43 protein-coding genes and 1 pseudogene are annotated in these 49,296 nt (G+C 40.3%); 29 read left to right on the top strand and 15 right to left on the bottom strand.

The window, feature by feature from the left end; translation table 11 throughout:
* Positions 1-276: 276 nt before the first annotated feature.
* On the bottom strand, positions 277-1,701 hold the full coding sequence (gene cysN / locus Q0779_RS19265; RefSeq protein ID WP_298775156.1) for a sulfate adenylyltransferase subunit CysN: 1,425 nt from the start codon (positions 1,699-1,701) through the stop codon (positions 277-279).
* Positions 1,702-1,880: 179 nt separating this feature from the next.
* Positions 1,881-2,789 carry a sulfate adenylyltransferase subunit CysD gene (cysD, locus tag Q0779_RS19270; protein ID WP_298775158.1) on the bottom strand — a complete coding sequence of 303 codons (909 nt, stop codon included), beginning with the start codon at positions 2,787-2,789 and terminating at the stop codon, positions 1,881-1,883.
* A gap of 696 nt (positions 2,790-3,485) precedes the next feature.
* On the opposite strand from cysD, the gene Q0779_RS19275 reads away from it, so the two are divergent.
* From Q0779_RS19275 to Q0779_RS19285, 3 genes are all read left to right on the top strand, one after another.
* Positions 3,486-4,466, top strand: a complete 981-nt coding sequence (locus Q0779_RS19275) for an alpha/beta fold hydrolase (RefSeq protein ID WP_298775160.1) — start codon at positions 3,486-3,488, stop codon at positions 4,464-4,466.
* 551 nt (positions 4,467-5,017) lie between these two features.
* A complete protein-coding gene (locus tag Q0779_RS19280) occupies positions 5,018-5,611 on the top strand; it encodes a YhgN family NAAT transporter (RefSeq protein WP_298775162.1) in 594 nt (197 codons plus the stop codon).
* 94 nt (positions 5,612-5,705) lie between these two features.
* Positions 5,706-6,845, top strand: coding sequence for an immune inhibitor A domain-containing protein (locus tag Q0779_RS19285; protein ID WP_298775164.1), 1,140 nt, complete (start codon positions 5,706-5,708; stop codon positions 6,843-6,845).
* Between the two features lie 68 nt (positions 6,846-6,913).
* On the opposite strand, the gene Q0779_RS19290 is transcribed toward Q0779_RS19285, so the two are convergent.
* Positions 6,914-7,504, bottom strand: a complete 591-nt coding sequence (locus Q0779_RS19290; protein ID WP_298775165.1) for a chorismate lyase — start codon at positions 7,502-7,504, stop codon at positions 6,914-6,916.
* A gap of 275 nt (positions 7,505-7,779) precedes the next feature.
* On the opposite strand from Q0779_RS19290, the gene Q0779_RS19295 reads away from it, so the two are divergent.
* The 3 genes and pseudogenes from Q0779_RS19295 (at position 7,780) to Q0779_RS19305 (ending at position 10,487) form a co-directional block, all read left to right on the top strand.
* Complete coding sequence (locus Q0779_RS19295) at positions 7,780-8,196, top strand: flagellar basal body-associated protein FliL (protein WP_298775166.1); 417 nt, start codon at positions 7,780-7,782, stop codon at positions 8,194-8,196.
* 121 nt (positions 8,197-8,317) lie between these two features.
* Positions 8,318-9,292 (top strand): annotated as a pseudogene (gene rlmF, locus Q0779_RS19300) (23S rRNA (adenine(1618)-N(6))-methyltransferase RlmF); the annotation flags it as partial.
* A gap of 163 nt (positions 9,293-9,455) precedes the next feature.
* Positions 9,456-10,487, top strand: coding sequence for a LacI family DNA-binding transcriptional regulator (locus Q0779_RS19305; RefSeq protein WP_298775169.1), 1,032 nt, complete (start codon positions 9,456-9,458; stop codon positions 10,485-10,487).
* Between the two features lie 62 nt (positions 10,488-10,549).
* Here Q0779_RS19305 and gtfA read toward each other — a convergent pair whose 3' ends face one another.
* Positions 10,550-12,031, bottom strand: coding sequence for a sucrose phosphorylase (gene gtfA / locus Q0779_RS19310; protein WP_298775171.1), 1,482 nt, complete (start codon positions 12,029-12,031; stop codon positions 10,550-10,552).
* Between the two features lie 352 nt (positions 12,032-12,383).
* Between gtfA and Q0779_RS19315 the strand changes: the two genes are divergently transcribed.
* The 5 genes from Q0779_RS19315 to Q0779_RS19335 all read left to right on the top strand — a co-directional run bounded on the left by Q0779_RS19315 (position 12,384) and on the right by Q0779_RS19335 (position 19,633).
* On the top strand, positions 12,384-13,598 hold the full coding sequence (locus Q0779_RS19315) for a sugar MFS transporter (protein ID WP_298775172.1): 1,215 nt from the start codon (positions 12,384-12,386) through the stop codon (positions 13,596-13,598).
* Positions 13,599-14,078: 480 nt separating this feature from the next.
* The gene (locus Q0779_RS19320) at positions 14,079-16,496 is read left to right on the top strand and encodes a TonB-dependent receptor (protein ID WP_298775173.1); all 2,418 of its coding nucleotides are present in this window, start codon (positions 14,079-14,081) and stop codon (positions 16,494-16,496) included.
* 186 nt (positions 16,497-16,682) lie between these two features.
* Positions 16,683-17,216, top strand: a complete 534-nt coding sequence (gene mog, locus Q0779_RS19325; protein ID WP_298775174.1) for a molybdopterin adenylyltransferase — start codon at positions 16,683-16,685, stop codon at positions 17,214-17,216.
* 215 nt (positions 17,217-17,431) lie between these two features.
* On the top strand, positions 17,432-19,225 hold the full coding sequence (locus Q0779_RS19330; RefSeq protein ID WP_298775176.1) for a long-chain fatty acid--CoA ligase: 1,794 nt from the start codon (positions 17,432-17,434) through the stop codon (positions 19,223-19,225).
* A 9-nt stretch (positions 19,226-19,234) separates the two neighbouring features.
* A complete protein-coding gene (locus tag Q0779_RS19335) occupies positions 19,235-19,633 on the top strand; it encodes a thioesterase family protein (RefSeq protein WP_298775178.1) in 399 nt (132 codons plus the stop codon).
* Between the two features lie 51 nt (positions 19,634-19,684).
* On the opposite strand, the gene Q0779_RS19340 is transcribed toward Q0779_RS19335, so the two are convergent.
* On the bottom strand, positions 19,685-20,104 hold the full coding sequence (locus Q0779_RS19340) for a thioesterase family protein (RefSeq protein WP_298775180.1): 420 nt from the start codon (positions 20,102-20,104) through the stop codon (positions 19,685-19,687).
* Between the two features lie 151 nt (positions 20,105-20,255).
* Between Q0779_RS19340 and Q0779_RS19345 the strand changes: the two genes are divergently transcribed.
* Complete coding sequence (locus Q0779_RS19345; RefSeq protein ID WP_298775181.1) at positions 20,256-21,071, top strand: phosphatase PAP2 family protein; 816 nt, start codon at positions 20,256-20,258, stop codon at positions 21,069-21,071.
* 26 nt (positions 21,072-21,097) lie between these two features.
* Here the strand turns inward: Q0779_RS19345 and Q0779_RS19350 are convergent, their stop codons facing one another.
* The 5 genes from Q0779_RS19350 to hslR form a co-directional block, all read right to left on the bottom strand.
* Positions 21,098-21,901: a DUF4097 family beta strand repeat-containing protein gene (locus Q0779_RS19350; protein ID WP_298775184.1), complete on the bottom strand. Its 804-nt coding sequence runs from the start codon at positions 21,899-21,901 to the stop codon at positions 21,098-21,100.
* A 236-nt stretch (positions 21,902-22,137) separates the two neighbouring features.
* The gene (locus Q0779_RS19355) at positions 22,138-23,103 is read right to left on the bottom strand and encodes a cytochrome-c peroxidase (RefSeq protein ID WP_298775225.1); all 966 of its coding nucleotides are present in this window, start codon (positions 23,101-23,103) and stop codon (positions 22,138-22,140) included.
* 294 nt (positions 23,104-23,397) lie between these two features.
* Positions 23,398-24,939 carry a phosphoenolpyruvate carboxykinase gene (locus tag Q0779_RS19360; RefSeq protein WP_298775188.1) on the bottom strand — a complete coding sequence of 514 codons (1,542 nt, stop codon included), beginning with the start codon at positions 24,937-24,939 and terminating at the stop codon, positions 23,398-23,400.
* A gap of 161 nt (positions 24,940-25,100) precedes the next feature.
* Entirely contained in the window at positions 25,101-25,961 is an 861-nt protein-coding gene (gene hslO / locus Q0779_RS19365; protein WP_298775190.1) for an Hsp33 family molecular chaperone HslO, read from the bottom strand.
* 25 nt (positions 25,962-25,986) lie between these two features.
* Entirely contained in the window at positions 25,987-26,376 is a 390-nt protein-coding gene (gene hslR, locus Q0779_RS19370; RefSeq protein WP_298775227.1) for a ribosome-associated heat shock protein Hsp15, read from the bottom strand.
* Between the two features lie 281 nt (positions 26,377-26,657).
* Here hslR and gspC point away from each other — a divergent pair, with 281 nt between their 5' ends.
* The 15 genes from gspC (at position 26,658) to Q0779_RS19445 (ending at position 42,145) form a co-directional block, all read left to right on the top strand.
* The gene (gene gspC / locus Q0779_RS19375; protein ID WP_298775192.1) at positions 26,658-27,575 is read left to right on the top strand and encodes a type II secretion system protein GspC; all 918 of its coding nucleotides are present in this window, start codon (positions 26,658-26,660) and stop codon (positions 27,573-27,575) included.
* Positions 27,576-27,767: 192 nt separating this feature from the next.
* The gene (gspD, locus tag Q0779_RS19380) at positions 27,768-29,972 is read left to right on the top strand and encodes a type II secretion system secretin GspD (protein ID WP_298775230.1); all 2,205 of its coding nucleotides are present in this window, start codon (positions 27,768-27,770) and stop codon (positions 29,970-29,972) included.
* Entirely contained in the window at positions 29,944-31,515 is a 1,572-nt protein-coding gene (gene gspE / locus Q0779_RS19385) for a type II secretion system ATPase GspE (RefSeq protein ID WP_298775231.1), read from the top strand. The genes gspD and gspE overlap by 29 nt, the downstream gene beginning before the upstream one ends.
* A gap of 3 nt (positions 31,516-31,518) precedes the next feature.
* Positions 31,519-32,742, top strand: a complete 1,224-nt coding sequence (gene gspF, locus Q0779_RS19390; RefSeq protein ID WP_298775194.1) for a type II secretion system inner membrane protein GspF — start codon at positions 31,519-31,521, stop codon at positions 32,740-32,742.
* 63 nt (positions 32,743-32,805) lie between these two features.
* Positions 32,806-33,240, top strand: a complete 435-nt coding sequence (gene gspG, locus Q0779_RS19395; RefSeq protein WP_298775195.1) for a type II secretion system major pseudopilin GspG — start codon at positions 32,806-32,808, stop codon at positions 33,238-33,240.
* Positions 33,203-33,823, top strand: a complete 621-nt coding sequence (gene gspH, locus Q0779_RS19400) for a type II secretion system minor pseudopilin GspH (protein ID WP_298775196.1) — start codon at positions 33,203-33,205, stop codon at positions 33,821-33,823. Before gspG ends, gspH begins: the two co-directional genes overlap by 38 nt.
* Before the next feature lie 93 nt (positions 33,824-33,916).
* The gene (gspI, locus tag Q0779_RS19405) at positions 33,917-34,336 is read left to right on the top strand and encodes a type II secretion system minor pseudopilin GspI (RefSeq protein WP_298775198.1); all 420 of its coding nucleotides are present in this window, start codon (positions 33,917-33,919) and stop codon (positions 34,334-34,336) included.
* Positions 34,287-35,057: a type II secretion system minor pseudopilin GspJ gene (gene gspJ, locus Q0779_RS19410; protein WP_298775200.1), complete on the top strand. Its 771-nt coding sequence runs from the start codon at positions 34,287-34,289 to the stop codon at positions 35,055-35,057. Before gspI ends, gspJ begins: the two co-directional genes overlap by 50 nt.
* Positions 35,058-35,062: 5 nt before the next feature.
* Positions 35,063-36,175 (top strand): type II secretion system minor pseudopilin GspK, encoded by a 1,113-nt coding sequence (gene gspK / locus Q0779_RS19415; protein ID WP_298775202.1) that lies wholly within the window; start codon positions 35,063-35,065, stop codon positions 36,173-36,175.
* Entirely contained in the window at positions 36,172-37,383 is a 1,212-nt protein-coding gene (gspL, locus tag Q0779_RS19420; RefSeq protein WP_298775203.1) for a type II secretion system protein GspL, read from the top strand. The genes gspK and gspL overlap by 4 nt, the downstream gene beginning before the upstream one ends.
* Before the next feature lies 1 nt (position 37,384).
* The gene (locus Q0779_RS19425; RefSeq protein WP_298775204.1) at positions 37,385-37,861 is read left to right on the top strand and encodes a type II secretion system protein M; all 477 of its coding nucleotides are present in this window, start codon (positions 37,385-37,387) and stop codon (positions 37,859-37,861) included.
* A 9-nt stretch (positions 37,862-37,870) separates the two neighbouring features.
* Entirely contained in the window at positions 37,871-38,632 is a 762-nt protein-coding gene (locus Q0779_RS19430) for a type II secretion system protein N (protein ID WP_298775205.1), read from the top strand.
* A 254-nt stretch (positions 38,633-38,886) separates the two neighbouring features.
* Positions 38,887-39,441 carry an ADP compounds hydrolase NudE gene (gene nudE / locus Q0779_RS19435; protein ID WP_298775207.1) on the top strand — a complete coding sequence of 185 codons (555 nt, stop codon included), beginning with the start codon at positions 38,887-38,889 and terminating at the stop codon, positions 39,439-39,441.
* A gap of 68 nt (positions 39,442-39,509) precedes the next feature.
* Complete coding sequence (cysQ, locus tag Q0779_RS19440) at positions 39,510-40,319, top strand: 3'(2'),5'-bisphosphate nucleotidase CysQ (RefSeq protein ID WP_298775208.1); 810 nt, start codon at positions 39,510-39,512, stop codon at positions 40,317-40,319.
* Positions 40,320-40,441: 122 nt separating this feature from the next.
* The gene (locus tag Q0779_RS19445; protein ID WP_298775210.1) at positions 40,442-42,145 is read left to right on the top strand and encodes an MFS transporter; all 1,704 of its coding nucleotides are present in this window, start codon (positions 40,442-40,444) and stop codon (positions 42,143-42,145) included.
* Here Q0779_RS19445 and mnmH read toward each other — a convergent pair.
* From mnmH to Q0779_RS19460, 3 genes are all read right to left on the bottom strand, one after another.
* Entirely contained in the window at positions 42,142-43,242 is a 1,101-nt protein-coding gene (gene mnmH, locus Q0779_RS19450; protein WP_298775212.1) for a tRNA 2-selenouridine(34) synthase MnmH, read from the bottom strand. The two genes, Q0779_RS19445 and mnmH, sit on opposite strands and share 4 nt — an antisense overlap.
* The gene (selD, locus tag Q0779_RS19455; protein ID WP_298775214.1) at positions 43,242-44,282 is read right to left on the bottom strand and encodes a selenide, water dikinase SelD; all 1,041 of its coding nucleotides are present in this window, start codon (positions 44,280-44,282) and stop codon (positions 43,242-43,244) included. The genes mnmH and selD overlap by 1 nt, the downstream gene beginning before the upstream one ends.
* Positions 44,283-44,370: 88 nt before the next feature.
* Complete coding sequence (locus Q0779_RS19460) at positions 44,371-45,477, bottom strand: fatty acid desaturase (protein ID WP_298775216.1); 1,107 nt, start codon at positions 45,475-45,477, stop codon at positions 44,371-44,373.
* A 145-nt stretch (positions 45,478-45,622) separates the two neighbouring features.
* On the opposite strand from Q0779_RS19460, the gene fabR reads away from it, so the two are divergent.
* On the top strand, positions 45,623-46,243 hold the full coding sequence (gene fabR / locus Q0779_RS19465) for an HTH-type transcriptional repressor FabR (RefSeq protein WP_298775233.1): 621 nt from the start codon (positions 45,623-45,625) through the stop codon (positions 46,241-46,243).
* Positions 46,244-46,280: 37 nt separating this feature from the next.
* Here the strand turns inward: fabR and trmA are convergent, their stop codons facing one another.
* The gene (gene trmA / locus Q0779_RS19470) at positions 46,281-47,378 is read right to left on the bottom strand and encodes a tRNA (uridine(54)-C5)-methyltransferase TrmA (RefSeq protein WP_298775219.1); all 1,098 of its coding nucleotides are present in this window, start codon (positions 47,376-47,378) and stop codon (positions 46,281-46,283) included.
* A gap of 220 nt (positions 47,379-47,598) precedes the next feature.
* Between trmA and murI the strand changes: the two genes are divergently transcribed.
* Positions 47,599-48,384 (top strand): glutamate racemase, encoded by a 786-nt coding sequence (gene murI, locus Q0779_RS19475; RefSeq protein ID WP_298775221.1) that lies wholly within the window; start codon positions 47,599-47,601, stop codon positions 48,382-48,384.
* Positions 48,385-48,411: 27 nt separating this feature from the next.
* On the opposite strand, the gene Q0779_RS19480 is transcribed toward murI, so the two are convergent.
* Positions 48,412-48,870, bottom strand: coding sequence for an RNA-binding protein (locus Q0779_RS19480; protein WP_298775223.1), 459 nt, complete (start codon positions 48,868-48,870; stop codon positions 48,412-48,414).
* Positions 48,871-49,296 lie beyond the last annotated feature (426 nt).

Consider the following 49,296-nt stretch of genomic DNA (forward strand, 5'->3'; position numbering starts at 1 on the left):
CATAAACAATGTCATAAACAATGTCATAAACAATGTCATAAACAATGTCATAAACAATGTCATAAACAATGTCATAAACAATGTCATAAGCTTTACAATCAATGGCGAATTAAACATGATCACCCATCGATTAGTCGCTACGAGTAAACCGTTAAATAATTCCAATACGTAAAAATGTATGCACTACAGGCACCACTTCGATAACTGAGTGAGTCGTTAAAAAAGGTAAGACCCCAAGACTCAGGTGACCTCACCTCTTGTTCACTATGCATCCCATTATGAGCGAGAGATATCTTTTGCTCCCCAATGTGGAAAGTGTTTACGCACTAAGGTATTCATTTCAAGTTCAAATTCTGAATAAGCATGGGGGGCTTTGTGAGATTTTTTCGACTCATCAGACACCGCTGCTCTTATCATGCCTGCCCCAACCGTCACATTGGTCAAACGATCGATAATAATAAAGGCCCCAGTGGCACGATTAGCCTCATAAGCATCAAACTGAAGCGGCGCAGTGGTTTCAAATCGGCAACGACCAATTTCATTCAGTGCTAATTGCTGAGCATCAAGTTTATCGAGTGAATTTACATCCACTTTGTATTGAATCGATTCGGCAAAACCAAACACAGAATGACTGCCCGCCTTAATCACATACTCTCTATCAAGCTGTAACGGCTCTTCTGTCATCCACACCACATCGGCATCAAAATGCGCACTGGAGTGAGGCAGATCATGGGGACGCACCAACATATCACCGCGGCTAATATCAATCTCATCTTCCAATGTCAGCGTGACGGCCTCACCCGCTTGGGCTTTTTCTAAGTCACCGTCAAAGGTCACTATCGATTTCACTTGACTGCTTTTACCCGATGGCAAAGCCACTATCGTATCGCCGACGCGAATGTCACCCGACGCCACAGTGCCACTAAAGCCTCTAAAATCCAGATTAGGGCGATTCACATACTGGACTTGAAAACGAAATGACTGATGGGCATCATGATTTACCGATACCGTATTGAGCAGTTTTAGCAATGACGAACCGGGATACCAAGGCATATTGGCACTTTCATTCACCACATTATCGCCTTTTAACGCCGACATCGGCACAAAGCGCACATCGGTAAAGGTTAACGCGTTAGCAAACTCTCGGTATTCTTTTTTAATGTTTTGGTAAACACTTTGATCATAGTCCACCGCATCCATTTTATTGACGGCAACCACCACATGTTTAATGCCCAGCAAAGAACAAATAAAGCTATGACGACGGGTTTGCACTTGAATACCATGGCGCGCATCAATCAAAATAATGGCTAAATCACAGGTTGATGCCCCCGTTGCCATATTTCGAGTATATTGCTCATGGCCCGGCGTATCGGCAATAATGAATTTACGTTGCTCAGTGGCAAAGTAACGATAGGCCACATCGATTGTGATCCCTTGCTCACGCTCTGACTGTAAGCCATCCACCAGCAAGGCCAAGTCAAATGACTCATCCGTGGTATTAAACCGCTTAGAATCTTTCACAATGGCAGCCATTTGATCTTCAAAAATCATTTTACTGTCAAACAATAAACGACCAATCAAAGTGGATTTACCATCATCGACACTGCCACAAGTCAAAATACGCAGCATGTCTTTATTTTCATGTACTTTTAAATACGCTTCAATATCAGAAGCAATCAACGACGTACTATTATCAGCCATCTTGTTAATCCTTGGTGCTACCATTGCAAACACATTATGGCTCACAACGGTTGAATTTTTTACCTATCGTTTTGCTTAATCGATGCCCTATATTCAGTGGCAAACATGAACCCGCAAAACCAACTTTAAACACAAAAGTTAAAAATGAAACTAAAGGACTCAATAAAGGTCAATGGCGGTTAAAAATAACCTTCCATTTTTTTCTTTTCCATTGAGCCCGCAGAATCATTGTCAATCACGCGTCCTTGACGCTCTGAAGTGGTACACAGAAGCATCTCTTGAATAATTTCAGGCAGAGTGGTCGCTGTTGACTCAACTGCACCGGTCAGCGGATAGCAACCTAAGGTTCTAAAGCGCACCATTTTTTCTATCGCCACTTCGCCTTCTTTCAGCTCCATGCGCTCATCATCTACCATGATTAAGGTGCCATCACGTTCAACCACAGGTCGCGGCGCAGCTAAATACAGTGACGGGATCTCAATTTGCTCAAGATAGATGTATTGCCAAATATCAAGTTCAGTCCAATTTGATAACGGGAAAACGCGAATACTTTCGCCTTTATCGACTTTACCGTTATAAATATTCCACAGCTCAGGGCGTTGGTTTTTAGGATCCCATCTGTGCTTGCTATCACGAAAAGAATACACACGTTCTTTCGCACGAGACTTTTCTTCATCACGGCGAGCGCCACCAAAAGCAGCATCAAAACCATGCATGTCTAACGCTTGTTTCAACCCTTCCGTCTTCATGATGTCAGTATGTTTAGCGCTACCATGAGTAAAAGGGCTAATGTTCATTTCAAGCCCACGGGGGTTTTTATGCACGATTAAATCAAAACCATGCTTTTTTGCCATTTCATCGCGAAAGGCAATCATTTCCTTAAACTTCCAGTTGGTGTCCACATGCATCAAGGGAAACGGAATTTTTGCTGGGTAAAAGGCTTTTCTGGCCAAATGAAGCAGTACCGATGAATCCTTTCCCACAGAATACAGCATGACAGGATTTTCAAATTCAGCGGCCACTTCACGCATAATTTGAATGGACTCGGCTTCAAGCGCCTTTAAATGTGTCAATCTAATGGGATCCATACTCTTCCTACTTAAAAAATAAGCCTAAGTAAAACCTTAAAATGAGATGCCCTTCAAGACACAGCATAGGTGCTTAAAGGCATAACAACATAAAGCTAACAAATCATATTAAGACTCATTTTAAAGGACAAAGCTGAGTCATCGCCAACCTTATCTCCCCAAAACCTAGATTGAAATCTATCAACTAATAACCTTAAGTTATATATAAAGGATGTAAAGGAGATAAAAGTTATATAGTGGTTATCTAATAATCGACCACAAAGACAGGCCTATTGATAATATTTCTTCATTAAGTTCAACATGATCTCAACCGCTAGACTTACAAAGTAAAAGGTTAAACACCATGTAAACGTATAAGTGAAATAATACGTTAGTTCGCGTAATGTAAAAGAAGCAATGTCAAATCACGACGGGGACAACCGCAATAAGCGTGTGTTGTATCAGTATAATCCATTTCAAGTGATTGCTTACCTATCCATAAACCCATGAATCCATAAACCCATGAACCCATGAAAAAAAGCAAGATTTACCTTTATCATCACCTCTTCCTCGATAGCATCTTGGTTATTGTGATTATTATACTGAAAGACACTATCAATCTGCTTAAAAATAAGACTAAAATAGTCTAGTAAATAGAATAAAGTACTCAAAAAAGTGGTGATACTGGATAATCAAATCAATACAGGGAAGATCTCAATGGACAATACACAAGACAGTACGGAAGTCACATCAATCACAGTACAAACCAAAGATGGTTTAAACTTAAGGGCTACGTTGTATGCCTCTCATATACCAGCTAAAAGCATTGTCATTATAAATTCTGCTACAGGTGTAAAAAAACAATACTACGCCGATTACGCTCATTTTTTAGTAAGCCAAGGCTTTATGGTACTGAGCTATGATTATCGTGGTATTGGCGAAAGCCAACCTAAAAGTAATAAACAATATAAACTGATGAAAATGCAGCATTGGGGCGAACTCGATTTCGCCGCTTGTATTGCTTGGTGCCAAACCCACGCACCACACCTTCCAATTACTTGTATTGGCCATTCGGTTGGGGCACAAATTATCGGCCTTGCTCACAATAATCACGCGTTAAGTGCCTGTATTAGCCTATCGGGTCAATCAGGTTATTGGCGCTATTGGGATAAGAGAAAATGGCCGAAATTATGGCTTGCTTGGTATGGAGTGATCCCCCTTATTCCTCAATTTATCGGGTATTTACCCGGTGCTATTTTAGGCAGCGAGCCTCTGCCTAAAGGCGTAGCACAGCAATGGGCACAGTGGTGTCGTCATCCTGATTATATTTGCGATCAGCAAGGTAAAAAATGGCGACCTTACTTTTCGCAAATGCATTCTCCCATGCATTTTTATCATATCAGTGATGACGATGACTTCGCTCCGCTTAAATCCGTCAAAGCCCTCGCCCAATTTTATCGCAATGCGCCTGTCACTCTTGAACGTATTCACCCTGAAGATCATAACATTCCTTTTATAGGTCACTTCGGTTTTTTCAAAAAAGACATGCCCCAAACTTTATGGCAAACCACTGCCGATAAAATCAATACCTTGCTCATTAAAAATAACTTAGAAGATAAAAATAATGATGAAAATATTGATAAAGATAAAAGCAACAACACTTTCTTCGATATGGATCTACACCATGAAAAAACATAAAATATACGAAATGAGACTTTATTCACTAAGCGCAAACAAGCTTTACTCCAAATCAGTATCGCCAACACAATAAAGTGCAGTCAGTCCCTTCGGTGAGCTAAAGTACTTTCAACCAGTCAGTATTAAAACGCTCTGCCCCAGTATATACCCAAACCACTTGAAGATGCAGGATTCAGCTGGAATTAAAACGCGTTTAGGCAAGGCATTGAGTTGAGGGCTTAGTTATTCTAAGTTGATATTCAATAACGCAGAATAAAAGGCCTTGCTTTTACATATAAAGAGGCCAGCCCGTTGGGAGCCTGTAAAAAGACTAACTTCTACGTTGCATCACCTCAAAAGGCAATAAGCATTCTTTCAATAATGCGCCTTGAATTAAGCCTTTTTACGGGCTCTGAAAACATGCACTTTCAAGTGGTTTGGGTATAAATATCAATTCAATGTTATGTAATAGCTCTAATTTAACCTATTAAGTTTACTCTGTGGCTGCATTATTTGCTTATAATTTTGTATACAATATAAATATACTATTGAAATTTTGTAACTGACTCTCTATGGATACTTTTTCTGCCGCTGTGATGTTGTTTCTTATTATGGATCCTTTAGGAAACCTACCTATATTTGCTTCTATTTTAAGGCATATTGAACCTAAAAAAAGACGTAAGGTACTGATAAGAGAATTGATTATTGCTCTTTTTATCATGCTTTTATTTTTGTTTTCTGGTGAGGTTATTTTGAACTTCCTTAATTTACGATCGGAGTCAGTCAGTATTGCGGGTGGTATTATTCTATTCCTGATCGCGATTAGAATGATTTTTCCTCAGGCTGGCGGCGTGGCTGGCCTTGCTGCAGGAGAAGAGCCTTTTATTGTTCCTATGGCGATTCCTTTGATGGCTGGGCCTTCTGTATTAGCGGCGCTTATTTTACTTGCTCATACCGACAGTAGTCGTATGTTAGATTGGAGTATTGCGCTTTTTTCTGCATGGGGGTTAAGTGCGGGTATTTTACTTTTTTACAAAGTGTTAACTAAGATGCTTGGAGAAAAAGGATTGACGGCGATGGAAAGACTCATGGGAATGGTACTTGTGATGATTTCAGTGCAGATGTTTCTTGATGGTGTGGGAAGCTATATGGGCCGTCTACATTAAAACTGAACTCACACTTAAGTTCTAGTAAAAAGGTTTGTGCGAAAGTGTTGTTGAGGTTATTATTTGGTTTCAGTTATGTTAACTGGGGGCCGTGATGCGAAAATTCAACACTTCTTTTTGTTTTGCGTGGGGCTGTTTAGGTGGTCTACGCATTCTCTTTCATTGTTGTGCTTATAAAAAGCGGATTCAAAAGGGGGCTCAGCTTTATTTACTGTTTTTGGGCTTATGCTACTTTCCTGTTAATGCAAAGCCTGTTCAAGATTCATTCGTTGATTATCATGTATTGAATCCACAGGTTATTGATAATCAGTTACAAGCTTTATGTTATAAAGTATTGCCGATGGGGATTGTCTCGGGCTCTTGTACAAATGAATCGAGCCTTCCTTCATATGGAAGGCGTGCAGGCAGTGATTTACCTGTAAGTTATGATGCATTCATTACCTCAGAGGCGCTGATTGTGAGTCCCGCTTTTATAGAAACGCTTATAGCATTCCCTTATTCTCATGCATATTTGCAGAAACGAGCTATGTCAGCTTTGGAGGAAGAAATATTTGATCGACATAAGCTATCTTATGGCCAATATGTGAATTTGAATATTGTGAAAATGTTAGGTTATGATAAGTTTGAGCAAATGGCTTTTTCGTCTTTAACGACATACTTTGACCTCAGTGAACCATTAGTTGGCGAATTTCAATATTATTCTCAACAAGGGCATTTACTTAATAATGCGATGTCCTTTGATGTTGAGTTACCTATTGTTCAGCGATTAAACTTATCGATGCAGGCTCGTTGGGATATTGAAAAAGATTATGATTATAGCCAAGTGCTGGTGGATGGTGTAGCGATTGCGGGTAACCATACTAAAGCCAGTAATCAAATTAATCATGCAAGAAATATTTTAACGGGAAGTTCGAACAATATTATTGGAACATCAGAAAAGAGGTGGGTTGATTTAACCTATGACTTAAGTGGGTATGCTGGCAGAAAGGTGCGCATTACGGTGAATTATGTCACCGATGAAGCGGAAGGCTATGATGGTATTGTGATTGGTAATATTGCCGTTAACCAAAAGGGTGATGAAATATATCTTGATGGCAGCGAGTTGAATGAGTTGATTAGTTTAGTCGGGTTTGAGCGTGTAGCTGATCAGACAAAAGAAAGCAATCAAGGTTACATAATGCAGCCTGGCAGGATTACTGATATAGGATTAGCTTTATATTCCACAGAAAATTAATTTGCTATGTGGCGTCTTTCAACAGTCGTTGTATCGCTCGATAACATCTATGATGGCTTCTTGTCATTTTATGATGAAACGGCTAGTTTTTGAGGGCTGTTAATAATATTTTTCTTAGCTGTTGGTAAAAAGACTTCGCTCACTATGAGTTGTTCTGAATTAAAGTGGAAATAACGGCGACGTCCCCAAAGAGGTTCATTGACTTCTTGGTGTAGTGATTTTGCCAGCTCGGCTAACTTACTGCTTAAAGAGAATTTCGCTATTTCTATTTTTCCGGGGATAAATTCATTGGTGGTAAATAGAAGCTCACCCAAAGGTTTTGATCCTAGCCCCAAAAAATCAGCTTGTTTTTTTGACATAAGCTGTTGGGGGATCAAGGTTCTAGCAAAAACCCAAGGCTCTCCGTCTAAGCAAAGCAATACTTCTCTGACCCAGACGGTTTGCTGCTGTGGGAGTTCACCAACACAAGAAGTATGCATGCCTTCTCCCAACACTTTAACTTCAAAATGTTGGCATTGCTCTTTCAGTCTTTGCGTTAAGCTATCGGGTGCCATTAACCAAGTATTGAGTCTCGAAGGGAGGGTTTCAGGTATATTGATTGGAGATAACCAATTGATCTCTTCTCCGTAGGGGAAACGTAACGTGTTGGAAGTGGGCATGGTATTCCTTGCTTTGAGTAATGAAGCCCTCAAGCGGCAAAATAGGGGAAACATGAGTAAGCTGTAAATTGCGTTTCGCAGTCTATCACGGTGTAAATGGAAACCCCAATTAAATTGAAACAGAAATCCAAATTTTGAGGGTGAAGTCTAAAAAATGAACTTTGATGCCAAGTCTATTTAAACTAAGAGTATTGTAAGGATTACAATACTTTCGTCATGATGTCGCTTTTTTTAATCAACAGCCCAAAATTGGCTAACAGAGGAAGTAAAGATTAATGAGAGTAACAAGACTATTATCACTGTTGATTTATGTTTGTATTTTAAGTTCGAGCCTTGTTAGTGTTAATGCCGCACAAGAGCAAATTTTGAAAAACTATGCTTATTATGGACTGGAACCCGATATTGTCACTAACTATATCAGTGGCAGTAAAAAATTGGGTTTTGTCAGAGTGAATGTTGAGCTTATGGTGAGTGGGACTCAGGCTTTGGACAAGGTAGAACATCATGACCCATTATTAAGGGCGGCTATATTGGCGATTTTAGGTGAGCAAAGCGAAGCACAAGTTAAATCAATTATCGGCAGAGAGGCTATTCGTCAAGCCTGTTTTGAGGCAGTGAACCAGTTACTTGAAGAAGAGGTTGGTGAGGCTTTAGTTGAGAATTTATTATTCACTCAGTATCTTTATAATTAATCAACTATAGGTAGGTTAATCGGGTATAATTGCTTTTTTTGTTATTCTTAGTGTCGTTATGCCCAAAATTAATCAAAGGCTTTCTGCCAAGGAGATGTCTATGGATGAGACTGTGCCTTTAATTAAAAACAAGGGATTACATTTACGTAATCGACATAATTCTGGATATGATTTTCCTGCGCTGATGCAGTCTTCTCCTGAGTTTAAAACCTATGTTAAACCAAGTGCTTCAGGCCAATTGTCGATTGATTTTTCTGACCCTATGGCCGTAAAGTCCCTTAATCGTGCTTTATTAAAAGATTGCTATCAAATTGATTATTGGGATATTCCTGATGGTTTTTTATGCCCACCGATACCTGGTCGAGTTGATTATATTCATTATATTGCTGATTTGTTGTCACCATCAGGTAAGATCCGTAAGGGGACTAAAGTAAAAGTCCTGGATATTGGAACGGGAGCAAATGCCATTTATCCTATTCTTGGTATACAAGCTTATGGATGGCAATTTGTTGCATCAGATATTGACTGTTTAGCGATTAATAACGTGGAAGAATTGATCAGTAATAATGTTGTGCTTAAAGATAAGTTACTGTTAAGGTTGCAAAGTGATCCTCAACATGTATTTCAAGGCATAATAAACCCTGAAGATCGATTTCATCTGACTATGTGTAATCCACCTTTCCATGCTTCTTTGGCTGAAGCAACGGCTGGAAGTGAACGAAAAGTAAAGAACTTAGCAATTAATCAAGATAAAAGAAATGCGCTTACCGTGGATAAGGATAAGGGTAATGTGGTCAATTGTTCCAAATTAAATTTTGGAGGACAAAAAGCTGAGCTCTGGTGTGAAGGTGGAGAGCGTCAATTTCTGCAAAGAATGATAAAAGAAAGTAAAATATTTTCGCAGCAATGCCAGTGGTTCACAAGTTTAATCTCTAAGAAAGAGAATGTTGTGATTTGCCAAGAACTTTTAGCTACTATGAAAGTTGAACAGACAAAAGTAATTGAAATGAAACAGGGTAATAAGAGAACTCGAGTGCTATGTTGGAGTTTTCTTAACAAAAAGCAAGAGCGTTTGTGGTTAGATTTTTATTCTTAATGTCATATGATATTTAGGGTAATAACTCAGTATTTTTCAAGCTAGTAACTGTATCTAAGTAACTCATCCCTGTATTATGCAATTATTGTTTGTTTTAGACTAACTGCTTGCTAGCTATTGGTAGCATAAATGGTATCCCATTAAACCAGTGGAAACTCATAACGTGTTTGAAGAAAAAAAGTGGACATTAAAAAGTATTGCTGAAAAATTAGGTGTCTCTAATGCAACAGTGTCTAATGCTTTTAATCGGCCGGATCAATTATCCGAGAAGCGTCGAAAAGATATTTTAGCGGCTTGTGCTGAATTAGGTTATTTAGGGCCTAATAAGGCAGCGCAATCTTTACGAAAAGGTAAATTTGATACTGTGGCGTTAGTATTATCTGACAGTGTCGAATATATGGTATCGGATCCCGTTGCGAGTCATTTTATGAAAGGCGTAGCTTCGGTACTGGCTAGAGAGAAAATTAATCTGTTGCTTTTTTCGGGGAGTGCAGAGCACGTTAATAGTGTTGTGGATTTTGTTGATGGATTTATTTGCTATGGTCGCCCAAGAAATCCATTGTTAGTCGATCAGTTAAAGCTGGTAAAAAAGAAAGTGGTGACTGCCGATTTTGATATTCAGCGCAATGCATCTGTTGGTATTGATAATGAATCTGCCGCACATGAAATCGCAAAATTAGCGATTCAATCATCAAAAGATGATGTTGCTATTTTGGGCTTGCGTTTACTTGATACCGATACAACCTGTTATGTGGATGATCTCGATATTGTGGTGAGTGATGCATCTATTGCCCATTTACGGTTAAAAGGATACTTATCGGCTTTATCTTCAAAAGGGGTTGAGTTGAAGTCGAAGCGTGTTTGGAATATTCCTGAGAGTCATGCTCACTCTGCGAGTGTTGCTGTTAAACAAGCTTTGAATTCGTCTCCAAGACCCAATGTATTTTTATGTATGAGTGACATGATTGCACTGACCTTGATGAATGAAGCGACCAATATGGGATTGAAGATCCCCCAAGATATTCGTGTTGTTGGCTTTGATGGTATTGATGAGGGAGCTCGGTATAATCCACCGTTGGCAACAGTGCATCAATTATCAGAACAAAAAGGTATTAAGGCTGCGCAAATGTTTGTTGATGGGGCGACTCACGAAGAAATTTTGCCTTATGAACTTAAAACTGGAGCCAGTTGCTAATATCATTAGATTAGCTGAAGTGCAAGGTTTCAGCTAATCGTTATTTTAATAAAATTATTGATTTAATTTGATGAATTGTTCAGCAAGTCCATTAGCATTATTTGACTTTCACCTGTTTCGTTTCTTATTATGATGCTACTTTGGTTGTGGATTAAATCAACCTGCAGTGATGCTTGATGGCCCAAGTGATCCCAAGTCAAATTTAAACCATTTTGTGTTTTGTCGACAGAAAAATTCCCCTCAAAAACCTTGAGTTGGTTCCTTATTTTTATCAATTTAATTAATGCTTGAACGACTGGTTTTTTCAAGGCGTTTTGTATCTCTTGGGGATTTAAATAAGGCCTATTTATATCTCGTCCAACCTGTGTTTTTTCTAATAAGTCCATGTCATTGGATAAGGCAAATAAACCGGCATAATATACTTGCGGGATCCCCGGTGAGAAAAACTGAATAGCTCTTGCGAGAAGATAGTGATAATCGTTTTTCCCCAGAGCATCGTAATAAGTGCAATTCACTTGGTACAAATCAAGATTATTAGCAGCTTTTCCTGTTGCTTTTAAACTTTGTCCTGCGCTGTTTCTATGAATAGAATTGACTAACTCATCGATTTGTTCTTCGGTTAATAATCCCGCTTTAGTTTCACTAGGTCCAACATCAATAATACCAATACCATCGTGCGTATCGAGCACGGTGATACAATTTTTGGGGGCTATCGTTAGCCAGTGGCAAAGTGAATGAGAGTTCGAGGTATTAATGGTATGTAAAATGAGAGGGGGGAGAGCGAAATCGTAAACCATATCCACACGCTTGGCGATATGGATTTGTGTTTCATAGTGCGCATGGATTTCTGCCAGTGTTCTCATCCCTAAAGCATGGGCTTTTTCCGATAGTTTATTAATAAACTCAAATGTTTCATTGAGCATGAAACAGCTACTACCTGCTTGTTTAATGGCATAACCAGCAGCATCTAATCTAATGAGCTTAATATTGCTTTGTGCAAATTGTTGTAAGGCTTTGTCTAAATAGGCTTGACCTGGTTTTGAATTAACATCAATGTCAATTTGAGCTGAGGTAAAAGTCGTCCAAAATTCAGTTTCAACACCATCATCTAAGGTATAACGGCTGAAGCAACTGCCGGGGCGGGGTCGATAAATTTTGGTTTCTTGCTCATCACTCATGCCATTGGGGAAGACTTTTTGTTTAGTGAGAAAGAGATCTCGATATAAAGAAGTTTGTGGATGGCGAAGAACATCTTGAAATTCGTCTGATCCTGCTGACATATGATTCACTATCAGATCGGCCATAATCTCATAGTCTTGTCCGATGTTCTCGATATCTTTCCATGTGCCTAAACGTGGATCCACCTGAATATGATTGATAGGATCAAAGCCTGCGTCACTTCCATCGATCGGATAATAAAAAGGTAATATATGTGCTCCGCCAAAGAGATTGTTGAGGTCATTATCGAGTAGTTTCTTGAGCTCCTTAAGTCCTGCACCAGTGAGCCTATCTGCGTAAGTTATTAGTTGTATTTTACTTCTCATTGTTGACCTTCATTTTAGCTAGTATCGTTTAGAAGACATTTTAATTTTATATCTTCATCTTTATTTTTAATTGCAGAAACAAACTTAATCGATTAAGTTGTATCTTTAACTATGTTCGAAAAATATTCAAGGGAATTATCTTCACTCTAGGCATATTAGGGCTTGTGTTAAGCGTATAAGATGGGCTGATTTTAATATATAGTGAGTAAAGTTTATTGATTAAACACCAAGATCCTTTTGCCGGAAAGTGATTTTTATTTATTATATATTAGTGTCTTATGTTTTTACTTGCTCGTTATTGAGTGGATGTTCAGTGTGATAGTTTAAATATTAAAAAATAATAGGTGTGATGATGGATAGTTCTAACTTAAATATACAGCAAGCGCATTTATCCAGAATAAAAATGCTAACGTATTTGATGTTTTTTATGTTTGCGATGACCTCTGATGCTGTTGGTGTCATTATTCCTGAGCTGATTAACGCGTTTGACTTGTCGATGACTCAAGCCAGTGCTTTCCATTACATGCCAATGATTTTCATTGGGTTAAGTGGTTTATTTTTAGGGTATTTAGCTGATAAACTTGGACGCAAGGAAACCATTTTATTAGGCTTAGGGGGATTTTCTTTAGCGGGCTTTTTATTCGCATTGGGTGATGAGTTTTATTATTTTTTGGCATTGTTGGCTCTCATTGGAACTGCAATAGGCGTATTTAAAACGGGTGCATTAGCATTAGTGGGGGATATTTCTAAAAATGCCTCAGAACATTCAAGTACGATGAATACTGTGGAAGGTTTTTTTGGCTTGGGAGCCATGCTAGGCCCTGCTATTGTGAGCTATTGTTTAGCAAGTGGGTTATCTTGGAAGTATTTATATTTAGGGGCGGCAGTGTTTTGTTTGTTTCTGTGCGTAGTGGCTTTTTCTTCCCGTTATCCTGATATCAAACAAGCCAATGATGAACCCATTACGTTGAAAGGGACAATGGCAATGATGCGTAATCCTTATGCCTTAGGTTATTCATTGGCAATAGGTTTATATGTGGCGACTGAAGTGGCGATATATGTCTGGATGCCATCATTATTTATTGATTATGATGGGCCGTTTGTCTTGTTTGCGACTTATGCACTGGCTATTTTTTTTACGTTGAGAGCGGGAGGGCGCTTTTTAGGAGGCTGGGTGCTACGCCGTTTCAAATGGCAACAAGTGATGTTTAGTTTTAGCTTGGCTATTTGTGCATGCTACCTAGGTGCAATGATGTTGGGGGTTGAAGCTGCTGTGATCTTATTACCTTTATCGGGTCTTTTTATGTCTATGATGTATCCTACATTAAACTCTAAAGGAATTAGCTGTTTTCCAGTTAAGCAACATGGCTCGGTTGCTGGTGTGATCTTATTTTTTACTGCGTTATCAGCTGCTATTGCCCCTTTATTCATGGGGATGATCAGTGACTTATTTGGTGACGTTAAATATGGATTTTATTTGGCCACATTTTTTGCCTTATTACTGTGTTTGATGTCATTGTTTAATCTTATTAAAGATCCTTCTGCCCACTTGCTGGAAGCTCATTAATATGTCGCTTATTGATGAAAAATAATGCTAGTCATCTTTCTGGTAACATCTATTTTTTACCCATAACTTTTATTTTTTGTTAAATTAAAGCTTGATTAAAATATCTTTTTTGTTAATTTAATAGCAATTATCTTAATCGATTAAGTTTGATGGTTTTACCTTAATAGATAATAAGTATGCTTTTAATAAATCGATATTTTGGGGGATAAAAGTGATATGTTACTTATTTTGATAAAGTGTGTTTTTTGTCATTAATTTTAATGTGATAGCTATTTTACTGCATTTGATTTTTATGGTTTTTAGCCAAGCCACTGGCAGTCAGGAGCGTTAAGGTAATGAGGTATATAGGAGGTGAACAGAATATTGAGTGTTATTGATAAGGTCACGCTTATCTGAAGCTCGTTTTAATAGTTTTAACTCTCTATCAAGGCCGTGATGGGGAAAGTAGCAGTAACGAAGATAAACGATGGGATAATAATAATGAATAAGAACTTATCGAAAAAATATCTATCAAGCTCGTTGGCATTTGCTATGAGCGCTAGTTTAGGGGCAACAGAAAATCCACAGATTGAAGACAGGGATGATGCTATAGGCTTAGAGCGTATTATTGTCACAGGAGTGACTCAAGGAACACGAGTCATGGATTCAAGTGTGTCTGTTAGTACCGTTACGCCTGATGAATTGGAGGTGAGCTCACCTCGTACAGCTGCTGAAGCCTTTCGCATTATTCCTGGTATTAAGGTCGAATCGACTGGGGGGGAGGGGAATGCCAATATTGCTGTAAGAGGATTACCCGTGGCCGCTGGAGGTTCAAAATTCCTTCAAATACAAGAGGATGGGCTTCCAATTCTTCAATTTGGCGATATTGCCTTTGCGAACGCTGATATTTTTTTACGACTGGACAGTACGATGGCAACGATTGAATCGATTCGTGGCGGTTCAGCCTCTACTTTAGCGAGCAATGCGCCTGGCGGAATAATCAATGTTATCAGTAAAACGGGTGAGAGTGATTCAGGCAGTATAGCGACAACTTATGGCGTGGATTATGATTCTTTTCGCACTGATTTTGAGTATGGCAGTGATATTAATGATACGACTCGTTTTCATATTGGTGGCTTTGTGCGAGATGGGGAAGGATCGCGTAATACGGGATATACCTCAAATAGTGGCGGGCAATTAAAAGCGAATTTAACCAAAGAATTTGATACAGGTTATGTGCGTTTGTATTTTAAGCATTTAAATGACAAAACGGTGAGTTATTTACCTATGCCTATGTATGCAGACGGGCGCTCTATTGCTGGTTTTAATGCCAGTTCTGATGCTATTCAGTCAGCTTATTTTTTATCGACTCATAGCTTAGGCGGCGATGGTGAAATGAGAAATGGGGATATGCGAAATGGCATGAATCCTCTAGTGAATTCATTGGGCCTTGAGGCTTCTTTTGAGCTTGAAAATAATTGGTTGATTGAAAATCGCTTTAGATATTCTGAGATCAGTGGCAATTTTCTTTCTCCTTTTCCTGCGCAAGTTGCGTCGAGTAATGACATTGCCACGAGTATTGGTGGAGAGGGTGCGACACTTGTCTATGCTAATGGGCCTCAGGCGGGGGCGACAATGAGTAATGATGCGTTGGCGATGCGGATCCATACTTTTGATGTGAGCATGGATGATTTAAGTTCTATTGTGAATGATTTCAAATTAATTAAAGTGTTAGATGATACTAGTGTGACTTTGGGCTATTACAATAGCATGCAAACTATTGCTATGTCTTGGATGTGGAATTCTTATGTGATGGAATTAAAAGGTGATAATGCTGCACTGTTGAATGTTGTTGGTGTGGATGGGACTCAGTATTCTGATAATGGCTTATATGCCTACGGTGTGCCTTATTGGGACAATTGTTGTCAGAGAAAATATGATGTTGATTATACTATTCGAGCGCCTTATTTAGCTGTATCGACACAGCTGGGAGATTTCTCTTTTGATGCGAGTGCACGCTACGATTCTGGTGATGCTACGGGCTATTATGCTTCAACGGTACAATCTGAAATTGATATGAATCAAGATGGGAATATTTCTGTCCCTGAAATGAGTGTTTCTTCGGTTAATAATGCTAATCCCATGCCCGTTAATTATGGCTGGAATTATATGTCTTATTCGTTTGGGGTTAACTACAGTGTTGCACAAAACTTAGCACTGTTTGCTCGTTCGAGTCATGGAGGCCGAGTGAATGCCGATCGATTATTATACGGTAAGGTTAACGATGATGGTTCGGTCTCAAAGCAAGATGCAGTGGATTTTGTGGATCAGTATGAGTTAGGCGTTAAATATCGGTTAGATGCCCTGTCTTTGTTTGCAACGACTTTTTATGCTGAAACCGAAGAGCAAAATTTTGAAGCGACCAGTCAAGATTTTTTTGATCGTAAATACGAGGCTAAAGGCATTGAATTAGAGGCGGCTTACTATATTGGGGATTTTGACTTTAGAGGGAATGTAACTTGGACGGATGCTGAAATCACTAAAGATGGATTAAATGCTGACTCGGTTGGGAATACGCCGAGAAGGCAAGCTGATTATATCTATACCTTAATGGGTCAATATAACTTTGATCTAGCCAGTATTGGCTTAAGTTTAATTGGAACCACAGCAAGTTATGCTCAAGATAATATTGTGCAAGATGACGATGCATTAAAATTTGATGGTTATAACCAAGTCAATGCGTTTGCTTCTTATATCCTCACAGAGGGATTAACGGTTTCTTTGAATGTGAATAACCTCTTTAATGCAACAGGCATAACTGAGGCCGAAGAAGGCGTTGTGAGTAGCGCTGATGATATTATTCGCGCGCGGACGATTAATGGCAGAACGACTTCAGCAACCCTTAAATACGACTTCTAATATTTAGAGCGGGCGAGGCGGCTGCTCTTTCAAGATCAGCCGTTCTTCATTTTTTCTCATCCACATTTTAACTTTATTTTGAACAGTTAAATCGTTAAGCGCATTGTCATTCTATTAGGAGAAGGTGCTGATTGAATGCTAATTCGATATACTCGTCCAATAGTAACGTAGAATAGGATATGGAAAATGAGCGCAGCAAAAATAGGTATAGTGACTGTTAGCGATAGAGCCAGCGCTGGCATTTATGAAGATTTATCAGGTAAAGCGATAATTGATGTGCTTAATGAGTATTTAGTATCAGAGTGGGAACCTGTTTATCAGGTTATTCCAGATGAAAAAGAAGTGATTGAGGAGACCTTAATTCGTCTTGCAGATGATAGCCATTGCAGTTTAATCGTGACAACAGGTGGAACGGGGCCTGCAAAAAGAGATGTCACACCTGAAGCCACTGAAGCGGTATGCGATCGTTTAATGCCGGGTTTTGGGGAATTAATGCGAGCCGAATCCCTTAAGTTTGTTCCTACCGCCATTTTGTCTAGGCAAACAGCTGGACTGCGTGGTGATTCATTAATTGTCAATTTACCCGGTAAGCCTAAATCCATTCGTGAATGTTTAGATGCGGTATTTCCTGCTATTCCTTATTGTATTGACTTAATGGAAGGCCCTTTTTTAGAGTGTAATGAAGCTGTAATTAAGCCCTTTAGACCAAAAGCGAAATAGAATTCAGTTCTGCTTTAAGTGTCTGATAATAAATAGTAAAATTGTTTTTTTGTAAATGGCTTTATGTTGCATTTTTGTTTCATTTTTTGTTCTTTACTTTGCTTTTTTTTAGCTGTTTGAATGCGAATAGAGCAAAAACTCTTTAGTTTTTATTGCATCTTAAAGTAATATGGCTAAAAAATAATACGCTTTTAAGCGATGAAGGTAGCTATTTTATGTCTCTCGAACAATATCATGTTATTCGACTTATTCAGCAAAAGAGTCAATCACTTGGCGAAGCCATCGCGCTTAAAGGTTTTGAAATGACCGCGCCTTGGGACAGTGTTAGCTGGAGTCAATTTGATGAATACACATCTCAAATCGCAAGAATACTGATCCAATTTGGGCTCCAATCTCAAGATAAGGCGGTGATTTTATCTCAAAATTGCCCTCAATGGACCTGTGCGGATGTAGGGATGTTGAAAGCCAAGGCGGTTGTTGTCCCGATTTATCCAACCAGTACGGTGGAGCAAGCCGCCTATATTATCAAAGATTGTCAGGCTAAAATCATTTTTGCGGGTGATGAGCTGCAATATCAAATGGCTTGTCAGCTGCTAAAAGAGTGCGATAGTGCGACCCGCATTATTGTGTTTGATGCCAATGTTAATTTGATTGATCAAGAAAATCATTTTCACCTTGATGCACTCTTGTCTCAAGACGTAGAGCAATCTCATGATCAAGCATTACAGCAACGTTTATCTGATCTGCCTCTCGATGATATTTTAACTTTGATTTATACCTCTGGGACAACAGGGGCCCCTAAAGGGGTTATTTTAGATCATCGAAATGTGGCAACCATTATTCGCCAACATGATAGCGAGCTAAACTTTGAAACCGGTGACGTTTCCTTAGCATTTTTGCCATTAAGTCATGTTTTTGAGCGAGGCTGGAGTTTTTACGTTTTAGGTCGAGGTGGCTGTAATGTTTACCTTCAAGATCCGATGAAAGTCAAAGAAGCGATTACCCAAGTTCGACCACATACGTTATGTGTTGTGCCGCGTTTCTTAGAGAAAGTGTATGGTGCTGTTCAGGAGAAAGTGGCAAAAGCGCCCGAGAAGAGAAAAAAACTGTTTGATTGGGCATTATCTGTGGGGGAAAAACACTTTGAAGTGGGTCAAGGTAGAGCAAAGGGATCATTATTATTAAGTTTACAATTTTTACTCGCCAATAAATTAATTTTTTCTAAGTTACAGCAAGTTTTGGGCGGGCGGCTCAAATTTATGCCTTGTGGTGGAGCGGCTCTTGAAGGGAAAGTTGCCGGTTTTTTTCATAGTATCAACCTCCCAGTATTATGTGGCTACGGTATGACCGAGACGAGTGCGACTGTTACGTTAAACACCCTAACAAATCGTGTGACGGGTTCCAATGGTCAGCCTTTACCTGGCGTTGAAATAAAAATTGGTAAAGATAATGAAATTTTAGTGAAGGGCGATACGGTGATGAGGGGCTACTATAATCGCCCTGAAGCAACAGAAGAAACCTTTGAAGATGGGTGGCTGAAAACGGGGGATGCAGGCTTCATTGATGAGAATGGAAATCTGTTTATTACCGATCGCATTAAAGAATTAATGAAAACCTCAAACGGTAAATATATTGCACCACAACGTGTTGAAGGGAAAGTGGGCTGTGATCCGCTGATTGAACAAGTCGCCATTGTTGCCGATGCTAAGCATTATGTTACTGCTTTAATTGTGCCTTCATTTGAATCATTAGAGATTTGGGCAAAAGATGAGGGAGTTGATTATAGTTCTTCATTAGATTTATTACGTCACAGTAAAGTGATTGAGCATTTTGAGCAGAGATTGCATTTATTGCAGGATGAGTTAGCTGGATTTGAAAAAATTAAAAAGTTTACCTTGTTGGCCGATCCCTTTTCAATGGAGTCAGGCTTGATTACGCCGACAATGAAATTGCGCCGTAAGATGATTTATCATAAGTATTCTCAAGAAATTGACGCGATGTACACTTAGGAGTTTGTTGTGATAAATGATGCTATTGAGCTTGTTATTAAGCCGAGATTTTGTGAAACAGATGCACTTGGACATATCAATAACACGGTTATTCCTATGTGGTTTGAGGCAGCACGTGAGCCGATATTTGAAATCGTTAATCCGGGTCAAAACTTAGCGACTTGGAATTTAATCTTAGCGGGTTTTAATATTACGTTTAGTGCGCCAACATTTTATGGAAAAGAGGTGTTGATTAGAACGAATGTGAGCCGTATTGGTAATAGTAGTTTTGTGGTGACACAATCTTGTTGGCAAGAAAACAAGAAAACGGCTGAAGCGCAAACGACTATGGTGTTTTATGATTATGACATGGATAAAAGTCAACCATTAACGGAGCATATTCGCAATCAACTTAACCAATTAATGTGATCTGATAAAAGGCTTGTTTAACTATTTGACAGTGAAGCAAGCCGCTTAAGGTTATTCTTGGTATTGCGCTAGTGTGTTAAGTAACTCTGTGCTGATAGGCGCTTTTTTCCCTGTTTTAAAGTTGAACATGACCACTTTTGACCATCCTGTTGTGGCGATCTTTTGTTGTTTTTCGCTGAAAGCTGTGTAATGCAAAATAAACCTATCAGTCTCAATATTGCTGACGGTCACACCTATGGTTAATGTATCAGGAAAAGTCACTGGGAATTTGTATTTTGCTTGATTTTCACTGATCACGGGCCCAATCATGGTCTCTTTTTTCAGTAAGTTTATTTTACTTAAAAAATCAATTCTGGCGATTTCAAAGTACTTAAAGTAAACCACATTATTGACATGTTGAAGGGCATCCATCTCTCCCCAAGCCACATTGATTCTAGAATTGATAGGATAGTGTTTTAAGAAGTCTTCCATTCGTGTTTAAATCCTTTTTAATTTGTTGTTTTAAAATAAAAATTAACATTTAGTTCGTTTATTAGCAAGAAATGGAGCTGAACTGATGTTGTTTAAAAGTGGGTAACCTATACTTATATTCGTAGGCTATAGGGGGCTTAAAAGCGATACAATGAAACCATCTTATCAATCTCATGTTGCTCAATCTCGGACGCTTTTAAAAGAGCAAAGTCGAGGCTATGGCTTGCTTTTAGGCATTTTAGTGATCGTCAACTTTATCTTGTTCAAGAAGCAAGTTGATTTATCGGTTTTTTATTTCTTGAATAATTTAGCCCTTGATTTTCCTCACTGGTTTTTCGCTCATTTAACCGATTTAGGCAGTGGGGCGACAGTGATTGGTTTGAGTCTGTGTTTTCTTGTGTTTCGTCCTGAATTGATTTGTCGAATGTTAGTGGCTGGAATCATTTGCAGTTTACTGGTGTGGGGGCTAAAGCATTACTTTGATGTGCTAAGACCTGCCGCTGTTGTCAATTCTCTCAATATCATAGGTAATATCCATTTTAAATACAGCTTTCCTTCAGGGCATACTGCTGCTGCATTTGTATTTGCTGGTAGCCTTTATTTATCACTGAATCCTATTTGGATAAAAATGGTGTTGTTGGTTGTGGCGAGCTTTGTTGGAATGTCTCGAGTGGTTGTGGGGGCGCATTGGCCTAGTGATATTGCCATGGGGGCCATTATTGGACTTTTTAGTGCCTATTCTGCCGCTAAATTATTACCGCCTATTTGGTTAATTGCTAAGGTGAGATTATTGTGTTTTGTGACGATTTTTATTGCGCTTGTGATCGCGGAGATCGAAGGTGAATACGACTTTCCACAATTGCCAAGTGTGAAGGTTTTTCGATGGATGATTATTTTCTTATCCTTGATTTTAATCATGAGGCATGTTCTTTTATCTTGGTTAATCAATAAGCCTAAGAAGGTATAGCTTCTTAGGCTTGATGTTTCTAGGGCTTACAGCTTGATTGGCCCTTGTATGTCATCAAAGTTTACTTCACCAGAGCCTGAAGTCAGTATGGTTAATCCCTTTGTATTATAAACATTAATATCACCTGAGCCATCATCAAGTGTGACCTTGCCTTGGCTCGTGTTAACATTGATATCTCCCGAACCATCGTCAATGCTGATATTCCCAGCGATATGTTGCAGTGTGATGTCTCCTGAGCCATCATCAATCGTGACATCTCCAGAGCTATTGCGAATATTCACAGCCCCAGAGCCATCAGTAATCGCGATGTTGGCTGAATTGTTTTTAATGGTAATACTGCCAGAGCCGTCTTCGATATTAAGTTGATGTCCACCGACAATTTGGATGTTTCCAGAGCCGTCATTGAGTTGAATGTTAGCTTTCATATTGGTTATTTTTATTGCGCCTGAGCCATCATTCACATCCAGTGTTAAATGCTCTGGTATGGAAATCATGAGATCGATGTAAGGAGAAGGATGCAGACTCTTGTGTTGTTCGAACTTCGCATTGAGCTTTGCTACGTGTCCATGTTTTTTCAGTGTTAAAATATAAGGCGTATTCTCATGGTAATAAATATTTGCCGTCACCATAATGTCTTTTTGGCCTTTGACGCCCTTAATGGTTAATTGTCCAGCGCCGACATTAGCCACAAGGCTGTTGAGATCCTCTGTATTAATTATTTTGGTTTCCTGTTTATGTTTTAGAGAGGAGTGGTTAGCACCTTCAACATAGATAATGCAGCCAGATAAAGACAGCAATAAAATACTCATAACGATTAGGGAGCGGAACATATTTTGTATATCCTTGTTGTAATGTTATTTCAATGACTTCTCAGATAAAGCAATCAATATGCCAATATTTAATCTATTGATTATTATAGATTTTATTTTATATTGTTTATGGTTTTTATATGATTGTGAGCATTTTGGTTATTATTTGTTGTATTTAGCCAACTTGACCGAATGATCCAATGGTTAAAAAAGACACTGCAAGCACAGTGTCTTTATAAACCTTTAAATAATAAGTGCTACAAAAGAAAAGGAGTGGGCTTTGGGGTGTCTTTATTAGAAGGAGGTAAAATAGGCAGTGTGATTTGGGGCTGATCGCCTGTGAGCGTTTCTAAAAATTTAACAACATCGCCAGTGTCTTTTTTAGAGAGCTTTTTGCCTAACTGAATATCAGCCATAATAGTCACGGCCTCATCTAATGTCCAAATGCTCCCATCATGGAAATAAGGGTAGGTGAGTGCAATATTTCTTAATGTCGGCACTTTAAAGACATTTCTGTCGCTGATTTTCCCCGTTAATGCTTGTCGACCTATGGCTGGATTACTGGTATTGAAGGGTTTGATTAGACCCATTTTCATGTACATATTGTTGCCAACGGCTGGCCCATTGTGGCAATTAACACAGCCTACCTCTTTGAATATACGATAGCCATTAACGGCATTGGCAGATATGGCTTGTTGGTTACCCAGCAAATATTGATCAAATGGGCTATTGGGGGTCACCAGTGTTTCTTCAAAAGCCGCAATCGCATCTGTAATAGAATCAATATTGATGGTTTTATTATCAAATGTCTTTGCGAATAGCGCTTGATACTCTGGAATAGAGGCAATGGTCTTGACTGCCAATGTATGGGTTGAGCCCATTTCTTTTGGATTGGAGATTGGCCCTCCGGCTTGCTCTTTAAGATCTTTTGCTCGTCCGTCCCAGAATTGGGCGATGTTATAGCGAGAATTGAGAACAGTAGGGGAGTTAATGGGACCTTGCTGCCATTGATCGCCAATGGACGTCGCTAAAGAATCGACACCTGCTGTGGCTAAATTATGGCAAGAATTACAGGAGATATAGCCTGATTTTGATAATCTTGGATCGAAGTATAACATTTTCCCCAGTTCAACTTTATTAGGATCGTTAATTTGAACGGGCTCAATAATACTGATGGGCTCTTGAGCTAAACACGCTGGGGTGGCAAGTATCGCGGTGCTCATGGCAAGGATAAGTCGTAAAGGTTGTTTCATAAGTGCTCACATTCTTGTTGATGAAATAAAATTCCCTATCCACATATGTTCATTTTCAACATGACGGTGTTGAAATACGACAAAACAAATGGTTGTTAATTTAAAGCTGGTTTATTCATGCGGTTATGATTTAAAAGCAAGTGCCTTTTTCAGCACCTGATTGTATGGAGGTTATCTTTTGAGTCACTTATCTCGAAAGATAACCTGTATTTTTATATAGCGTCAGCGCTAGGCTATTCTGTTGTCACAATAGAACAGAACGCTTTATAGGTTTGGTCCCGCATTGCGGATATCCTCTGATACTCGATACTGTTTGAAGTTGTCTTGGAAACTCAAGGCTAAGGCATGTTCAAATTCAGCATACTGATCTTTATCTTCCCAAGTTTCAATGGGATTTAATAATTGCTTACTAACTCCAGACACTGATAATGGCACATGCAAGTTGAGCTTTTCTAAGTGTTGCGTTTCAGTTTCTTTGAGCTCCCCACTCACAATGGCGTCAATAATGGCTCTTGTCGTTGGAATGTCAAAACGTTTACCGACACCGTGAGGCCCCCCTGTCCAGCCTGTGTTTACAAGGTAAACTTGGCTATTGAAAGACGCTATGCGCTCCATGAGTAATTCGGCATAAACACTGGCGGGTCTCGGAAAAAATGGCGCGCCAAAACACGTTGAAAAAGTCGATTGTATTGCTGAGGTTGAACCCACTTCTGTTGAGCCTACTTTAGCGGTATAACCAGAGAGAAAGTGATAGGCTGCCTGTGCTTTGGTTAATTTGGATACCGGTGGTAACACCCCTGATACATCGCAAGTAAGGAAGACCACAGCATGGGGTTCATTACCTCTATTTTCTAATTTTCGCTGTTCAATATGCTCAAGCGGATAAGCGACGCGGGTATTTTCAGTTAGGCTACTATCTTGATAATTTGGTGTTTTATTTTCATCAAGCACCACGTTTTCGAGTACTGCGCCATGACGGATCGCATTCCAAATAACGGGTTCATTTTTTTGGCTTAAATCGATGCATTTAGCATAACAACCGCCTTCAATATTAAAGACGCCTCCAGCCGCCCAGCCATGTTCATCATCACCAATCAATAAGCGTTTGGGATCGGCCGATAGTGTGGTTTTTCCTGTGCCTGACAATCCAAAAAATAAGGTGGTATCTCCCTGATGTCCCACATTTGCTGAGCAATGCATCGGCAAAACTCGATGTTCTGTTAGTAGGAAATTTTGCACAGAAAACATGGACTTTTTCATTTCACCGGCATACTTTAAGCCTGCGAGTAATATTTTTCGTTCAGCAAAATTAATGATCACGGCTGCATCGGAATGCGTATCATCTCTTTTGGGATCACAATTAAAACCCGGTGCATTAATAATTTCCCAAACGGGTTTATTTTGTGCATTGAATTGGTCTGGCACGATAAACAGGTTTCGAGCAAAAAGTTGATGCCAAGCATATTCTGTTGTCACTTTTAGTGGTTGATAATGTTCGGGATCGGCGCCAACTTCTAAATCGGAAACAAAGGTTTCCTTATCGCTTAAATAGGTTTCTACTCTTTTCCATAAGGCGTTAAATGCTTCTGGATCAAAGGGACGATTGACTTTCCCCCAATCGATATCATTTTCGGTAGAGGGTTCTTTAACGATGAATCTATCATTAGGAGAGCGACCTGTGCGTGAGCCTGTTCTGGCTATAATCGCGCCTGTTGAGGTGAGCTCTCCTTCATTACGTTTGAGTGCAAAATCAATTAACGCTTGTGCCGAGAGGTTAAGGTGTTTGCGGTTGATTCCGTCCGCCATAGGGATAATCTCCGTTTGTTATACAATGAGGTACTGATCTTTGTTGTCAGTTTATGGTCGAAATTGATTGTAACTTAGGCGATAGAAAATAGGTGAGCAGAAATTGAAAAAAGTGATATAAAGGCACAATGAATATGCCTTTATTTCAAGGTTGATATTTTTTATTGTTTATTTTCAGTATATTGAATATCTGAGAAGATAGCTTCAATATCAATGCTATCGAATGTGTATTGGGTGTTGCAGTATTCACACCCCATTTCAATTTTCCCTTGTTCTTTGATAATGTCATCAATTTCACTTTTAGCAATACTGCGAATGGCCTGTGCACTTCTTTCTTTAGAGCAGCGGCAATTAAAGCTAACTTTCATTGGTTCAAAGAGCCTAATGTCCTCTTCATGATATAAACGATGTAAAACTGTTTGAGTGTCTAGAGAGAAAAGTTCTTCAGCTTTAATCGTATCGGTTATCATGCTTAAATGCTCAAATGCATCATTTTGTTCTGTTTCACTTGGCAAGACTTGTAATAACATACCGGCTGTATGTTGGCCATTGGCAAATAGCCACACTTTTGTGGGTAATTGTTCCGATTGAGAGAAATACGCTTCGAGGCATTGGCTTAAGCTGGGTTTGTCTAATGCCACGACACCTTGATAGCGCTCACCTTCTTTGGGAGTGAGGGTGATGACCATGTGCCCTTGGCCAAAGAGTTGCTGTAAGTTGTCACTGTCAGGAAGGGTATCAGAAAATCGTGCCACCCCTCTTAACTGTTGTTTATCATCACCATTGATGACTGCTAATGATACAGGGCCATTACCTTGAAGTTGCACACTAATGTCGCCTTCAAATTTTAGCGTAGAAGTTAATAACGATGTTGCCGACATTAATTGCCCAAGTAGATTTTGAATGGCTACAGGGTATGGGTGTGCGGCTAATATCGCTTGGTAACTTTCTTCAAGTTGTACTATTTGACCTCTCACATCTACATTCTCAAATAAATAGCGATGTAATGTATCTTTATTCATTCTACAATCTCTTTTTCTTTATCAATTAACTTTCTTTAAATCGTATGAGTTGGCGGCGCTGTTTCTTATCTGGCTTCTGCGCGGGAGCTGGGTTGTTAAGAATATTTAATCTTCTTGCTTCGGCATAGGTTTCACGTTTAGCGGCACTCTCTGCGGTTTCTGAGTATAAGGTTTGAGCGATAGTGGCTTTTTGTCGATTTTCAGAGAGTTGAATGACAACAATTTCTTTTTCGTCAAAACCTTGTCGCAACCTGATTTTTGCTCCAATTTCCACCAGTTTGCTGGATTTGGCCCGTTGACCGTTGTAATGCACTTTTCCGCCATTGATCATGTCTTTTGCTATGGCCCTGGTCTTATAAAATCGGGCCGCCCAGAGCCATTTATCTAAGCGAACTTGCTGTTCTGATTTATTCATTTCTAACATAAAGTATCACAATTTGTTTAAAATCATGTAAAATAAGGGAAAAGTAATGATCACACTGAGAGTGTTTATTCTTGTGTATTTGAAATATTAAGATTCTGTATGTATTTCGCACTTGTATTAAGACTGTCAAGGTAGCATATTTGAACGTTTTGCGCCAATATTGCTCGCGTTATGGGCTTGTTGCTATTAACTGTCTAGGTTAGCATGGTGGATTAATTGCTAAATTAACGTAAACAAAGTCGAGGCCTATAAATAAGAGGGGCCAATTAATTATGGATTTACTAGATACGATTTTTACAAAAATAGCTAAGATACCCCAAAGGCCACTTAATAATATCATTTTTTGGTCTGGCATGTTATTGAGTTTATCTTTACTCGCACAAATTACGTGGAAAATGGTACCCAGTACAAGTTCGGCAGTTAACTGGCAACCTATTCCAGTGGAGATCAGCAGTGCAGGTAAAGTTAATGTTAAAGATATTGAGAGATTGGCATTATTTGGTCAGTATACGGCTGAAGCGGAAGATAAGCCAAAAGAGAATGTGGTCGAGCAGATAACCGATGCACCTAAAACAACCTTATCTATCCAACTAACAGGGGTGGTGGCTTCCACAAGAGAAAAGCAAGGTTTGGCTGTTATCGCCTCAAGTGGCGGACAAGAGACCTATAGTCTGGGAGATAAAATTAAAGGGACATCGGCTTCCCTTAAAGAGGTTTATGCGGATCGCATCATTATTACCAATAATGGTCGCTATGAAACCTTAATGCTTGACGGTTTGAAGTATGAAGCACAAGGACAAGCGAATAAACAGCTACAGAAAGCGAAGACGAGTAATGATGTGCGAAAAATCGATCATAGAACAAACAAGGCCGTTTCTCAAAGGTTGAAAACGTCTCGAGATGAGTTGGTTTCCGATCCTGGGAAAATTACGGATTATTTATCAATCTCACCTGTTAGAAAGGGAGGTGAACTTCAAGGGTATCGCCTAAATGCAGGAAAAGATAGAGCTTTATTTGCAGAGTCTGGATTGAAACCTAATGATTTAGCGAAATCGATTAATGGCTATGATTTGACTGATATGGGGCAAGCATTAGAAGTCATGTCGTCGTTACCCGAGTTAACGGAAATGTCGTTAATGGTAGAAAGAAAAGGACAATTAATTGAGATCATGTTTAGTTTGCCTCAGTGAAGAGGATCAGTTTAAGAGTAAACGATATTTCATGCTGGATTAATGAAGAATATAATACGCAATAATAGTATAAGCAGATAACATTTTTTTGTGCGTTCAAATGAAAAGTGTAAGCATTTCATTGGTGCTTTTTGGTCATTTGACAAGGTGTTTGGGGCGCACGTTTAGAAAAATTTCAGGGGAAGGTTGATGATAGATAAGAAAAGTATTAAGCGAAGCTTAGTCGCTGGACTCGTGATGGGCGCAGCGTTACTAACCCCATCGCTTGCGTGGTCTGAGCAATTTGCCGCGAATTTTAAAGGCGCAGACATTGAAGAGTTCATCAATATTGTCGGCAAAAACCTGAACAAAACCATTATTGTTGATCCCACTGTTCGTGGAAAGATTAACGTTCGAAGTTATGACTTACTGGATGAAGAACAGTATTATCAATTTTTCCTGAATGTATTGCAGGTATACGGTTACGCGGCCGTTCAAGTTGAAAATAACATCATTAAAGTTATCAAAGATAAAGACGCTAAAACGGCCGCGATTAGAGTCGCTGATGATGCGTCGCCTGGTATGGGCGATGAGATGGTGACTCGGGTTGTGCCTTTGTATAACACCGAAGCGAAATTATTGGCGCCGTTATTACGTCAGCTTAATGATAATGCTGGTGGTGGTAATGTCGTGAATTATGACCAATCTAACGTATTGATGATTACGGGTCGTGCCGCCGTTGTTAATAAATTGGTCGACATAGTGCATCGTGTGGATAAGCAAGGCGATACCACAGTTGAAGTGGTGAACCTAAAGTTTGCTTCAGCCAGTGAAATGGTGCGTATTATTGAAAGTTTATATCGTACCACGGGTAATCAGGCCCAGCTGCCTGGGCAAGCCCCTAAAGTGGTTGCCGATGAGCGTTTAAATTCGGTTGTGGTGAGTGGCGATGAAAAAAGCCGTGAACGTGTGGTGAGCTTAATTAAGCAATTGGATGCGGATCAGGCCACTACAGGTAATATTAAAGTACGTTATTTGCGCTATGCTAAGGCCGAAGACTTAGTTGAAGTATTAACAGGGTTCGCTCAAAAACTGGCTGATGAAAAGTCTAAGACTAAATCGAGTGCGGGAAGTAGTCAGCGCCGCAACGACATTAATATTATGGCCCATACTGATACCAATGCTTTAGTGATCAGCGCCGAGCCTGATCAAATGCGAACACTTGAGAATGTTATCGATCAGTTAGATATTCGCCGTGCACAAGTGCTGGTCGAGGCCATTATTGTCGAGGTGGCCGAAGGGGATAATGTGGGCTTTGGTATCCAAATGGCCAGTGCTCTAGGAGGGGGAACTCAGTTTAATAATATTGGTCCAACTATTGGGGAGATTGGTGCCGGTGTGTGGGATGCTCAGCCGACTAAAGCCACTCAAACTTGTACAATAGGAACCACCAATCCAGTCTGTACAGATAATCCCGAGGTTTTGGGCGATATCACGACTTTGGCTACTGCACTCGCTAAAGTCAATGGCATGGCGTGGGGGTTAGCGGCAGGGGACTTTGGCGCATTGGTTCAAGCAGTATCCAGTGATACCACATCTAATGTGTTGGCGACACCATCAATCACGACCCTTGATAACCAAGAAGCGTCTTTTATTGTGGGTGATGAGGTGCCCGTTATCACAGGCTCTACAGCGAGCTCTGACAACAGCAATCCGTTTCAGTCCGTTGAGCGTAAAGAGGTGGGGGTAAAACTGAAAGTGACGCCACTTGTGAACGAAGGCACGTCGGTAAAACTGATTATTGAGCAGGAAGTGTCTGGGGTTAACGGTAATACCAGTGTGGATGTGACTTTTTCGACACGGCGTTTAACCACCACTGTGATGGCGGACTCGGGTGAAATTGTGGTGCTGGGCGGCTTGATTAACGAAGAAGTACAAGAAAGTGTGCAAAAGGTGCCTTTCTTAGGGGATATCCCTTGGCTTGGGCAATTATTCAGATCGTCTTCAAGTAAGAAAACCAAGAAAAATTTGATGGTCTTTATTAAGCCGACCATTATTCGAGATGGCATGACAATGCAAGGGATCTCAGGGCGTAAGTACAATTACTTTAGAGCCTTGCAGTTAGAGCAAGACGACAAAGGCATTAACTTAATGCCAAATAGCAGTGTTCCTGTGCTGCCTGAGTGGAATATGAGTGAGCATGTTGGGCCTGAGGTGAATGATATATTAGAGCGTTATAAGCAAGGCCAAGGGTTAGATACTCGCATGCGCGAAACGAATTCAACCTTAAGAACGATTACTGAAAATAAAGAGAAAGATAAGCAAGAGGCGGCCGCAGAAGCAGAGGCTAAGATTAAAGCGGCTCAAGAAGCAGTTGATGCTGAGCAAAGTGGATCAGGTGGAAGTAATGCAAACTGAAGAGTTAATGCAGGCGACAAATGAACTTGAGATGTCGGTTGAGACCGAAGTCGATGAAACGCTTTATTCCAACAACAAAGAGCGGTTATCTTTTGCTTTTGCTAATCGTTTTAGCTTGGCATTAGATAAAGCTGAAGAGGGTAAATTAACCTTATTTCATGTGGCATCGACGCCTTTTGAGGCATTACTGGAAGCGAGACGTTATGTGGGAAAAAATGTCCCGCTTAAACAGCTTGAAGACAGCGAATTTGAAGCTAAATTAACTCAGGCTTATCAAGCCAATTCATCTGAAGCGCAGCAAATGATGGAAGACATTGGCAATGAAATGGATTTGTTCACACTGGCTGAAGAGTTGCCGCAAACAGAAGATTTGCTTGAGGGGGATGATGATGCCCCCATCATTAAGCTTATTAATGCCTTGTTGTCTGAGGCAATTAAAGAGGAAGCCTCTGATATTCATATTGAAACCTATGAAAAGCAATTGATTGTTAGGTTCAGAGTGGATGGAGTATTAAAGGAAGTTCTCAAGCCAAACCGTAAATTGTCTTCATTACTGGTATCGCGTATTAAGGTAATGGCACGCCTTGATATTGCTGAGAAACGTGTTCCGCAAGATGGTCGTATATCCTTACGTATTGGTGGCCGCGCTGTGGATGTGCGGGTCTCAACTATGCCATCGAGTCACGGTGAACGTGTGGTGCTGCGTTTATTAGATAAGAACGCTGGCAACTTGAATCTAGTTCAGCTGGGGATGACAGAAAATGTTCGTGTCCAATTCGATGATTTAATCAGGCGTCCTCACGGTATTATTTTGGTGACAGGCCCAACGGGCTCGGGGAAAAGTACCACGCTTTATGCTGGCCTGACGGATATTAATTCTGTTGACACCAATATTTTAACCGTTGAAGATCCCATAGAGTATGAACTGGAGGGTATTGGTCAAACTCAGGTGAATACCAAAGTTGATATGACTTTTGCTCGTGGCTTAAGAGCGATTTTACGTCAAGATCCCGATGTGGTCATGATTGGTGAGATCCGTGATTTAGAAACCGCGCAAATCGCTGTACAAGCCTCTTTAACGGGTCATATGGTAATTTCAACCTTGCACACCAATACCGCATCAGGGGCTATCACGCGTTTACAGGATATGGGGGTTGAGCCTTTTCTTGTGTCTTCAAGTCTATTGGGCGTGTTGGCGCAGCGGCTTATTCGTACCTTGTGTAATGACTGTAAAGAAGAGCATTTGCCTGATGAGCGTGAGCGTGAATTATTAGGCATTGAGATTAGTGATACACAAACTATTTTTAGAGCCAAGGGCTGTAAATCATGTGGTTATAATGGATATCGAGGCCGTACCGGTATTCATGAGTTATTGACGGTAGATGATCATGTTCGTGGACTGATCCATGATGGTCGCGGTGAGTTGGCCATTGAAAAACATATTCGTAAAACAGTGCCGAGTATTCGCATTGATGGCATGAGCAAAGTCATTGCGGGCAAAACCACCCTCGAAGAAGTATTACGCGTGACCCGGGAGGAATAATCAATGCCAGCATTTGAGTACAAGGCATTAGATAATAAAGGTAAGCAACAAAAAGGGGTTGTTGAGGCCGACACGCCTAAGCATGCGCGTTCACAATTACGCGAATTACGCTTGATGCCGCTAGAAATTACCGCCGTTGCCGAAAAAGAAGCTAAACAAAAATCCAAAGGGGTTGCGTTATTTAAGCGGGGGATTTCTGTTGCTGAACTGGCATTGATCACTCGTCAAATATCGACCCTTGTGGCTGCGGGCTTGCCTATTGAAGAAGCGCTTAAAGCTGTTGGGCAGCAATGTGAAAAAGATAGGCTTGCCAGTATGGTGATGGCAGTTCGTTCGCGTGTCGTTGAAGGGTATACATTTGCCGACTCGTTAGCCGAATTTTCACATATTTTTGATGATTTATATCGTGCTATGGTGGCGTCAGGCGAAAAGTCAGGATATCTCGATGTTGTGCTCAACCGTTTGGCGGATTACACCGAACGTCGTCAGCAACTGAAAAATAAAATGATGCAAGCCATGATTTATCCTGTGGTGTTAACGGTGGTCGCTATTGGCGTCATTGCTATTTTGTTAGCGGCTGTTGTGCCACAAGTCGTTGGGCAATTTCAGCATATGGGCCAAGAACTGCCTTGGACCACAGAATTATTGATTTCATCCTCTGATTTTATTCGGGACTATGGCCTGATAGTATTGGGGGTACTGATTGGCTTTTTTGTCATTGCAAAAAGGTTATTGCGCATCGATAAGTATCGTATGAGGTACGACTCATTGTTATTGCGATTACCTGTGGTGAGTAAAGTCAGTAAGAGTCTTAATACAGCGCGTTTTGCAAGAACATTAAGCATTTTGACGGCAAGTTCAGTGCCCTTATTGGATGCGATGCGAATTGCCAGTGATGTGTTGGTGAATGTGAGAGTGAAGCAAGCGGTAGAAGAGGCGACAGCACGTGTACGCGAAGGAACGGGGTTAGGGGCCGCGTTAGGTAATACGAAGCTTTTCCCGCCCATGATGCTCTATATGATTGCATCAGGAGAAAAAAGTGGTGAACTCGAGAACATGTTGGAGCGGGCAGCAGATACACAAGATAGAGAGTTCGAATCAAATGTGAATATTGCTTTAGGTGTGTTTGAGCCTGTATTGGTTGTCAGTATGGCGGTGATAGTCTTGTTTATTGTTCTGGCTATTTTACAACCTATTTTAGAGCTTAATAACATGGTGAGCCAATAAATTAAATTAAGTAAGTGGTTGACTTAAAATACGTTAACCGCACAATCTTTGAGGGAGTTGTTCATGCAAAAACGAAATAAGCAAAAAGGTTTTACCCTATTAGAGGTCATGGTGGTTATCGTGATTTTGGGGATCCTTGCTTCTATGGTTGTTCCTAATTTGATGGGAAATAAAGATAAAGCGGATCAGCAAAAAGCGGTGTCTGACATAGTGGCTTTAGAAAATGCCTTAGATATGTATCGTTTGGATAACAGTATTTATCCAACGACTGAGCAAGGTTTAGAGGCCTTAGTTCAAAAGCCGACGATTTCACCAGAGCCTCGTAACTATCGTCCAGATGGTTATTTGAAGCGTTTACCTCAAGATCCATGGCGTAATGATTATATGCTACTGAGTCCTGGTGAGCATGGAAAAATAGATGTCTTTAGTGCCGGTCCAGATGGCCAAGCGGGTACTGAAGATGACATTGGTAATTGGAATCTACAGCAGTATCAATAATATGACTATGTTGCGCCAAAAAGGCTTCACTTTAATGGAAGTGTTGCTGGTTGTTTTGCTCATGGGGCTGGCAGCGGCAGCTGTCACTTTGAGTATGAGTGGAGCAGGGAAAGATCGTGCTTTAGAAAAAACGGCGCAACAATTTAAGCAATCGGTTGAGTTGGTACTCGATGAAACGGTCATGAGCGGTGATTTTGTCGGTATTGTCGTGGAACCCAATCATTATCAATTTGTTTTGTATGATGAGGGTAAATGGCAGCCATTGAAAAATGATCGTTTATTAGGCGAGCGAGAAATGGATCCCGGTGTTGAAATGACATTGGTCGTTGAAGGCTTACCTTTAGTGCAGGATGATGAGGAAGAGACGAGTTCCTGGACCGGTGATGGTCCATTTATTGAAAAAACCGATGAAGAGAAGAAAAAATTCCCCGAGCCACAGATCCTTTTATTTCCAAGTGGTGAAATGTCGGCATTTGAACTGACTTTTTCCGGTCGAGATGATTCGGATAACTACATTGATGTCAAGGTTATTGGTGATGCGTTTGGCCGCATTGTATTAGGTAGGGATGATGATGAGAAATAAAAACGGCCTTGATTTTCATGGCATGCTCATTTTAGCCCATGCCTTGCCCTATCTTCTTGCTTTTTTTCTCTTGTATGATGTAGGGAGCAAGTGATGAGAATGCGTCGGTCGACTTTGAGTCATATGAAAGGTATGACATTACTTGAAGTCATTGTGGCTTTGGCAGTGTTTTCTATTGCGGCAATTGCAATAACGAAAAGCTTAAGCGAATTAATCAGTAATATGCCCATTTTAGAAGAGCGAACATTAGCGCAATGGGTGGTCGATAATCAGCTTGTAGATGTAAAATTGAGTACGACTTTCCCCGATGTAGGGCGCAAGGATGGACAAACCACATTAGCAGGCAGAGATTGGTATTGGCGCCAGCAAGTGATTAAAACCGATGATGATAAGTTTCGATTGGTGAAAGTGAGTGTGAGTGATACTGATAACTTCAAACGGACTATCGCAGAAGTGAGTACTTATGTATTTAATGACTCAAGCGATAGCAGTGGCTCAAATGACTCGAATTAATCATCAGCAAGGTTTTACGCTTCTTGAGATGCTCATTGCCATTGCGATTTTCGCCATGATTGGGTTGGCATCGAATACCGTGTTACATACCGTGATGCTTAATGATGAAAGCACGCGAGATTTTTCTGCCAAACTCAAAGCGATGCAGCAAGGCTTTGGCATGATTGAGAGAGATTTTAATCAGATGGTGCCTCGTACGCCAAGGTTGTTTGAAGGGGGAAGAGGGAGTACGGTGTTTCAAACTGGCAGTGATATTTTAGATTCAGAATCCGAAGCCATGGTTTTTTTCCGTTTAGGCTGGCTAAACCCTGATGGGATGTTACCAAGAGGGACATTGCAGTCGGTTGCTTATGTCGTTAAAGAAGGTAATTTAGAGCGTTGGTATTACCCTTATCCTGAGCCCGAGATGGGGGCTGAGCCCATCAAAACCGTCGTGATGAAAAATGTGATATCCGTTGAGTACTCTTTTTTTGTTGACGGTAAATGGGAGCGGAAAGTGGATGCAAGCACATTGCCACAAGCTATTAGCATGCAAATTGAATTGGAAGGCTTAGGCAAAGTGATGCGGAAATTTTTATTAGTTGATGCAATGCCAGAAACAGACAATTCATCAAATGGCTCCGGTTCAAATGGTTCTGGTTCAAATGGTTCTGGTTCAAATGGCTCTGGTTCAAATGGTTCTGATTCAAATGGTTCTGGTTCAAATGGCAGTAAGGGATAGCATTAATGATCAGGTCCAATAGCCATTCATCATCTAAGCCCACTCAACAAAAAGGTGTTGCCTTAATTGTTGTGATCCTCATTATTGCGATGATTGCTATCGTCGCAACGAATATTACCTCCCTTAACCAATTATCTGTTAGGCGTACAATGAATGTGGCGCAGTATGATCAAGCTTACTGGTATGCCTTATCGGCCGAAGAGTTGGCTAAGAAAATACTCACCCAAGATTTTGAAGATGATGAAGAAAGTGTCAATCTGCAACAGTACTGGGCGCAATCGGGTTTGGTTTTTCCCGTCGAATTGGGAGAGATTGCGGGTGAAATTAAAGATATGCGATCTTGCTTTAACGTCAATGCATTATCTGTTGCGACAGAAGAAGACGCAAGTACGGGGCAAAGTAAGCCCAGTTTACCTATGCGGCAATTTGCAGGATTGTTAGTGGCAATGGGGATGGATCAGTTTTCGGCTGATACCCTTGCCGCCACTTTGAAAGACTATACCGATGAGGATACGACAACCAGTGCTTATGGCGCTGAAGATGCAGAATATGAATCCAGAACGGTACCCTACCGTTCTGCGAATACTCTGCTATTTGATAAGAGTGAGCTTCGAGCCATTATGGGCTTTACTCAGGACATTTATATGCGAATAGCGCCTTTTGTTTGTGCTATTCCTGGTAATGACCAACAAGTGCTGAATGTGAATACCATAAAGGTAGAAGATGCGCCGATATTGGCAGGGATGTTTGAAAATAAAATATCTGTTGGTGAGGCGGAAGGCATCATTAACCAAAGACCTGCAGATGGCTACGAGTCCATTGAGGACTTTTGGGCAAACTCATCGATTAGTAGCTTTAAAACCTCTGATGAGGCATTAGCGTCGAGTTTTGGCATTGACAGTGATTATTTTCTATTACGTGCAGGTGCCAAAGTTGATCGTGCAATTTTTCGTTTGAAAAGTGTGTTAATGCGGGGTTCGGATAACAAGTTGTCCGTTATTTCACGTCAGTTTGGTGATAGAAAAATAGTATTACCAGTGAAAGAAGAGTCTAGCTCATTTTTAAGTGAAGAAGAGAAAATGGGAATTTCACAAGAAGATCCGGAGAAGAGAAAGTGAGCGAACGATTAGTTATCCGATTAGGCCAGACAGCTGAAGAAACGTGTTTCTGGCTCGTGTGGTCAGAACAAGAACAAGAGATAATCGCATCGGGACAGTTAAGCCATGTTGATGAATTATCGACCCTCACTGAGCGAGCCGGTCATAGACCTGTTGATATTTTAGTGCCAACGTCGACGATTACATTAACGTCGGTGGACTTACCCGAAGGTAATCAAAGGCAAGCGATTAAAGCGCTGCCTTTCATGTTAGAAGAAAATCTTGCTCAAGATGTTGATGAGTTACATTTTGTCGTTGGTAAAACTCAAGGTTCTCGTTTGCCTGTGGGCGTCGTTTCCCATGAGCAAATGCAATTATGGCTAGCTTGGCTTAGCGATGCGCAGTTATCGATACAGCGCATTGTTCCAGATTGTCTTGCGCTACCTTTAGAGGAGTGCCATTGGGCGGCAATGCAATTTGAAGAAGATTATTTATTAAGAACCGGTGAGAGCAGTGGGGTCGCCTTGTCAAAAGATTGGGTAGATACCGCCTTGGTGCATTTGATTACACAGGATCATTTGGCAACAAACAATGAAGAAGAGATCACTGTAGCAGGTTATACAGAACTTGCTTTAGCCGGAACAGAGATCCGTCAGCAGCCACTGGAATTACCTATGCTGACATTGGCTAAAGGTTTAGCATCTGCACCTTTAGACTTGTTAACAGGCTTGTATAAACCTAAGCGTGAATATGCTAAGTATTTATCCCTTTGGGGAAATACAGCGATTTTGTTTGGTGTATTATTTGTGCTCGCATTAGTCAATAAAGGCTTAACTATTTATCAAATGGATGCAAAGACACAAACACTGAAAGCGCAAACAGAAGCGATTTATAAGCAAGTCGTGCCAGGCAGTTCCCGTGTGGTGAATGTGAGGACTCAGATTGATGGTTATTTAAGAGGCTTACAAGGAAATACGCGAGGCAACAGTCAATTCTTTTCTATGCTCGCAGGCATTGAAGGCGGTTTTTCTCAAGTGAAAGAATTAAAGCCGACCACTATGCGTTTTGATGGTGCGCGTAATGAGCTGAGAATGCAAGTGTCGGCCAAAAGTTATGGTCAAATTGAGAAGTTTAAAGACATAGTATCGCGGTCTTATACCTTAGATGCTGGGGCGATGAACAGTACTGATTCTGCAGTGACGAGCACCCTAACAATAAAGGCGAAATAACATGGAAAACTTAAAAACATGGTGGCGAGGATTAGTGTTGCGCGAGCAGCAAATGGTCGCGGCTTGTGCTGTTGTTTTAGTGGTCGGTTTTATTTATTGGGGAGTGTGGACACCCATTGATAATGCTGAAATGAATGCTAAGAGAAATCTTACCGCTCAAGAGCAAACATTGAATTATGTTAAGCAAAAGGCCAATCTCATTGCAGGGCTTAAGAAGGCGGGTGGTAATGGCAAATTTAGAGGGAGCTTGAGTACGGTCGTGAATCAAACTGCGGCACAATACGAACTTGAGATCACACGGATGCAGCCCCAAGGTAATAAAATTCAAGTTTGGATGAGTGATGTCCCTTTTGATTCCTTGCTAGATTATGTGAGCAATCTTGTTCAAGAAAAAGGTCTCTCGCTTGATAGCATCGATATTGCGGCTGTCGATAAACCTGGTTATGTCTCTGTTCGTCGTATTCAGTTCTCTTTGTAAGGTGTTAATGTGAGTTTAACGAAGAAAATAATTATTGGCCTATTCATTTACCTTATTTTTCTAGTGGCGACGCTTCCTGCTAATTTTGCAATGAGATTTGTCGCTTTGCCTAGTGGGTTATCAATTGGTGACGTGTCTGGTAGCGTGTGGCAGGGAAGCATTGATAGTGTGACTTTTGAAGGTCGTCCGCTGGATACATTAAAATGGGACTTAAGTCCATGGCGCTTGTTTTTGGGCCAAGTTCAAGTTGATTTTAGCCTTGGTGAGCGTAACACTCCAATTAATGCTAGGGGATTACTACGCGCGTCTTTTTCTGGTTTATACGTTGAAGCATTTCGATTTGAGGCGCCTATTCCTATACTATTAGGGCAAAAGGTATTGCCTTTTAGAACTAAAATAGATGGCGATATGAGTGTCTTTCTCAATGAGTTCGACTCTGGAGAAGCTTGGTGTGAGACTTTATCGGGAACAGCGATTATTAATCAAGCTAAAGTGAATAATCAATTTGGTGATTATCCTTTAGGGGACATTTCCTTTGCGTTAAGCTGCGTTAATGGTGATATTGAATTTAAAACCGACGAGAAAATGAATCGTCTTGGTTTAGTCGGGACCTTATTGTTGCAAGATAAAAATCGTGTTGCCATAGACGCTAAAATGAAAGAAACAGCCGATCAACCAGCCGATCTTAAAAAGATGCTAAGTCAGTTTGGGGCTAAAGACAGTCAGGGTTATTACACGTTGAATTATAAAGGGGCCATTCCCGGATTGTAGGTATTATATTTTCTATTCCGAAATTATATAATGATGTTAACTCCCGGATTGTAGAGATCCTAATGATTCAGCGGTTCTAACAATATTGTTATTTTTGACCATTAAATGATTAACGCCCACTGATTAACTTTATCAGTGGGCGTTTTTGTTGTTTGATGAATTCCCTGAATATTTTGTCTAAAATTAAAGTTGTGGTTCAACTAGGTCGTAGTAAGATGATGTTCATAGAGGATAGATTATGAGCATGAAGCCAAATGAATAAAAAACAGGTGAAACCCACAATATTGGATACTCACACGGTTGCAAAGAGCCGCTTGTTTCATATTGAGCAAGTGGATCTTCAGTTCTCAAATGCAGAATGCCGACAGTATGAAAGAATGAAAGGCAAAGGTCGAGGGGCTGTCATGGTGGTGCCAGTGCTGAATAATCGACAATTGTTATTGGGTCGTGAGTATGCCGTGGGCACTGACAGTTATGAATTGGGTTTTTCAAAAGGCTTGATTGATCCCGGTGAGAGTGCCATTGAAGCGGCTAATAGAGAGCTACAGGAAGAAATTGGTTATGGAGCTAAAAAACTGACCCATTTGATGGAGCTAAGCTTGGCACCCAGTTATTTTTCTAGCAAAATGCAAATATTTCTCGCTGAAGACTTATATGAGAACAAATTAGAAGGGGATGAACCTGAGCCTATTGAGTTAGTAACATGGCCACTTGAACATTGGCAAGATTTACTCCTTGAGAATGACTTTTCTGAATCGCGTAGTGTTTGCGCCTTGTTTTTAGCGCAAAAGCATCTCAAGCTTAAGTAGACTATTCATGACGCTTATTTACTTTTAATCTATGCCGTTTTTAACATTGTGGGCTGTTGGAGTCGTATATGAAGCCAGAACATTATATTGAACAAGTTATCGATATAGCAAAGGATGCTGGAGAAACCATCAGGGATATTTATCAGCGAGGGACATTTCAGCGTGAAATGAAGTCAGATAATACCCCTGTGACTTCTGCAGATTTGGCGGCGCATAATATTATTACTTCGGCTTTGATGATATTGACTCCCGACATTCCTATTCTATCGGAAGAAGATGCCGATATTCCCCTTGAGAAGCGAGAGCAATGGCAGCGTTATTGGTTGGTGGATCCGCTCGACGGCACGGGAGAGTTTATTGCGGGCAGTGGCGATTTCTCTGTGATTATTGCTTTGGTTGAACATAATCGGCCTATTATGGGGGTTGTTTATGTGCCAATGACGGAAGTCTGTTATTACGCGATTGCAGGTCTAGGTGCGTATAAACGTCATGGCTCAGCCGAGCTGAGGATCCACAGTCGATTTATTGAAAATGATGATCCCTCTTTGCGTTTAGCGGTGAGTCGACGTCAAGATCCACAATCAGTTATCAAGTTATTTCATCAACATAAGCATTGCGAGCTTGTGACCTTAGGAGGGGCGGCATTAAAGAGTTGTTTGGTTGCAGAAGGCAGAGCAGATTGCTATGTGCGTATTGGCCCTACAGGTGAATGGGATACTGGAGCGGCTCAAATTATTATAGAAGAGGCTGGTGGAGAGGTAATGGATCTAGAATTGCAACCTTTGTCCTATAATGAACGTGAGAGTTTAGAAAACCCTAATTTTATTGTGGTGGGTGCACCTCATTTAGAGTGGGATAAGATTTTAATTGGTGAGTAACGTTTTGCCAATTTAAGCATTTCACTTTTTGGCAGTATGTTGGGTGTTGTTTTTGGTATGAATTAGCGTAATACATTGCACTGAGGCTGGTCGTATTGAGCCTTACATTAAGGAATATCAATATGATCGTTACTCGCCGTTTTTTACCTTATTTTGTGACGCAATGCTTGGGTGCGTTAAATGACAATTTATTCAAGAATATTCTTCTGCTGATGGTGACATACTCCCAAGTTAATAGTTTACCTATCAGTGTCAATTTATTTGTTAATTTAGCCGCAGGGCTATTTATTCTGCCATTTCTATTGTTCTCTGCCCATGCAGGCTTGATTGCCGATCATATTGATAAAGCGTTATTGATCCGCAGGTTGAAGTTATTAGAAATTGTTATTATGGCTTGTGCTATGGTAGCTATCTTAACGCATAGTTATTTAATTATGCTGTTATTACTGTTTTTAACGGGAATACAATCAGCTTATTTTGGTCCAGTTAAGTATTCTATTTTACCTCGTGCTTTATATGAGCATGAACTTATTCGAGGCAATGCTTGGGTTGAGCTAGGAACTTTTATTGCTATTTTGATTGGCACCCTCAGCGCTGGATTGATTGTTGATTTTGATCCTCAAGGGCGACTGTCGGCTCTTTTAGTGTTTTCATTGGCGATCATTGGTTATGCTGCCAGTGTCATGATCCCTTCAGTTCCTTCTCTGTCTGCCCATCAAAAGGTAAAGTTTGCGCCTTTCTCGGGTGGTTGGAAAATGATTAAGGATGTAAAAAAGCAACCCGCAATTTGGGCATGTGTCATTGTGATCAGTTGGTTTTGGTTTTTAGGGGCGACTTATCTCACTCAGTTCCCCAATTTTTCTAAAGTGCATTTACAAGGTGATGCGACAGTTGTTTCTTTACTTTTGCTCTTGTTTTCGATGGGAATTGGTATAGGTTCTCTCATTTGTGGACGACTTTCATTTGGACAGGTTGAGCTGGGAGTGGCTTTATTGGGGTTAATCGGTTTAGCGGTATTTGGATTCGACTTACCTTTGGCTGTGACGCTGCTTGAAGTCCATTCTGGAACGGTTTACAGTGCGATTACGTTTATTACTGGAGGAGATCATTATAGGATCATATTTGATTTGTTCATGATTGGTGTGAGTGGTGGATTGTTTATTGTGCCTCTATATGCTTTTATTCAAGTCAAATCCGAAGATGGGCATTGTGCTCAAGCGATAGCGGTCAATAATATTGCTAATGCCGTGTTTATGATTGCTTCCGCTGTGTTGTCTATGATTTTGCTAGGCACATTTTCTTGGAGTATTTTACAACTGTTTACTCTGTTGTCAGCGCTTAATTTACTGGTTTTAATTTATCTCATTTGGGCTTTTCCCAGCTTTATTTTTGCTTGTATCAGTTATGTGTTCCGGCATATTTTCTTGCGAGTAAAAGTTGAAGGGATCGAAAAGTTAGTGGGTGGGGGAGCGGTATTACTAATAAACCGTGAATTATCGACGCTAGAGCGTGTGATATTACAGGGGATGAGCGGTAGAAAGATGTTTTTTGTGAGTGATAATCATAAAAATGAAAAGGGTTTCAAAGCTTGGTTGTCACAGCATCTACATTATATTGTGATCTCTGATGCATTAGAGTCTACACAGCCATCTATTGATGGATTATTAATGAAAGATTTGGATGCTGGAAATTGGGTTGTGATCCAAGATGTCGAATTTCACGTTCTCTTTTCTGATATGAAAATTCAGCCACCAAAATTAACAGTAACCCTCAATGCAAATGACGTTATGTCTTTTCGGAGTAAAGTCAACCTTGCTATTGCTTAGGCTTTAGTGTTTAGCCATTGATTAATAGAGAAAATATCGCCTTTGAAAACAATGTTACTCTGCTTTTTATTGAGCTGATATTGATACATAGGATCATAATAATTCTTGAGTAATTTGGTTATCCATATTCGATGTTCATCACAGTCACGATTATTTTCATATTGGTGGCAAGCGACGTTTAAATGATGTTGCAATTCATCATGCAGTTTTCCGCCCAAACGCTTTTTGATTTGCATCAGTCCTTGTGTTAAATATTCTTGCCAAGTCCTTTGTCCTTCGTCGATACCTAGCTGGGCGATAAAACCTTGACGCATGCTAATAATATAATCGTTAAGGATCCTTGAAACACGGTTTTCCATTGTTTCTTCCAGTACGATAATATCGGCGGCTTGCATTTTTTGGTAGAAGGTTCTGGGGATTGCTGCTCGCCCTATAAGGTAACTTTCGTCTTCAATTAATAAGCAGCGGGTGTTCTTGACTTGTAATTTGAGCAGTTTAATAGCCAGTGTGTTCTCAAAATTAATTTGGCTGGGTTGAGGTTCAAAGCACTGCCCAAAACTGGATCCTCTATGCTTGGCAATGGCCTCGAGATCAATACTATTATCCCATTTTGATAATAACTCGGTTTTACCGCTGCCAGTTGAACCGCTAATAACAATCAAAGATTGTGAGTGGCAGGCATTATCAATAGATTGGATTAAAAAGTGCCTCATGGCTTTATAACCTCCCTCAATGAAAGGAACCGTATAGCCTGCTTCTTTAAGCCATTGCTGAGCAATTTGTGAACGCAATCCGCCTCTAAAACAGTAGAGATAGGCATGAGGCTGCTGTATGAGGTATTGGAGCCATTGATTGATGCGCTGTTGTTTTGTTTTTCCTTTTATGAGCGAATAACCTAAATTGATCGCGGCAGTTTGCCCGTATTGTTTGTAACAGGTACCAATCAGAGTGCGTTCATTGTCGTGAAGTAGATAATGATTATGGCTGTGTGGAAAGGCCCCTTTTCTATATTCTACAGGGGCTCTAACATCAATAAGAGGATGATCATTAATAAAAATGGATGAGTAACTAGAAGGCGAAATGGTGTCTTCTGACATTAGCGTAAATTGATTGTATGCGAGCTGGGTTTGGCATGAAGCTGGCCAATATAATAAAGGGGCTGTCGCTGACTCTCGCTTAGGTGCAATAAAGCTTGCTCTGCGCTTGAATTGACAGATACAAGGAGTCCACCGCTGGTTTGTGGATCGCACAGTATTGCTTTTTGCTCATGAGTGAGTGAGGGTAAATTCGCTTGATAGCTTTCGTAATTTCGATGTGTACCGCCCGGAATACAGTTCATTTTAATATACTCCTCGATACGGGGGAGCAGTGGCAGTGATGCGATATTTATGTCTGCATTAAGATTTGATCCTTGACACATCTCAAGTAAATGGCCAGCAAGCCCAAACCCAGTGACATCTGTCATGGCAGTGACCCCATCTATTTTTGCAATAAGAGGACCGATGTTATTGAGCTGACACATGGCATTAATCGCAATATGGTTATCTGCATGTTCAAGCTTTTGTTGTTTTTGAGCTGTGGTTAATACCCCTATACCGAGAGGTTTCGTCAGGTAGAGTTTATCACCAGCTTGGGCAGTATTATTCTTTTTAAGTTTATCCAGCGCCACTTGTCCTGTTACTGCTAATCCAAAAATAGGCTCAGGTGAATCTATGCTGTGCCCGCCAGCAAGCATGATATTGGCATCGTGGCAGGCTTGACGTCCTCCATCGATAACTTGTTGTGCGATTTCAGCGGAAAGTTGATTAATGGGCCACCCTAAAATAGCGATTGCCATAATAGGTTGACCTCCCATAGCATAGATATCACTAATAGCATTGGTCGCGGCAATTCTGCCAAAGGTAAAAGGATCGTCAACTATTGGCATAAAAAAATCGGTAGTGCTAATGATGCCTGTGGTGTTGTTTAATTGATAGACTGCGGCATCATCTCGACTTTGATTACCGACAATGATATTTGAATCGTTAAATGTGGGAAGTGTTGAAGCAAGAATGGTACTTAATACTGAAGGCGATATTTTGCAGCCACAGCCTGCACCATGACTATATTGGGTTAATTTTATTGCTGCATCCTGCATGGTTTCGCCTTATATAAATAATCATTAAGGATTATCATATAAGGCGAAAGCAAGTTTTAATATTAGCCAGAGGCACTAATCATTGATTTTATACGTATAGGGAAGTTAGCACTCGCCAGTTTTTCTTCTGTTGTAGCCAACGTTCCTTTAGATGATCGACTTGTAGCATTAATTGTTCATTCACTAATTGCTTTTTCTTGGCGTCGAGCAGTACTTTTTGAGCCTCATAATATTCTAATAAATGGCTTTTCATGAGGTCGTATTCAGACTGTATGATGGTTAACACTTCTTCTTTATTAGGTAAATGTGCAATTTTGTGTTGTGTATTTTGCAACTGCATTTTTAATTTTGCACTTTCTATGCGTTCTTGAGGAACGACACGTAATTGGCTGGCTAATCCGACTTTAGCAAAAATGTTAATCATCCATTTAGTGGGATCATATTGCCACCACTTTATGCCATTACGGTAATCATTCTCAAAAATATGATGGAAGTTATGATAGCCTTCACCGTAAGTCAGTAGTGCTATAACGCCATTATCCTTAGCGGTATTTTTATCGGTATAGGTTTGTTTGCCCCAAATATGGGCTAGTGAATTAATAAAGAAGGTGAAATGATGGCTCACGACTAAGCGTAATAAACCCGCTAGCAGTACCATGCCGATAATATTGCCATTTAACCAACCTAAAAGAACGGGTAATCCAATATTCATGAGTAACATTAAAGGGACATAATACTTATGTTGCCACATAACAATTTTATCATTTTGTAAGTCACGTACATTCTTATAGTCATTGTAACGGTGTGCTTGATACTCTCTTAGCATCCATCCGATATGACTGTACCAAAATCCTTTTTTAGCCGAATAAGGATCGATGTCATTATTATCAACATGTTTGTGATGAATGCGATGATCTGAGGACCAATGCAGTGCACTATTTTGTATGGCTAAGGCGCCGCCAAGTGCGTAAAGGAATCTAACTGATGCATGTGCTTTATAGGTACGGTGAGACCATAATCTATGATACCCGCCAGTAATAGACATACCGCTGGCAAAAAGGAGTACGACAAAGGCAATCCATTCAGATGTTTGAAATCCTTGAGTCATGGCATACCAAGGTACCAAAATGACCGCACCTAAAAAGGTGAGGGTAAATAAACTGACATTGGTCCAAATTAAAGGCGGCTTTTTCATTATATCTCTATCAATTTCATTTTGAGCTTACATGTGTAAGCTAATTTAACGTGCTTCTTCGTTGGGGTCAAGGTTTCTTCTCTTGCTGCGTTTTGCTGTAAAAAACGGTATTATTCGTTTTAACTGTTGTGTGAGTGGAACCAGTATGGGCATTAGAGCATTGCAAAAAGAGAAAACCCGTCGAGCATTAGTTGATGCTGCTTTTAATCAATTAAGCGCAGAGCGGAGCTTTTCCAGTTTGAGTTTGCGAGAAGTTGCTAGAGAAGCCAATATCGCACCCACCTCTTTTTATCGTCATTTTAAAGATATGAATGAACTTGGATTAACCATGGTTGATGAAGGTGGATTAACCTTAAGGCAAATGATGCGTAAGGGGCGTCAACGGGCTGAAGAAGGTGGCAGTGTTATTCGTATTTCTGTCGATACTTTCATGGAGGTACTGGAATCCAATCCCAATGTTTTTCGTATTCTATTGCATGAGCGTTCAGGGACTTCGGCGCCCTTTCGTGGTGCCGTTGCGCGGGAAATAGAGCATTTTATTTCAGAATTAACGCATTATACTGAATCAACAACACAGCGCCATCCGGTATTGGCCAGAGCACAAGCAGAATCATTAGTGACGTTAGTTTTTAACGCGGGGGCTGCTGCCCTAGACATGAAGCGTGTTGAACGAAAACAGCTGGCAGATCAGCTGGTGGTACAATTACGTATGGTGGCAAAGGGAGCGGAGGCGTTACAGAAAAAACAAATGCCCAAAGTGAGTTAATCGTTAGTGGAATAACCCACTTTAAGCCATCGTTTGTTTATTTTCTTTCTAATAACAAACCCGATTCCATATGATCGGTATAGGGAAATTGATCAAATAATGCAAAGCGACTGATATTGTGTGTTTGAGCCAATTCACTTAAATTATCGATAAGCGTATTAGGGTTGCATGAGATATACACAATACGTTCATATTGTTGAACAAGTTTGATGGTATTGGTATCGAGTCCTGCTCTTGGAGGATCGACAAAAATGGTATTACATTCGTAACTGTCTAAGTCGATACCTTCCAGTCGTCTAAAGCTTCTCTTTTTTGCCATTGCATCAGTGAAGTCTTCAGCAGACATACGAATAATTTGTAGGTTATCAATATTGTTCGCTTTAATATTATATTGCGCGGATTCTACTGATGGCTTAGCCAGTTCTGTGGCTAACACTTTATTAAAATTTTGAGCTAGCGCGATGGAAAAATTACCATTGCCACAATAAAGCTCTAATAAGTCACCTGTGCTATTTTTTGTGGCATCAATCGCCCATTCAAGCATTTTAATAGACACTTTACCGTTTGGCTGAGTAAAGCTGTTCTCAATTTGGTGATATTGCAATTGCTTGTTATTGACTATCAAAGATTCTAGAACAAAATCTTTATCCATGATTATTTTTTGTTTTCGAGCTCGGCCAATTAAGTTAATGGTAAACTGTTCTGATAATGCTGTTTTTAATGCTTGCGCTTCATGTTCCCATGTTTGATCTAGGGGCTTGTGGTAAAGCAGTGAAACCAGTATTTCGCCACTCAGCGTCGAGAGAAAATCTATTTGAAACAGCTTGTGGCGCAACAAAGTATTGGATTTTAGTTTTTCTATTAATACAGGCATAAGCTCATTGATGAGCTTGCTTGCGGGAAGAAATTGATCACAGCGTACTTTCTCATTAAGCGCTTTATCAAACATGTAATAGTACATGTCATCGCCATCATGCCATATACGAAATTCAGCACGCATGCGATAATGTTCAGGCTCAGATGCAAAAATTTCCATCTTTGGTGTATCAAACTGGCTAAATAATTGTGCCAGCTTGATGCGTTTTTGCTCGAGCTGCGCATCATAGGTTGTTGGATCCATTGCGGCTAAATTCATATCTTGATCATCATTGGCTATTGGGGGCGGAATTATATACCCAAGTGATGCTAATATGCGAGTGTCGGCATGAGTCAAAATGTCTGCGTCAAGGCGCATCAAGAAAGGTTTATTGGATTCACAAGAGAGTGGATCAGCCTATTATTATTGTTTTGGTTTTTGATTTTGACGTTAGGTGTGGGAAACTGTGCTTTTTCGTGATGCTTGTAAGAGGTATATATTGGCAGGTCCTATATTGGTCTTTGATTCTGGTATTGGTGGGTTATCAGTTTTAAATACAATAAAATCAGTGTTACCACAGGCTTCTTATTGCTATGTCTTTGACAATGCAAGATTACCCTATGGGGAGCTTAACGACCAAGAATTGATCGCCGGCTGTGTGGCTCTCATCAGTGACATTGCTATGCGTGAAAAAGCCGCTCTAGTTGTTGTGGCTTGTAATACCGCCAGTACATTAGTTTTGCCTATATTAAGGCAGCAGCTTAATATTCCTATTGTTGGTGTGGTGCCAGCAATCAAACCGGCTGCAGAATGTTCAAGTCAAAAGAACATTGGTCTGTTGGCGACTCCTGCAACGATCACGCGCAGTTATACACGTGATTTGATTCAACGGTTTGCCAGTGATTGTGATGTGCATTTATTTGGTTCTTCCGAATTAGTGTTATTGGCGGAGAACAAAATGATTGGTTGCGAGCCCGATATGCAGCATCTTGAATCGATACTCACACCAGTAAAAAATGCGGGAATTGATATTTTAGTTTTAGGGTGTACTCATTTTCCTGTTCTTAGAGATAATATTCAAACAATATTAGGCGAGGATGTGACTTTGCTTGATTCTGAACAGGCTATTGCTTCAAGAGTGTATTCTTTATTAGCGAAAGAATGTTATTCAACTGACGAGATCACGAGTGTGGCTTACTATACTGCGCAGAATATTCCTACAGTATTAAAAGATAAATTAGCCAATGATGGATTTGTTAATGTTAGTCAGTTCCATATTGGCTAATGATGTAGGTAGAATGGATAAGCAAACTTAGTTATTGGCTTCCGCTTTATCTGAATCTTGAGATTTAGCTTCTCTGACTTTCAAGGTTCTTTCTTGAAAATCGAATTCATTGAGTTTGTTCATTGCCTTTTTCGCTCCCGCTTCAGACATTTCAATAAATCCAAATCCTTTGCGTCTACCGGTTTTGCGATCGCGAACTAAGCGAACGGAATTGACTGGACCATATTCTCCAAATAAGGCTTTTACTTCTCCTTCGTGAACACGATAGGGTAAGTTGCCAACGTAGAGTGTCATCGTGGGGCCTGTATAGGGTTGGTCAGAATCAGATGTGGTAGAAGCTGATTTAGATACAATAGAATAAACGACGCTAGCAATGATGGCGCCGGTGAAAAAAGCAATAGCTCCGCTTAGTGCTGGAGCAAGTTGGTATATTGCTAGAGCACCAAGAATGGCAATGAGCAAGACAATAAAGAATGGCTTTTGCATATATATAATCTCTAAAGAGTTAATGAATAATATGATAAATAACTGTTAATAACTGCTACATGGTAATGAATTATTTAACGTGAAACTAGTCTAGTGATGGAAAAACGAACTTTAGTCACTGTTTAACTATCTTAAAGATACGACAATTTCATCGTTTTTGGTCTAAATTGTATGGCTTTTCGACAAAAAAAAGCAAAGTGAATAAAAGCTAAGCACATAGGCAATGTTTTTTAAAAAAGCCCTTGCGCTCATTCCAAATCTCCCTATAATGCGCAACCACTGACACGGCAAAGCAGCTTCCTAGAGATATAGGAAACAGCAGCGGTGACAAGCGTTTCAAGTAGTTAAAGTGGCTCGATGAGATAAGAAATTAATCATTGAAAAACTTCTTAAAAAAACACTTGACGCACACGAGGAAATGCGTAG

This window comes from uncultured Shewanella sp. (assembly GCF_947491715.1).
Classification (GTDB): Bacteria; Pseudomonadota; Gammaproteobacteria; order Enterobacterales; family Shewanellaceae; genus Shewanella.

What these genes read in the sequence shown, in the direction of transcription:
- cysN (WP_298775156.1), bottom strand. Translation starts at nt 1,701, where the DNA reads ATGGCTGATAATAGTACGTCGTTGATTGCTTCTGATATTGAAGCGTAT.
- nudE (WP_298775207.1), top strand. Translation starts at nt 38,887, where the DNA reads ATGAATAAAAAACAGGTGAAACCCACAATATTGGATACTCACACGGTT.
- hslR (WP_298775227.1), bottom strand. Translation starts at nt 26,376, where the DNA reads ATGAATAAATCAGAACAGCAAGTTCGCTTAGATAAATGGCTCTGGGCG.
- gspF (WP_298775194.1), top strand. Translation starts at nt 31,519, where the DNA reads ATGCCAGCATTTGAGTACAAGGCATTAGATAATAAAGGTAAGCAACAA.
- Q0779_RS19360 (WP_298775188.1), bottom strand. Translation starts at nt 24,939, where the DNA reads ATGGCGGACGGAATCAACCGCAAACACCTTAACCTCTCGGCACAAGCG.
- gspH (WP_298775196.1), top strand. Translation starts at nt 33,203, where the DNA reads ATGACATTGGTAATTGGAATCTACAGCAGTATCAATAATATGACTATG.
- cysD (WP_298775158.1), bottom strand. Translation starts at nt 2,789, where the DNA reads ATGGATCCCATTAGATTGACACATTTAAAGGCGCTTGAAGCCGAGTCC.
- Q0779_RS19330 (WP_298775176.1), top strand. Translation starts at nt 17,432, where the DNA reads ATGTCTCTCGAACAATATCATGTTATTCGACTTATTCAGCAAAAGAGT.
- gspI (WP_298775198.1), top strand. Translation starts at nt 33,917, where the DNA reads ATGAGAATGCGTCGGTCGACTTTGAGTCATATGAAAGGTATGACATTA.
- hslO (WP_298775190.1), bottom strand. Translation starts at nt 25,961, where the DNA reads ATGAATAAAGATACATTACATCGCTATTTATTTGAGAATGTAGATGTG.
- fabR (WP_298775233.1), top strand. Translation starts at nt 45,623, where the DNA reads ATGGGCATTAGAGCATTGCAAAAAGAGAAAACCCGTCGAGCATTAGTT.
- Q0779_RS19355 (WP_298775225.1), bottom strand. Translation starts at nt 23,103, where the DNA reads ATGAGCACCGCGATACTTGCCACCCCAGCGTGTTTAGCTCAAGAGCCC.
- Q0779_RS19350 (WP_298775184.1), bottom strand. Translation starts at nt 21,901, where the DNA reads ATGTTCCGCTCCCTAATCGTTATGAGTATTTTATTGCTGTCTTTATCT.
- Q0779_RS19425 (WP_298775204.1), top strand. Translation starts at nt 37,385, where the DNA reads ATGGAAAACTTAAAAACATGGTGGCGAGGATTAGTGTTGCGCGAGCAG.
- Q0779_RS19480 (WP_298775223.1), bottom strand. Translation starts at nt 48,870, where the DNA reads ATGCAAAAGCCATTCTTTATTGTCTTGCTCATTGCCATTCTTGGTGCT.
- Q0779_RS19275 (WP_298775160.1), top strand. Translation starts at nt 3,486, where the DNA reads ATGGACAATACACAAGACAGTACGGAAGTCACATCAATCACAGTACAA.
- mog (WP_298775174.1), top strand. Translation starts at nt 16,683, where the DNA reads ATGAGCGCAGCAAAAATAGGTATAGTGACTGTTAGCGATAGAGCCAGC.
- trmA (WP_298775219.1), bottom strand. Translation starts at nt 47,378, where the DNA reads ATGAATTTAGCCGCAATGGATCCAACAACCTATGATGCGCAGCTCGAG.
- gspJ (WP_298775200.1), top strand. Translation starts at nt 34,287, where the DNA reads ATGTATTTAATGACTCAAGCGATAGCAGTGGCTCAAATGACTCGAATT.
- Q0779_RS19285 (WP_298775164.1), top strand. Translation starts at nt 5,706, where the DNA reads ATGCGAAAATTCAACACTTCTTTTTGTTTTGCGTGGGGCTGTTTAGGT.
- gspG (WP_298775195.1), top strand. Translation starts at nt 32,806, where the DNA reads ATGCAAAAACGAAATAAGCAAAAAGGTTTTACCCTATTAGAGGTCATG.
- gspC (WP_298775192.1), top strand. Translation starts at nt 26,658, where the DNA reads ATGGATTTACTAGATACGATTTTTACAAAAATAGCTAAGATACCCCAA.
- Q0779_RS19445 (WP_298775210.1), top strand. Translation starts at nt 40,442, where the DNA reads ATGATCGTTACTCGCCGTTTTTTACCTTATTTTGTGACGCAATGCTTG.
- Q0779_RS19320 (WP_298775173.1), top strand. Translation starts at nt 14,079, where the DNA reads ATGAATAAGAACTTATCGAAAAAATATCTATCAAGCTCGTTGGCATTT.
- Q0779_RS19460 (WP_298775216.1), bottom strand. Translation starts at nt 45,477, where the DNA reads ATGAAAAAGCCGCCTTTAATTTGGACCAATGTCAGTTTATTTACCCTC.
- Q0779_RS19340 (WP_298775180.1), bottom strand. Translation starts at nt 20,104, where the DNA reads ATGGAAGACTTCTTAAAACACTATCCTATCAATTCTAGAATCAATGTG.
- gtfA (WP_298775171.1), bottom strand. Translation starts at nt 12,031, where the DNA reads ATGAGAAGTAAAATACAACTAATAACTTACGCAGATAGGCTCACTGGT.
- gspK (WP_298775202.1), top strand. Translation starts at nt 35,063, where the DNA reads ATGATCAGGTCCAATAGCCATTCATCATCTAAGCCCACTCAACAAAAA.
- Q0779_RS19280 (WP_298775162.1), top strand. Translation starts at nt 5,018, where the DNA reads ATGGATACTTTTTCTGCCGCTGTGATGTTGTTTCTTATTATGGATCCT.
- mnmH (WP_298775212.1), bottom strand. Translation starts at nt 43,242, where the DNA reads ATGTCAGAAGACACCATTTCGCCTTCTAGTTACTCATCCATTTTTATT.
- cysQ (WP_298775208.1), top strand. Translation starts at nt 39,510, where the DNA reads ATGAAGCCAGAACATTATATTGAACAAGTTATCGATATAGCAAAGGAT.
- Q0779_RS19290 (WP_298775165.1), bottom strand. Translation starts at nt 7,504, where the DNA reads ATGCCCACTTCCAACACGTTACGTTTCCCCTACGGAGAAGAGATCAAT.
- Q0779_RS19315 (WP_298775172.1), top strand. Translation starts at nt 12,384, where the DNA reads ATGGATAGTTCTAACTTAAATATACAGCAAGCGCATTTATCCAGAATA.
- selD (WP_298775214.1), bottom strand. Translation starts at nt 44,282, where the DNA reads ATGCAGGATGCAGCAATAAAATTAACCCAATATAGTCATGGTGCAGGC.
- Q0779_RS19295 (WP_298775166.1), top strand. Translation starts at nt 7,780, where the DNA reads ATGAGAGTAACAAGACTATTATCACTGTTGATTTATGTTTGTATTTTA.
- Q0779_RS19345 (WP_298775181.1), top strand. Translation starts at nt 20,256, where the DNA reads ATGAAACCATCTTATCAATCTCATGTTGCTCAATCTCGGACGCTTTTA.